The 56660-nt window shown below is 61.5% G+C and carries 50 protein-coding genes (1 of these 50 running past the window's edge); 25 read left to right on the plus strand and 25 right to left on the minus strand.

The window, feature by feature from the left end:
* Positions 1–210: 210 nt before the first annotated feature.
* Positions 211–1134: a LysR substrate-binding domain-containing protein gene (locus L6D82_RS14700; protein WP_236189877.1), complete on the minus strand. Its 924-nt coding sequence runs from the start codon at positions 1132–1134 to the stop codon at positions 211–213.
* 118 nt (positions 1135–1252) lie between these two features.
* On the opposite strand from L6D82_RS14700, the gene L6D82_RS14705 reads away from it, so the two are divergent.
* From L6D82_RS14705 to L6D82_RS14730, 6 genes are all read left to right on the plus strand, one after another.
* Complete coding sequence (locus L6D82_RS14705; protein WP_102717626.1) at positions 1253–1717, plus strand: (2Fe-2S)-binding protein; 465 nt, start codon at positions 1253–1255, stop codon at positions 1715–1717.
* Positions 1717–3924 (plus strand): xanthine dehydrogenase family protein molybdopterin-binding subunit, encoded by a 2208-nt coding sequence (locus L6D82_RS14710; protein ID WP_236189886.1) that lies wholly within the window; start codon positions 1717–1719, stop codon positions 3922–3924. The genes L6D82_RS14705 and L6D82_RS14710 overlap by 1 nt, the downstream gene beginning before the upstream one ends.
* Positions 3925–3930: 6 nt before the next feature.
* Positions 3931–4821, plus strand: coding sequence for a LysR family transcriptional regulator (locus L6D82_RS14715; protein WP_011334794.1), 891 nt, complete (start codon positions 3931–3933; stop codon positions 4819–4821).
* Between the two features lie 77 nt (positions 4822–4898).
* Positions 4899–6389, plus strand: coding sequence for a helix-turn-helix transcriptional regulator (locus L6D82_RS14720; protein ID WP_236189888.1), 1491 nt, complete (start codon positions 4899–4901; stop codon positions 6387–6389).
* Positions 6390–6568: 179 nt separating this feature from the next.
* Complete coding sequence (locus L6D82_RS14725; protein ID WP_084776931.1) at positions 6569–6811, plus strand: DUF1652 domain-containing protein; 243 nt, start codon at positions 6569–6571, stop codon at positions 6809–6811.
* Positions 6812–7710: 899 nt separating this feature from the next.
* Complete coding sequence (locus tag L6D82_RS14730; RefSeq protein ID WP_236189897.1) at positions 7711–8364, plus strand: trimeric intracellular cation channel family protein; 654 nt, start codon at positions 7711–7713, stop codon at positions 8362–8364.
* Positions 8365–8409: 45 nt separating this feature from the next.
* Here L6D82_RS14730 and L6D82_RS14735 read toward each other — a convergent pair whose 3' ends face one another.
* Both L6D82_RS14735 and L6D82_RS14740 read right to left on the minus strand, forming a co-directional pair.
* Complete coding sequence (locus L6D82_RS14735; protein ID WP_085687598.1) at positions 8410–9177, minus strand: SDR family oxidoreductase; 768 nt, start codon at positions 9175–9177, stop codon at positions 8410–8412.
* Positions 9178–9215: 38 nt separating this feature from the next.
* On the minus strand, positions 9216–10283 hold the full coding sequence (locus L6D82_RS14740; protein ID WP_102717622.1) for a phosphotransferase family protein: 1068 nt from the start codon (positions 10281–10283) through the stop codon (positions 9216–9218).
* Between the two features lie 190 nt (positions 10284–10473).
* Between L6D82_RS14740 and L6D82_RS14745 the strand changes: the two genes are divergently transcribed.
* The gene (locus tag L6D82_RS14745) at positions 10474–10869 is read left to right on the plus strand and encodes a DUF4280 domain-containing protein (protein ID WP_007958887.1); all 396 of its coding nucleotides are present in this window, start codon (positions 10474–10476) and stop codon (positions 10867–10869) included.
* Between the two features lies 1 nt (position 10870).
* Here the strand turns inward: L6D82_RS14745 and L6D82_RS14750 are convergent, their stop codons facing one another.
* The 12 genes from L6D82_RS14750 to tssB all read right to left on the minus strand — a co-directional run bounded on the left by L6D82_RS14750 (position 10871) and on the right by tssB (position 24120).
* On the minus strand, positions 10871–11413 hold the full coding sequence (locus tag L6D82_RS14750; RefSeq protein WP_236189899.1) for a toxin-antitoxin system YwqK family antitoxin: 543 nt from the start codon (positions 11411–11413) through the stop codon (positions 10871–10873).
* Between the two features lie 12 nt (positions 11414–11425).
* Positions 11426–13435 (minus strand): type VI secretion system Vgr family protein, encoded by a 2010-nt coding sequence (locus L6D82_RS14755; protein WP_236189909.1) that lies wholly within the window; start codon positions 13433–13435, stop codon positions 11426–11428.
* A gap of 15 nt (positions 13436–13450) precedes the next feature.
* A complete protein-coding gene (locus L6D82_RS14760) occupies positions 13451–13825 on the minus strand; it encodes a DUF4765 family protein (RefSeq protein ID WP_236189911.1) in 375 nt (124 codons plus the stop codon).
* Positions 13826–13832: 7 nt separating this feature from the next.
* Positions 13833–14459: a DNA/RNA non-specific endonuclease gene (locus tag L6D82_RS14765; RefSeq protein ID WP_007958878.1), complete on the minus strand. Its 627-nt coding sequence runs from the start codon at positions 14457–14459 to the stop codon at positions 13833–13835.
* A 170-nt stretch (positions 14460–14629) separates the two neighbouring features.
* Complete coding sequence (locus L6D82_RS14770; RefSeq protein WP_236189913.1) at positions 14630–15676, minus strand: hypothetical protein; 1047 nt, start codon at positions 15674–15676, stop codon at positions 14630–14632.
* Between the two features lie 46 nt (positions 15677–15722).
* Positions 15723–18263, minus strand: coding sequence for a type VI secretion system ATPase TssH (gene tssH, locus L6D82_RS14775; RefSeq protein WP_236189921.1), 2541 nt, complete (start codon positions 18261–18263; stop codon positions 15723–15725).
* 1 nt (position 18264) lies between these two features.
* Positions 18265–19290 carry a type VI secretion system baseplate subunit TssG gene (gene tssG / locus L6D82_RS14780; RefSeq protein ID WP_236189938.1) on the minus strand — a complete coding sequence of 342 codons (1026 nt, stop codon included), beginning with the start codon at positions 19288–19290 and terminating at the stop codon, positions 18265–18267.
* Positions 19254–21047, minus strand: a complete 1794-nt coding sequence (tssF, locus tag L6D82_RS14785) for a type VI secretion system baseplate subunit TssF (RefSeq protein WP_236189953.1) — start codon at positions 21045–21047, stop codon at positions 19254–19256. Before tssF ends, tssG begins: the two co-directional genes overlap by 37 nt.
* Entirely contained in the window at positions 21031–21474 is a 444-nt protein-coding gene (gene tssE / locus L6D82_RS14790) for a type VI secretion system baseplate subunit TssE (protein WP_236189964.1), read from the minus strand. The genes tssF and tssE overlap by 17 nt, the downstream gene beginning before the upstream one ends.
* A 15-nt stretch (positions 21475–21489) precedes the next feature.
* Positions 21490–21987 carry an Hcp family type VI secretion system effector gene (locus L6D82_RS14795; protein WP_007958866.1) on the minus strand — a complete coding sequence of 166 codons (498 nt, stop codon included), beginning with the start codon at positions 21985–21987 and terminating at the stop codon, positions 21490–21492.
* Between the two features lie 76 nt (positions 21988–22063).
* Positions 22064–23548, minus strand: coding sequence for a type VI secretion system contractile sheath large subunit (gene tssC, locus L6D82_RS14800; protein ID WP_007958864.1), 1485 nt, complete (start codon positions 23546–23548; stop codon positions 22064–22066).
* Positions 23549–23577: 29 nt separating this feature from the next.
* Complete coding sequence (tssB, locus tag L6D82_RS14805) at positions 23578–24120, minus strand: type VI secretion system contractile sheath small subunit (protein WP_007958861.1); 543 nt, start codon at positions 24118–24120, stop codon at positions 23578–23580.
* Positions 24121–24348: 228 nt separating this feature from the next.
* Here tssB and L6D82_RS14810 point away from each other — a divergent pair, with 228 nt between their 5' ends.
* Genes L6D82_RS14810 through tssA form a run of 5 tightly spaced genes read left to right on the plus strand, consistent with a single transcriptional unit; the run spans position 24349 to position 31859 of the window.
* Positions 24349–24795: a type VI secretion protein gene (locus tag L6D82_RS14810; RefSeq protein ID WP_236189966.1), complete on the plus strand. Its 447-nt coding sequence runs from the start codon at positions 24349–24351 to the stop codon at positions 24793–24795.
* 46 nt (positions 24796–24841) lie between these two features.
* Positions 24842–26173: a type VI secretion system baseplate subunit TssK gene (gene tssK / locus L6D82_RS14815; RefSeq protein WP_236189975.1), complete on the plus strand. Its 1332-nt coding sequence runs from the start codon at positions 24842–24844 to the stop codon at positions 26171–26173.
* Between the two features lie 18 nt (positions 26174–26191).
* Entirely contained in the window at positions 26192–26956 is a 765-nt protein-coding gene (locus L6D82_RS14820; protein WP_236189986.1) for a DotU/TssL family secretion system protein, read from the plus strand.
* Positions 26953–30774: a type VI secretion system protein gene (locus tag L6D82_RS14825; protein WP_236189995.1), complete on the plus strand. Its 3822-nt coding sequence runs from the start codon at positions 26953–26955 to the stop codon at positions 30772–30774. Before L6D82_RS14820 ends, L6D82_RS14825 begins: the two co-directional genes overlap by 4 nt.
* Positions 30771–31859: a type VI secretion system protein TssA gene (gene tssA, locus L6D82_RS14830; RefSeq protein ID WP_236190003.1), complete on the plus strand. Its 1089-nt coding sequence runs from the start codon at positions 30771–30773 to the stop codon at positions 31857–31859. Before L6D82_RS14825 ends, tssA begins: the two co-directional genes overlap by 4 nt.
* Here tssA and L6D82_RS14835 read toward each other — a convergent pair.
* Together L6D82_RS14835 and L6D82_RS14840 are read right to left on the minus strand one after the other, a co-directional pair.
* Complete coding sequence (locus L6D82_RS14835) at positions 31856–32824, minus strand: 2-hydroxyacid dehydrogenase (RefSeq protein ID WP_007958849.1); 969 nt, start codon at positions 32822–32824, stop codon at positions 31856–31858. The two genes, tssA and L6D82_RS14835, sit on opposite strands and share 4 nt — an antisense overlap.
* 172 nt (positions 32825–32996) lie before the next feature.
* Entirely contained in the window at positions 32997–33380 is a 384-nt protein-coding gene (locus tag L6D82_RS14840; protein WP_007958838.1) for a tautomerase family protein, read from the minus strand.
* 274 nt (positions 33381–33654) lie between these two features.
* Between L6D82_RS14840 and L6D82_RS14845 the strand changes: the two genes are divergently transcribed.
* The 3 genes from L6D82_RS14845 to L6D82_RS14855 all read left to right on the plus strand — a co-directional run bounded on the left by L6D82_RS14845 (position 33655) and on the right by L6D82_RS14855 (position 35604).
* A complete protein-coding gene (locus tag L6D82_RS14845) occupies positions 33655–33849 on the plus strand; it encodes a hypothetical protein (RefSeq protein WP_007958836.1) in 195 nt (64 codons plus the stop codon).
* A gap of 48 nt (positions 33850–33897) precedes the next feature.
* Entirely contained in the window at positions 33898–34068 is a 171-nt protein-coding gene (locus tag L6D82_RS14850; RefSeq protein ID WP_007958834.1) for a hypothetical protein, read from the plus strand.
* Between the two features lie 255 nt (positions 34069–34323).
* Positions 34324–35604: an HAAAP family serine/threonine permease gene (locus L6D82_RS14855; RefSeq protein WP_039767145.1), complete on the plus strand. Its 1281-nt coding sequence runs from the start codon at positions 34324–34326 to the stop codon at positions 35602–35604.
* Positions 35605–35903: 299 nt separating this feature from the next.
* Here the strand turns inward: L6D82_RS14855 and acnB are convergent, their stop codons facing one another.
* Positions 35904–38513 carry a bifunctional aconitate hydratase 2/2-methylisocitrate dehydratase gene (gene acnB / locus L6D82_RS14860; protein WP_045121882.1) on the minus strand — a complete coding sequence of 870 codons (2610 nt, stop codon included), beginning with the start codon at positions 38511–38513 and terminating at the stop codon, positions 35904–35906.
* Positions 38514–38981: 468 nt separating this feature from the next.
* On the opposite strand from acnB, the gene L6D82_RS14865 reads away from it, so the two are divergent.
* Entirely contained in the window at positions 38982–39452 is a 471-nt protein-coding gene (locus L6D82_RS14865; protein ID WP_039767141.1) for a DUF1289 domain-containing protein, read from the plus strand.
* A gap of 124 nt (positions 39453–39576) precedes the next feature.
* On the opposite strand, the gene L6D82_RS14870 is transcribed toward L6D82_RS14865, so the two are convergent.
* Positions 39577–40440: a universal stress protein gene (locus L6D82_RS14870; RefSeq protein WP_085602794.1), complete on the minus strand. Its 864-nt coding sequence runs from the start codon at positions 40438–40440 to the stop codon at positions 39577–39579.
* 159 nt (positions 40441–40599) lie between these two features.
* Here L6D82_RS14870 and L6D82_RS14875 point away from each other — a divergent pair, with 159 nt between their 5' ends.
* The 3 genes from L6D82_RS14875 to L6D82_RS14885 all read left to right on the plus strand — a co-directional run bounded on the left by L6D82_RS14875 (position 40600) and on the right by L6D82_RS14885 (position 43343).
* Positions 40600–41208, plus strand: a complete 609-nt coding sequence (locus L6D82_RS14875; protein ID WP_064597504.1) for a MiaE family protein — start codon at positions 40600–40602, stop codon at positions 41206–41208.
* Positions 41209–41348: 140 nt separating this feature from the next.
* On the plus strand, positions 41349–42056 hold the full coding sequence (locus L6D82_RS14880; protein ID WP_007958821.1) for a response regulator: 708 nt from the start codon (positions 41349–41351) through the stop codon (positions 42054–42056).
* Positions 42057–43343, plus strand: a complete 1287-nt coding sequence (locus L6D82_RS14885; protein ID WP_102687025.1) for an ATP-binding protein — start codon at positions 42057–42059, stop codon at positions 43341–43343.
* Positions 43344–43377: 34 nt separating this feature from the next.
* On the opposite strand, the gene L6D82_RS14890 is transcribed toward L6D82_RS14885, so the two are convergent.
* Both L6D82_RS14890 and moaA read right to left on the minus strand, forming a co-directional pair.
* A complete protein-coding gene (locus L6D82_RS14890; RefSeq protein ID WP_236190006.1) occupies positions 43378–44277 on the minus strand; it encodes a bestrophin family protein in 900 nt (299 codons plus the stop codon).
* A 29-nt stretch (positions 44278–44306) separates the two neighbouring features.
* Entirely contained in the window at positions 44307–45305 is a 999-nt protein-coding gene (moaA, locus tag L6D82_RS14895; protein WP_129973165.1) for a GTP 3',8-cyclase MoaA, read from the minus strand.
* A gap of 357 nt (positions 45306–45662) precedes the next feature.
* Here moaA and L6D82_RS14900 point away from each other — a divergent pair, with 357 nt between their 5' ends.
* The 4 genes from L6D82_RS14900 (at position 45663) to L6D82_RS14915 (ending at position 50688) form a co-directional block, all read left to right on the plus strand.
* Positions 45663–47987 carry an FdhF/YdeP family oxidoreductase gene (locus tag L6D82_RS14900; protein WP_236190014.1) on the plus strand — a complete coding sequence of 775 codons (2325 nt, stop codon included), beginning with the start codon at positions 45663–45665 and terminating at the stop codon, positions 47985–47987.
* 109 nt (positions 47988–48096) lie between these two features.
* Positions 48097–49512 (plus strand): cytochrome ubiquinol oxidase subunit I, encoded by a 1416-nt coding sequence (locus L6D82_RS14905; protein ID WP_102717628.1) that lies wholly within the window; start codon positions 48097–48099, stop codon positions 49510–49512.
* 17 nt (positions 49513–49529) lie between these two features.
* Positions 49530–50546, plus strand: a complete 1017-nt coding sequence (gene cydB / locus L6D82_RS14910; RefSeq protein ID WP_102687028.1) for a cytochrome d ubiquinol oxidase subunit II — start codon at positions 49530–49532, stop codon at positions 50544–50546.
* Entirely contained in the window at positions 50533–50688 is a 156-nt protein-coding gene (locus L6D82_RS14915) for a DUF2474 domain-containing protein (protein ID WP_102687029.1), read from the plus strand. Before cydB ends, L6D82_RS14915 begins: the two co-directional genes overlap by 14 nt.
* A 46-nt stretch (positions 50689–50734) precedes the next feature.
* On the opposite strand, the gene L6D82_RS14920 is transcribed toward L6D82_RS14915, so the two are convergent.
* Positions 50735–51586, minus strand: a complete 852-nt coding sequence (locus L6D82_RS14920) for a CAP domain-containing protein (protein WP_064379534.1) — start codon at positions 51584–51586, stop codon at positions 50735–50737.
* A 199-nt stretch (positions 51587–51785) separates the two neighbouring features.
* Between L6D82_RS14920 and L6D82_RS14925 the strand changes: the two genes are divergently transcribed.
* Positions 51786–52406: a cell wall hydrolase gene (locus L6D82_RS14925; protein ID WP_102687031.1), complete on the plus strand. Its 621-nt coding sequence runs from the start codon at positions 51786–51788 to the stop codon at positions 52404–52406.
* On the opposite strand, the gene L6D82_RS14930 is transcribed toward L6D82_RS14925, so the two are convergent.
* Complete coding sequence (locus tag L6D82_RS14930; RefSeq protein ID WP_102717605.1) at positions 52403–53290, minus strand: LysR family transcriptional regulator; 888 nt, start codon at positions 53288–53290, stop codon at positions 52403–52405. The two genes, L6D82_RS14925 and L6D82_RS14930, sit on opposite strands and share 4 nt — an antisense overlap.
* 103 nt (positions 53291–53393) lie before the next feature.
* On the opposite strand from L6D82_RS14930, the gene L6D82_RS14935 reads away from it, so the two are divergent.
* Positions 53394–54794: an MFS transporter gene (locus L6D82_RS14935; protein WP_236190016.1), complete on the plus strand. Its 1401-nt coding sequence runs from the start codon at positions 53394–53396 to the stop codon at positions 54792–54794.
* Here L6D82_RS14935 and L6D82_RS14940 read toward each other — a convergent pair.
* Positions 54739–56154: a heavy metal sensor histidine kinase gene (locus tag L6D82_RS14940; RefSeq protein WP_236190018.1), complete on the minus strand. Its 1416-nt coding sequence runs from the start codon at positions 56152–56154 to the stop codon at positions 54739–54741. The two genes, L6D82_RS14935 and L6D82_RS14940, sit on opposite strands and share 56 nt — an antisense overlap.
* On the minus strand, positions 56151–56660 hold the 3' portion of the coding sequence (locus L6D82_RS14945; RefSeq protein ID WP_007950581.1) for a heavy metal response regulator transcription factor. Its footprint extends 162 nt past the window's final position; the window shows 510 of its 672 coding nt (coding positions 163–672); its start codon lies beyond the right edge, outside the window; its stop codon occupies positions 56151–56153. The genes L6D82_RS14940 and L6D82_RS14945 overlap by 4 nt, the downstream gene beginning before the upstream one ends.

Here is a 56660-nt window from a genome sequence, read left to right on the forward strand (position 1 = left end):
CGTACAATATTAATTGGGTGGGGTGGTGATACTTCTGGGATATAGGGGAAGATCAAAAGCCTGCCCTCACCCTAGCCCTCTCCCGGAGGGAGAGGGGACTGACCGAGGTGTCTTGCGCTGTACATCGACCTGAAAGATCCAGTCGATTATGGATTCGGTAAAGCAGATTCAGGTCGGCGGACTTCTTGAGCATCCCCCGATCGGTCCCCTCTACCTCTGGGAGAGGGCTAGGGTGAGGGCAGCATTCTCAAGCGTACTCAGAGCCAACTGTTTGATGATCTCAACCACCGGCCCCACCCGCTCAGCCTGCCCATGCGGCCACACCGCATAAAGATTGTAATGCGCCGCAATCTGCGCCTCGTTCAACGCCACCAGCCGCCCGCTGCGCAACGCATCGGCAGCCAGTAATCCACGCACCAGCCCCGCACCGACACCCGCTTCAGCTGCCGCAATCAGATTCGCCGCATTATCGAAAATCACCCGCGCCGGCGGTTCGGTCGGTGTCATCCCCGCCGCATCCAGCCACGGAATCCACGACCTGCGCGTATACCCCAACAGCGGCAATTCAAGAATCTGCGCCGGGCTCAGTGGCACCTGCAAACCCTGCCGCTCAAGCAACGCCGGAGACGCCACCGCCAACACCCGATCCCCGCAAATCTGGGTCATCTCGCAATCATCCCAATCGCCATAGCCATAGCGCAGCGACAGGTCCACCCGTTCGAACGTGCTGCGATCACTGCGCGGCATCGACAGGATTGTCACTTCGTAAGCCGGCAATCCGTCGAGCAATTGCGGCAAGCGCGGATTGAGCCAGCTCTGCGCCAGTTCGCTGTCCACATCCAGGGTCAGCCGCTGAGCTACGCTGCGGTTTTTCACCGAGGACAGCGCCCGGTCAATCTGCGCCAGGCTATCCGACAGCACGCTGGCAAACAGCTGCCCGGCGTCGGTCAGGTTGCTGCCGCCGCCTTCGCGCACGAACAGCGGCTGGCCGATGAAGTCTTCCAGGGCGCGGATCTGCTGGCTGATCGCGCTGTGGGTCAGGTCGAGCTTGCGTGCGGCACTGGAAAAACTGCCGCTGCGCGCCGCGTGGATGAACGCGCTCATGGACTGCACCGACGGGTATCGCTTGTACATGTTGTTAGTCCTGCTTACACCGGTTGGCAGAAATCGTCGCTGGCCGCGCGTTGCCGGGGGTTCCAATAATCGGTCACCAGGCCCGCACAAAGACGGGCCGCTCTTTTGGAGCCTGACAATGATTGCATTCACGGTTAACGGCGAACGACGCGAGCTGGATGAGGCGTCCCCCTCCATGCCCTTGTTATGGGTGTTGCGTGATCAGTTGAAACTCACCGGCACCAAGTTCGGTTGCGGCATGGGCCTGTGCGGTGCCTGTACCGTGCACCTGAACGGCGTCGCGGTGCGTTCCTGCCAGTTGCCGCTGGCCGCCGTCGCGGGCCACAGCATCACCACCATCGAGGGCCTGTCGCCCAGCGAAAACCATCCGCTGCAACTGGCCTGGGTCGCCGAAGATGTGCCGCAATGCGGCTACTGTCAATCCGGGCAGATCATGTCCGCCGCCGCGCTGCTCAACACCGGTGCACCGGTCAACGACGACTCGATCCGCAACGCCATGTCCGGGAATATCTGCCGCTGCGGCACTTACGGGCGGATCAACAAGGCGATCAAACGTGCGGCGAATACGCCGAAGGAGGCGTGATGAGCCTGATCGACGGCACGCTTCATGAACCCTCGCGCCGAGTGTTTCTCAAGCAGGCGGTAACGGTGGCGTCCGGTCTGGCGATTGCGCTGTACCTGCCTTCCGGTGCGGCGGCGACTGAAGCGAAAACCTCGGCCACTGAATTCGAACCTAACGCCTGGGTGCGCGTGCTGCCCGACGGCACGGTGAAACTGGTGGTGCACAAGCACGATTCCGGCACCGGCACCCAGACGGCGCTGGCCGCGTGCGTGGCCGAGGAACTGGACGTCAACCCGATGACCGTGCAGGTCATCACCCCGGAAGATCCGTTCTTCGACACCTACATTCATCCGGTCTGGAAAGTCTTCTCCACCGGCGGCAGCACCAGCGTTTCACTGGAATACGATCGCCTGCGCATGGCTGGCGCCACGGCGCGGGCGCTGCTGATCAGTGCGGCGGCGCAGCAGTGGAAAGTCAGCCCCGACAGTTGCTCTACCGAAGAAGGCCGGGTCGTGCATGCATCGAGCAAACGCAGCCTCGGCTACGGCGAACTGGCCGGCGCGGCGGCGCATCTGCCGGCACCGGCTAACGTCACGCTGAAGGATCCGGCGCAGTTCAAGTACATCGGCAAACTGCGCCACAAACGCGATGCGGCGGCCAAGGTTTGCGGACGCTTCAAGTACAGCATCGACGTGCAGTTGCCGGGGATGCTGGTGGCGGTGATTCAACGCGCACCGGTAGTGGGCGCGAAGGTTGTCGCGGTGGATTCGGCGGCCGCGTTGCAGGTGCCGGGTGTGCGCAAGGTGATCGCGATTCCCGGTCGGCCGGACGTGCTCGGTGGCAACCTCGAAGGCGTCGCGGTACTGGCCGAAACGTTCTGGGCCGCGCAACAGGGACGCAAGTTGCTGGAGATCAAATGGAGCGATTCCCCGCTGGCCGGTTTCGACAGTGCCGAACTGGTCAAGGCACAGATCGCAGCGATCAGCGACCCGGCAACGCAAACCGTCAAAGCCATGGCCCAGGGCGATGTCGCCGGACAATGGCCGGGTGCGGCGAAGCTGCTCGAAGCCGATTACACCATGCCCTACAAGGTGCAGAACCCGCTGGAGCCGATCTGCATCACCGCGCAGCTCAAGGACAAGGCAATCACCTACTGGGGTGGCGTGCAGGTGCCGTCGTCGGCGCTGGAAGCGGCGCAAACCGTGTGCGGCATCGGCAAGGACAAGGTCACCATCCATGAATTGGTGTCCGGCGGCAGCTTCGGTGCGCGGGAAGCCAAATACTGGTTATTCGAGGTCGCGTATCTGGCGCAGAAGACCGGTGTGCCGGTGAAACTGCTCAATAGTCGCGAAGACGAAATGCACGCGTTGTTCTATCACCCGGCCACCCTTCATCGGGTAAAAGGCGCACTGGATGCCCAAGGCAAACTCACCGCGCTGCAACTGCACGCGGTGTCGCCTGCCTCGCCGGAACAGTGGGAGCCGGGCTATTTCGAGCGTCCGGATCACATGGATTACAGCACCACCGAAGCGATCACCGCGTGGGACTTCGCCTACCGTCCGCCGCATCTGGAACTGAACTGGGTCAAACACGAAAGCAACGTGCCGAGCGGTTGGTATCGCTCGGTGAGCTTCATTCCCAACGTGTTCGCCGTGGAAAGCTTCATGGATGAACTGGCCCATGCGGCCGGCAAAGATCCGCTGGCGTTCCGGCTGGCCAACATGCAGGAGCGGCCACGGCATGTGGCGGTGTTGAAGCAGGCCGCCGAACGCGCCGGTTGGGGCCAGAAACTGCCGCCGGACACGGCGCTGGGGATCGCCACCAATCAGGGCTACACCAGTTTCATCGCCGTGGTGGCGCGGGTCGCGAAAGTGGACGACAAGGTGCGGGTCGAGAAGCTGACCTGTGTGGTCGATTGCGGTCTGGCGGTGTCGCCCGGCGGGGTCGAGGAGCAGATTTACGGCGGATTGATGTGGGGCCTCGGCCACGCGCTATTCGATCGTCTCGACATCCAGCAGGGCAGAGTGGTGCAGAGCAATTTCCACGATTATCGCGTCACCCGCATGTCGGACATGCCGCCGGTGGACATCCTCGTGCTCGACGGCCAGCCGGACAAACCGGGCGGCGTCGGGGAGCTGGGCAGTCCGTCGGTGGTCCCGGCAATTGCCAATGCGCTGTTCAGCCTGACCGGGGTGCGTCAGCGTTCCACGCCACTGAACCTGGGGTAAGTCGCCATGGACCTGCGTTTGCTGCGGTACTTCATGGCCCTGGCCGATGAGCTGCACTTCGGTCGCGCCGCCGAACGGCTGCACATCTGCCAGCCGCCGCTGAGCCAGCAGATTCGTTTGCTGGAGGAAGAACTCGGCACGCCGCTGTTCGAGCGCAGCCACCATCGGGTCGAGCTGACAGCGGCGGGGCAGATGCTCAAGGAGCAGGCGCCGCTGGTGTTCGAGCAACTCGAGCGGGCGCTGGACCTGACCCGCCAAACTGGTCGCGGGCAACTGGGCGAGCTGGAAATCGGCATGATCAGTTCGGTGATGGTCGGCGTGCTGCCCAAGGCGCTGCACCTGTTTCGCGAGCGCTATCCGCAAGTGACCTGGCGTTTGCATGAAATGACCCCGGCGGCCCAGGTCAAGGCGTTGAAGGAAAAACGCATCGACGCTTGTGTGTTCCGGGTTGGCTATGACGACCCGCAATTGCGCAATGAATTGCTGATCCATGAACCGATCCATGTGGTGATGCCGCAGGATCACCCGCTGGCCCGACGCGAGGTGCTGGCGCCGGCTGATCTGGCGCAGGAGCCGTTTGTGGCGCTGGAATTGAAGCAGTCGCGGTTCGCCAATTTTCTCTATCAGTGCTGCATTCAGGCCGGGTTCACCCCACAGATCCGCCAGCAGGTGATCGAGGTGCAGACTTTGCTCAGTCTGGTTCGCGCCGGGTTTGGCGTGGCGCTGTTACCCGCATCGATCGAGCAGTTGGCTCCCGCCGGGCTGGTGTTCCGGCGCCTGACTCCGGCGCTGCCGCAAGTGCCGTTGTACGCGACGTATCGGGCCGACGATGCCTCGCCGGTGCTCAAGCTGTTTCTCGATACGCTGCGCGAGCTGGTCGATCACTCATCGCGGTAATCAGGGACAAAGTTGCCCGGCACGATCACAACCGCCTGCGGTCGTAAACTTCACATGCGCGAACTTGTGGAGAACCAATGAGCCGGGACGTCCTGACCACCGAAACCAATCGCCGTCAGTTGCAGCAGATCATTGCCGGGCTGTCCGACGGGGTGATTCTGCTGGAACTCGACCAGACGATTCTCTGGGCCAACGAAGCCGCGCTGGCGATGCATGGCGTCAGCCGGATCGGCGAGCTGGGCAACAACGCCGGGGAATACGTCGAGCGCTTCAACCTGCGCTATCGCAACAACCACACGCTGACGCCGGAGCAATACCCGATCAGCCGCGTAGCCACCGGCGAGACCTTCAGCGACGTGCTGGTCGAAGTTACCCCGCACAGTGACGAGGAGCGCACCTGGGTGCATAGCGTGCGCAGCATGGTGTTGACCGATCGCGACGGCGACATCGAGTCGCTGGTGCTGATCATGAGCGACGTCACCGACTGGGCCAACGCCGAACAGCGCTTCGAAAAAACCTTCAACGCCAACCCGGCGCCGGCGGTGATCTGCCGCCTCAGCGATCTGCGTTACATCAAGGTCAATCCGGGTTTTCTGGAAATGACCGGCTACACCCGCGATCAGGTGATCGGCGTTTCGACCTATGAGCTGGATATTCTCGAACAGGCCGAGCGCAAGGACCTGGCGATCCAGCGCCTGCGCGATGTCGCGACGATTCCGCAGATGCAGGCCGAATTGCGCTTGCCGGACGGCGGCAGCAAGCAGGTGATCGTCGCGGGGCAGCCGCTGGTGCTCAATGACGAGGATTGCATGCTGTTCTCGTTCGTCGACATGGAGCTCAGGCATAAGGCCGAAGTCGCCCTGCGCCAGAGTGAAGAGCGGTTCGCCAAGGCCTTTCGTCTGACGCCGGTACCGATCCTCATTTGCAGCGCCGATGAGCAGCGGCTGATCGACGTCAATCAGGCCTTTCTTGATACCCTGGCTTACGAGAGCGACGACGTGCTCGGCAAGACCGTCGCGCAACTGGACTTCATCGATGAACCGGCGGAACGCGCCCGGTTACTGGCGGCACTGGAGAAAACCGGCCGCGTTGACCGCGTCGATATGCGGATCCGCAGGAAAGACGCCGAGCTGCTGGAGTGCGCGATGTCCGCCGACACCGTCAACATCCAGGACGCGGTGTGCTATCTGCTGGTGCTGATGGACATCACCGAGCGCAAGCGCACCGAGCTTGAGCTGGTGGCGGCGATTGAAGAGGTGATGAAGGATGCATCCTGGTTCAGTCGGACGTTGATCGAAAAGCTGGCCAATGTGAAGAAGGTCAACTCGCCGCAGCTGCCGAGCGTGTCGTTCACCGATCTGACGGCCCGGGAGCGTGATGTGTTGGCGCTGATCTGTGAGGGGCTGGCGGACAAGGAGATTGCTGCGCGGCTGAAGCTGGCGCCGAACACGGTGCGCAATCATGTGGCGACGGTGTATTCGAAGCTGGATGTGCACAGTCGCAGCGAGGCGATTGTCTGGGCTCGCGAGCGCGGGTTGTTTTCGGGGGGCGGTCGGGGGCAGCGGTAAGGTGCAAATGCACTAGTTCATGGGGTGCAAATTCGGGTGTTTGATCGGGCGGGGTGTTCTTAGTCTGTTGAGGTGCGATGCATTTTTTTGGTGATCGTGTCTTTTTGGAACCTGCTAATGGATCAGCCCTTTATGAATGTGTTGTCGGTTTTTGAGTCTGGTTGTGTGGAGCTGGCGCGATGATTTATCTGGCGCAGTTGCGGGCTCGGCTTGAGCGTAGTTTTTCGCCGTTGGCTTGTGAGTGTGTGGTGGATGGGGATCATTCGCTGACTGTGAAGCTTTATGAGCCGGTTTCGGGGCGGGTGGATCTGGTGATTAGTGGGTTGAGTCTTGGTGCCTTGCGAACTCCGGAGGCGGTGGATGCTTTGATTGGTGAGTTGCGGTATGAGCTTGAGAGTAATTCTTTGCGCTCGCCCAGTTGAACTTGGCGGCCTTTGGGCCGACCAGGTTTTTGTTCGGTTTGGGTGAATATCCGGTTCTTCGGGTGCAGCCGCTGGCGGTTTCGCCCTTACGGCGAGTCACCTTTTCCAAACGCCGAAAAGGTAACCCAAAAGGCTTTACCCTGACGTTCGGCACCTCGCTTTGGCTCGGTGTGCCTTCGCTCCGGGATTGATCCGGGGGCATCGCCTACGGTTTGCTTCGCTGCACCTCCTCTCGATGTGTTTGGCTTCGCCAAACGGTCGCTGCGCTCCCACCCCCGGATCAATCCCTCCACTCAGCCTGCCGACGGGCCCTGCGATCAAAAGCGGTACTCGAGCTAACGCTCATCGTGGTGAGTGGTGAAGAGCACGAAGCCGACGTGTGTGCTCTTCAAAACCTGAGTTCGCCTCGATGGTTCAGGTCGATGTATCTCGAATCAACAACCCCGTAGGCTCCCTCTCCCTCTGGGAGAGGGCTGGGGTGAGGGCTGGATCTTGAGGCTGTCCTCGATTTGTCAGAATCCACGATCCAATCAACAACTCCGCCCAAAATCGACAGCCAATTCCCCCCAATCCCACCATTTCACTGGCACTCACCCCCCACTGGTCTATAAGGAATGAGTGGTTCGGTTTCCATAACCGGGCGTTGTCCTGCTCGGCGACGGGAGTTTTCTTCCATTCATCGCGGGTCATCCTATGAACAATTCTGGGAAACGCGTGTGTTTTTCGTTGTTGTCGGCTTTCGGTCTGGTGCTGCTCAGTGGTTGCGCCAGTCCTCCACCCCCTCCGCCGGCAGCACCGCCTCCGCCGCCTGAGCGGACTTGTCAGGTCTTGGAAAATACCGAGGTCGCCGGTGATGCGTATGCCGACGGGCAAGTGACTCGACACATCACCAAGACCCGTTGCGTCACTCAGTAAGCCGGGCGCCTGTGAAGGCGCGGGTCGAGTGGATTGTGCTGGTGGCCGATCTGGTCGGTACGGCGGTGTTTGCGGTTGAAGGCGCGATTGCGGCGATGCGCAGTCAGCTCGATCTGCTCGGGGTGATGGTGATTGCGTTCATCGTTGCGCTCGGTGGCGGGGTGACGCGTGATCTGTTGATCGGTGCGACGCCGCCCAAGGCTGTGGCGGACTGGCGCTATCCGGCGCTGGCGTTTGCCATGGGCGGGGTGGCGTTTGTTTTTCATGAGCAGGTGCTTGGGTGGTCCGGTTCGATGCTGATCGTGCTGGATGCGGCGGGGTTGGCGTTGTTTGCCGTGGCCGGGGCGCAGAAGGCGTTGAATTTCGGGATCTCGCCGTTTGTGGCCATGCTGATGGGCACGATTACCGGGGTCGGTGGCGGGGTGCTGCGTGACATTGTGCTGGCGCGAGTGCCGGTGGTGTTACAGGCGGATTTGTATGCCAGTTCGGCGTTTGTTGGCGCGGCGGTGTTGATTGTCGGGCGCAGGCTGGGTGTGCCGCCGGTGGCGGCTGCGTTGCTGGCGGGGGCGGCGTGTTTGTTGTTGCGGTTGTTGTCGGTGCATTTCGGCTGGCAGTTGCCGAAGGTTCTGGAGGCATGAAAAAGGCAGCCCTTGGGCTGCCTTTTGTTTTGCGTCAGAAGCGGATCAGGACAGGAAACCGCCGTCCACGTTCAGCGACACACCGGTGGTGTAGCTCGAGGCGTCGCTCGCCAGGTACAGCACGGCGCCGGCCATTTCGCTTGGGTCGGCTACGCGCTTGAGCGGGATCTGCGTCAGGGCCTGTTTCAGGATCGCGTCGTTTTTCACCAGCGCCGAGGCGAACTTGGTGTCGGTCAGGCCTGGCAGCAGGGCGTTGCAGCGGATGCCGAATTGCGCGCATTCCTTGGCGAAGACTTTGGTCATGTTGATCACGGCGGCTTTGGTCACCGAGTAGATGCCCTGGAAGATCCCCGGCGAAATGCCGTTGATCGACGCCACGTTGATGATGCTGCCGCCGCCGTTTTCGCGCATCAGCTTGCCGGCTTCCACCGACATGAAGAAGTAGCCGCGAATGTTCACGTCGACGGTTTTCTGGAAGGCGCCGAGGTCGGTGTCCAGTACGTTGCAGAACTGCGGGTTGGTCGCGGCGTTGTTGACCAGGATGTCCAGGCGCCCGAACTGTTCCTTGATCCCGGCGAAGACCTGGCTGATCTGTTCCATTTCGCCGATGTGGCAGGCGACCGCCGTGGCCTTGCCGCCGGCGGCGATGATGGCGTCGGCCACGTGTTGGCAGCCTTCGAGTTTGCGGCTCGAAACGATGACGTGGGCCCCTTGCTGGGCCAGCAGTTTGGCGATGGCTTCACCGATGCCACGGCTGGCGCCGGAGACGAAAGCGATCTTGCCGTCGAGGTCGAACAACTGAGTCTTGGACATGGGATTCCCTTGTAGTAAGCCTTGTTATAACGCCGTCATCAGAGGCTGGATTTGGCAATGACCTGCAGGCTCATCTGCTCCAGCAGTTTGTTCATGTGAATGAACTGCGCGAAGCGTTTGTCCTGGGTCTGGCCATGGAAGAAGCGGTAGTAGATCTGCTGCACGATGCCGGCCAGGCGGAACAGGCCGTAGGTGTAGTAGAAGTCGAAATTGTCGATCTGGATGCCCGAACGCTCGGCGTAGTAATCGACGAATTCGCGGCGGGTCAGCATGCCCGGCGCGTGGCTTGGCTGGCGGCGCATCAGTTGCACCGGTGCCGGGTCGTCGGCCTGGATCCAGTAGGCGAGGGTGTTGCCCAGGTCCATCAGCGGATCGCCGAGGGTGGTCAGTTCCCAGTCGAGCACGCCGATGATCTGCATCGGGTTTTTCGGGTCGAGGATGACGTTGTCGAAGCGGTAGTCGTTGTGCACGATGCTGGAGGTCGGGTGATCGGCCGGCATCTTGTCGTTGAGCCAGGCTTTGACCTGTTCCCAGTGCGGTGCGTCCGGGGTCAGGGCTTTTTCGTAACGCTCGCTCCAGCCTTTGATCTGGCGGGCGACGTAGCCTTCCGGTTTGCCCAGATCGCCGAGGCCGCAGGCGTTGTAATCGACGCGGTGCAGTTCGACGAAACGGTCGATGAAGCTCTTGCACAGGGCTTCGGTTTTGGCCGGGTCGAGGCCCAGTTCCGGCGGCAGGTCCGAGCGCAGGATGATGCCCTTGACCCGTTCCATCACGTAGAACTCGGCGCCGATCACCGAATCGTCGGTGCAGTGCACGTAGGCTTTCGGGCAATACGGGAAGCCATCGCGCAACTGGTTGAGGATGCGGAATTCGCGGCCCATGTCGTGGGCGGACTTGGCTTTGTGGCCGAACGGCGGACGGCGCAGGACGAATTCCTGGTCCGGGTATTCCAGCAGGTAGGTCAGGTTCGACGCGCCGCCGGGAAACTGGCTGATCTGCGGCGTGCCGGTCAGGCCCGGAATGTGCGCCTTGAGGTACGGATCGATCAGGCTGGCATCGAGTTCTTCGCCAGAGCGGATACGGGTGGACTGGTCAGTAAGCGCCATGCTTATCCCTTCTGCTTATTTTGGAGGCCAGACATCATTGGCTAATCTAATGGCGCGCTCGGGTCGTCACAAGCGCGGTTCGGTCTTATAGGTTAGCGTGTTGGACGATAATCACCTTTGGGAATGTGCGCGCGGGGCCGCTGGCGACTAAGGTTTAGCGCGTATGCCTTGTTCACGAAGGAGCTTTGAAATGGGCTGCCCGCAAGTCTGTGCCAGCGCCACCCTGCAATGCAGTTTCGGTGCCGCACCGGCAGTGCTCAACGTGCTGCCGGTCAACCGCACGCTGACCGGCGGGATGCCGGCGGCGAACATCATGGATCACATTCCGCTGGTCAACGTCACCACGTTCGGCATGTGCATGAGCATGGCCAACCCGATGGTCGCCGCCGCCACGGCTGCAGCATTGGGTGTACTGACGCCGATGCCGTGCATTCCGGCGACCGCCACGCCGTGGATCCCCGGCGGTGCGCCGACCTTGCTGCTGGGCGGGATGCCGGCGATCGATGCCAACAGCACGTTGATGTGCAACTGGGCGGGGGTGATCAAGATCGTGATGCCGGGGCAGATGCAGATGCTGATTCCCTGAGTCAGGCCTGCGCCGGATCCGTCCATTTGCGAAACCACCAGCGCACCCGGGAAATCGGTTTGCCATCGGCATCCAGCGGCCGCCCGTCCTCGGCAAACCCTTGCTCCGGTTCCATCAACTGCCCATTCAGATAACGCGCATCCACCGCTGGCTTGCCGTTGGGATGAAAGCGCTGATAGCGCCCCTCACGCACGCCATCGCGATAGAACTCGGCCTCCGCCACTTGCCCGTCCGGAAAGTAATTGAACGCCTCGCCATGCAACAACCCGCGCCGATAGCTGGCCTTGCGCTGCAACCAGCCTTCGGGCGCATAGAAACTGGCGATACCTTGCAGCTTGTCACGCACAAACGGCATCTGCGCCGAGACCTTGCCATTGGGGTGATAGAGCAGGGACGTGCCCTGCAATTCGCCCTGGCTGTAATTCAGGTCCGCCTGTTTGCGCCCGTCATCCTTGATGTTCAACGGGCCGTCGAGCTGGCCGTCCTGCAAACGCCCCTTGAGGTGTTTGTCATCCTGCTGCAGATCCAGTGGTGTGATCGCCATGGCTTCCCCTTGTCAGTTGACCTGCACCAGCCCGCCCTTGATGGTCAGCATGCCGCCGCCGTCCACGGTCTGTGAGGCCGCGCCCTTGTTGGTCAGGCTGATGCCGGCGTCGTTGGTCAGCGTGGTTCCGGCCTTGTTGTCCAGTGAAGTACCGGCCTGATTGGTCATGGCCGTGCCGGCCTTCTGGGTGATCGAAGTGCTGGCCGAAGTCGCCAGATCTGCACCGCTCTTGATCGTGAAACTGCCGCCGCTTTGCAGGGTGAGGGTGCCGCTGACCTTGATCGTCAGGTTGCCGTCCACCGTCAGGCTGTAATCGCCGGTGACCTTGTCGGTGTAGTTGCCGCCGGTGCTGTGGTTCTGGTCGGCGCCGACTTTCACGGTGCGGCTGTCCTTCACATCGAGGCTGTCGCTGCCGGTCTGGATCGTGACGCTGCGTTTGCCCTTCTCCAGCGTCACGGTTTCATCGCCGTCCTTGACCGTGCGGGTGCGGGCGTTCTGCACCGTGAGGGTTTCGTCGTGGCCGACGGTGGCGGTGGTGTCGTTGAGCACGTTGATCTTCAAGTCTTTCTGCGCTTGCAGGAACACCTCCTCGGCGTCCTTCTTGTCCTCAAAACGCAGTTCGTTGAAACCACCGCCCCCCTTGGACGATTGGGTCTTGATTCCGGATTGGGTCTGGTTGGCGGGCAAGGCATAGGGCAGGGCGTTGTCACCGTTGTACACGCAACCGGTGACCAGCGGCCGATCCGGATCACCGTCGATGAAGGTTACGATGACTTCCTGACCGATCCGCGGCACGAACTGCATGCCGAAGCCCTTGCCGCTCCACGGCAGCACCACGCGCACCCAGCAGGAACTGGTTTCGTCATTCTTGCCGTCGCGATCCCACGGGAACTGCAACTTGATCCGGCCGTATTCGTCGGTCCAGATTTCCTCGCCGGACTTGCCGACTACGATGGCGGTCTGCGGGTGCATGCGCGGTTTGGGCGTGAGGCGTTGCGGACGAAACGGCGTGGCCTTGGGGATTGCTTCGAAGCGATTGCGATAGCTTTCGTGGCTGGCGTCATGGGTCACCCGAGTGACGACCCAGTCGATGTTCAGGCTCGCGTTTTCGTGGCCGTCGAGGGTGAACCAGTGGCCTGGAATCAGCCAGCGGCAGTCGCTTTCGCCAACAAAGCGTTTCTCTTCACTGCGCAGCCCGTCGACCCGCTGCTTGGTCAACGCATCGCCCCGAGCCTTGGCGTTGTAACCGCCGGGATGCTCGTAGATCGAACGCGGTCCGGCCACGGCTTCGGCCTGGCCATAGAGTGAAGTGGTCGGCGTGGTGAACTCGTAATCCGTCGCCTTGTACACCCCGGCCACCGCTTGCAGACAAACCTGGCCTGAGCGGATGCCGTGCAGCTCGCGCTCACCCAATTGCTGACCCAGATACTTGACCTTCGGCCCGTTGGGGATCTGTACGAAGGCGTCGTTGCTGTCGCCTAGCACCAGCGTGTGTTTGCCGTCTTGATGGGTAAAAAACCAGAAGATGCCTTCCTCCTCCAGCAGGCGCGAGACGAAGGCGAAATCGGTTTCTCCGTACTGCACGCAGTATTCACGTGGGGTGTAACTGCCGGTCAGTGAGAGTTTGAAATCGGTGAAACCGTGAGCTTTGAAGATTGTGGTGACGATGTCGGAGGTGGTGAGGTTCTGGAATACGCGGTTGTTGCTGGCCAGGGTCAACCACCAGAGCCACGGTCTTAAAACCAACTGATAGCGCTCGGCGGTGGCATCGGCAGGCAGTTGGCGAATTTCAGCGACCAAGGCATCGAACGGGCGCAATTGAGCGTCGTTGTGCAGGGTGGTGGTGACGTGGGTGGCAACGGCGCTGGTGAGGGTGAGCGAGGTACCGTCATTCAATCCGTTGAGGGTTTGAACGCCGAGGTTGTTCAGGGTTTCCTCACCGGAGAGCGACTCAGGGTAAAGCGCCGACAGCGAGGTGGCGGTGAGGGAGAGCGTAGTGTTGCTGTCGGTGGAGCGGGGCATCCGCATTGCCTCCGATCAAGAATTCGCAAAAACAAGTTGTGAGGATGCGATGCCATGTTGAACTTTGATGACCTGCATTGGCGTCCCGTGGGGGCAGCTCCATCCATTGAGTGAGTCAGATACTTTTTTCAAATATTTTTTCTTGACGCTGACAAACACCATGACCCGATCGCGGCTGTCCGTCTGTGCGCGGATCACACTGGAGGTAAATATCCAGGACTGAGTTTTTCGCTGTTCGGGTCTGGAGCCAATGAGTGTTTGATAGACGGTTTCACGAATATTGAATCGGCCGATTTCATTGGTATTGCAGGCAGCGATCAGTGTGACCGCGCGCTCAGGAGGGCTCAGCCTTATCTCGTGTTCGAGTGTCGGGAAAATATCGAAGCTCATAGTCACCTCACGATGCCCAGCAGCCTTGGGCGACATGTTTCGGGCTACCTTCGTGAAACTTGTACACGCCGTTGAGAATATAGAGCGGTCCAGTGTTCCAGCCTTCACCATGCTCCGTCAAAACCCGATATATCAATGGGTAATTCAACTTTCCAGGTGCTTCTGCGTAGAAAAAGTCGATTCGTAAAGATTCCGGGCAGGGAAGCGGGCAGTAAGGATTGTTGGCAGCCCCGGATGTCGAACCACCGGGTGCAACTTGCGCAACCAAGTAGCGCGAGGTGTCGTACTGTGCGGTGACTTGATACACAAACTCGATCCCGGGATTCTTCTTCACGTACTCGTAAACCATGGCTTCGTACTCATACATGATTGGATGGTTGCTACCTTCGGTCAGTGTTACCAGATTCCGAAGATCGGTTCCGCTGCCGCCCAGCTTGTTTCCAATCAGATGCCCTCGTTGATGATGTTCCGGGCAAGTACCGGACACGAATCCCGGTGGTCGCAAGGACTGATCCGGACCCGAGCCGCCGGTCATGTTGGTCGATGTCAAAGTTGCCTTTGCATAAAGAGGCACCGTGACGTTGCTACCGTTTACGTTGACAGTGGTGGATTTGTATTCCGGATTCAATGGCATTGGCGTTAGTCCCGTTAAAGGCCTGCAATCTTGAAAATTTACCAATAGGCTTGCTGCTCTCCTGAAGGGGACGGATTTATTTTTTTCGCATAAATAAATCTGTCCCCTTAAATCCCCTAAATCCCCTGAACGTAGACGTTGGCGACTCTGTTGTGATGGGCTGACCAGCCTCAAGTGAATTCCATGAGTTCTTCTTCTGCGCTTGTCGTGACCTTGCCGGCGCCTTCATACACCGTTTTGAAAACAGTGAAGTCAGTCGAGGAAAAAACGTGGGGGGAGAACTTTGGCGCCGCCCAATTGGTAGGTGATTGTCGTTGTGGTCGCAAATTACCGAATTCAGCTTCGTTTGGAAAAGAAGGATCAATCTGGTTCGCCGACAGCGTTTTAACCTTGCTGAACCAGGCACTGCACTTTGCGCATGCGGCTTTTTTACCGCCCAGATTTCCCTTGATAACGGGTTTGAAGCCACTGCCGATAATCAAAGCTCGCATCAGCGAAATTTCCGCATGGTAGCCATCATTCTCTACATATTGCAGGGCATGCGGTGTTGGAGGAGTGTTGGTTATTTTTGTTATCGGGCTCAGCACCACCGTACGTGGCAATGGTTTCTGCTCTTTGAATGCCTTGACCAAATTCAAGAGGTTATTGAGTTGTTTGGTGTTGAGGCGGGGGTTGTAGGTCAATTCAAGAATTTTTTCGGCGACCCTTGCCTTTTCCTTCGCGGTCTTGCTGGGCATGTTGGTAACGTAAAGTTTGGTGTCAGGAATGATCGGCGCGCGATCGAGAAACTTCCATCTGACCAGTTTGGAGTTTTCGTCTGTCGCCCAATTGCCATTTTTATTACCAACCTGATTGCTCTTCAGCCAGCTTTCCTGCAACTCGTATTCCGGGATGTTCTGATTGATCACTCGGTCCGTTTCCGAGAACAACACATGGAGAATTCTGGCCGCTTCCATGAGTGCATTACTACCACCGGGGTGTATGGCGGTTAGAAGCACCTCACAGGCGGCAATCAATGACTCGCCATTTTTGTTCGCTGCAACATAAATGGTACTTTCACCAGGGTGAGTGTAGGCCTGTACCTCTTCCGGGCTCTTGGTGGTGACATGCTGCCCGATGACACCCAGCACAACACTGAGGATGCAGAGATGGTTGGGATTGTGCGGTGACAAAACGTTGATAACAGGTCTCTGTTGAGGCGCGCTGGGTAACGGCATTCCATTAACTCCTGTATTTTTTTAGCTTTCAATGACAGTACGTCATTTACTCCAACACCCACTCCGCCAATTTCCCTGTCACCTGCGTCATCAGCACGTTCTCGACATCCCGCGCGCCTGCTGCGCTGCATTTGGCGAGCACGGCTTTGACGATTCCCGAATCAAACTCGAACTGCTTGCCGGTAGCCGCCTTGTAACGGCCCCGCAGTTTTTCCAGCTTCGCCAACACAATCCCTTCCAGCGTCTGCTCATCCAGCGGCCGATACGCGACCACCGTCATGCGCGCCAGAAACGCCGGGCGGAAGGCTTGCAGCAGGACTTTGTGCAGTGCTTCGTTGAAGGCTTCCGAGCCGAGTTGTGCAGTCGGTGTATCGAGCAGCAACTCGGCGCCGACATTGCTGGTGGCGAGCATCACGGTGTTCTTGAAGTCCACCACCAACCCCGTCCCGTCTTCCATCAAGCCCTTGTCGAACACGTTGTAAAACGCTTCCAGCACATCCGGATGCGCCTTTTCGATTTCATCCAGCAACACCACCGAATACGGTTTGCGCCGCACGGCTTCGGTCAGCACGCCGCCGCTGCCGTAACCGACATAGCCGGGTGGTGCGCCCTTGAGCTGGCTGACGGTGTGGGCTTCCTGATATTCCGAGAGATTGATGCTGATCAGGTTGCGTTCGCCGCCGTACAAGGCATCGGCCAGCGCATACGCGGTTTCGGTTTTGCCAACGCCCGTGGGGCCGACCAGCAGAAACACGCCAACCGGTTTTTGCGGATCGGTGAGACCCGCACGATAGGCCTGCAATCGTTGGGCGATGGTGTTGAGCGCAGTGCTCTGGCCCATCACTCGCAGGCCCATGCGTGTGCCGAGGGTGCGCACGGCGTGGGCTTCGTCGGCGAGCATTTTGCCGACGGGGATGCCGGTCCAGCCGGCGATCACGGCGGCGACGGTTTTGCCGTCGACCTGTTCGGGCACCAGCGGATCGTCCTGGCGAATCGCATCGAGGCCGGCTTCCAGCCGCAGCAGTTCGGCGGCGAGGTGATCGATGCGGCTGTCGATGGCTTCGTCGGGCTTGTCGCTGTCGGCGCTTTCGCTCAGCGCCAGTAACTCGCGACGGGTGTCGAGCAGTTCGCGCACGGCGACGCGCTCTTCACTCCAACGGGTTTCCAGTTCGCGGATGGCCTGGACGTTGGTCTTCGATTCGCTTTCCAGCAGGGTGATGCGCTCGCGGTGATCGAGCCCCGTGGCCTGTTCCCGGCGCAGGCGTTCAACTTCTTCTTTGAGGCTTTGCTGACGGTGGCGCAGGCTCTCCAGCGGTGGCGGCACGTCGTGCTGGCCGAGGGCGACCCGGGCGCAGGCGGTGTCGAGGACGCTGATGGCCTTGTCCGGCAACTGGCGGCCGGAGATGTAGCGGTGCGAGAGTTTCACCGCTTCGTGGATCGCGGCATCCAGCACTTGCACGCCGTGATGCTGTTCGAGTTTGGCGGCGACGCCACGTAGCATTTCCACGGCGGTGGTTTCGTCCGGCTCTTCCACCTGCACCAGTTGGAAGCGGCGGGCGAGGGCCGGGTCTTTCTCGAAATATTTTTTGTATTCCATCCAGGTCGTCGCGGCCAGGGTGCGCAACTCTCCTCGGGCTAGCGCGGGTTTGAGCAAGTTGGCCGCGTCGCTGCCACCCTCGGCACCGCCAGCGCCGATCAAGGTGTGGGCCTCGTCGATGAACAGGATGATCGGCTTGTCGGCGCTGCGAACCGCGTCAATCACACCTTTGAGCCGCTGTTCGAATTCGCCTTTGACCCCGGCCCCGGCCTGGAGCAAACCAAGGTCGAGCACCCGCAAACTGACTTCCTGCAACGACGGCGGCACATCCCCGGCGGCGATGCGCAGTGCCAGGCCTTCGACCACGGCAGTTTTGCCGACTCCGGGTGCGCCGACCAGAATCGGGTTGTTCTGCCGGCGTCTCAGAAGAATGTCGACGCACTGGCGGATTTCGCCATCGCGACCGACGATCGGGTCGATGCGCCCGGCATGGGCGTCGGCGGTCAGATCCTGGGTGTATTGATCGAGCACAGAGTCTTGCCGGGGCGTTGGACTCCCCGAAGACACAGAGCGCGGGCCAACGTGCTCACGGGAGTTTGCCGTCCATTCCAGCAGGTTTGCGCGCAAGGCTTCTTTCGGAATTCGCAGCAATGACGATGCACTGTTGAGCAGCAGGCTGCGGCGCTCGTCGCGATCGATCAGCGCCAGCAACAGCAAGCCGGAACGAATGCTGTCGATGCCCAATACACTGGCCTGCACCACCGCGTCTTCCAGCAATCCCAGGGTGTGCGAAGACAACGCCGGCGTGCGCGTGCTGCCGGTCTTGAACAGCTCCAGCGCCTTGTTGATCTCTGCCGTCAGCGCATCCCGTTCCAATCCAAAACGTGGCAACAGAAAGGCAAAATCGCCGCCCTCGATATCCAGCAACTCCAGCAACAGATGCTCGATCTCGACGAAGTGATGCCCGCGCTGCAAGCACCGTTGCGCGGCACGTTCGAGGGCGCGGCGGTTGTCCGGGTTGAGGCGTCCGATCAGGCTGGCCAGTTCCATTTCAGGTAATCTCCAGCTGACGCAGGCGGGTTTCGATCCGTTGCACGGCGAGGCTGGTCTGGCGTTGCAGGCCACCGTTCCAGCTCAGCAGGGCCGGGGTTTGTCGGCCGAGTTGCAGCGGCCCCGCACCGCGCACTAGCAGCACCAGTTTCACGTCCAGATCCGGGCCGAAATACAGCGCAGCAAGGCTGGCCAGTGCCGGATGCGCCTCACCGTCAGGCAAAAAGCGCGCGGCCTGCGTCGATGGCAGCGGCCCCAGCGTCAGGCGAATCCCGGCATGTTCATCCCAGACCCGAGTACCGGCGACAGCACTGCAGCCGAGCTGCAGATTGCGTCCGCCGGCCTTCATGACGCTGCGGCTGGCACGTGGAATCTCACGCCACGCCCCCTCGTAAGCGCTCAGTTCCACCGCCACGGAAAACTGCTCACGGACAATCGCCGCGAACCCCGCCAATGACCGGCGGCCATCGGCGTACAACGCGGTGCAGGCCAGAACGGCGCAGTCGGGAATCGCCTGGCGTTCCTGCAGGGACTTGGGCAACAACCCTGTCAGCGCCCGTAATTGCGCCTGCACGGGCGAAGCGCCGGGCGTGGTGAAACCGAGGGCGATCCGGTGTTTGCGCATCACCTTGTATAGCAGGCTCAGCAGCCGATGCTGGAACAGGTCGAGGAACTCGGCGGGCGCGTGATCCTTGGCCCGCGCACGTTGTTGCAGCCATTCCTGATAGGCGTAAGGCAGCGGGCCGTCGGGGCCGCCGAGGCCGAACATCGGCGAGTTCAGGGTCAGCGGTTCACCGGGGTTTTCTTCCAGGCTTTCGATCTGGCTGGCGGCGAACAACGGCGTCAGCGGCCCGCGCAATTTCAGCGCTTCGGCCTGTGGCGATGTACCCGAACCAAGGGCGTCGGCCTGGGGCTGTTCGCGCTCCAGCAACAGCAACGCCTGCAACCATTCGAACGCCTGTGGATCACGGCGCAGGCGCTGGCTCAGGGTCAGAGCGACAGGGGCATGCCGGCTTGGGGTTGCCATGCCTTGACCTCCTTGTCTGCCTGCATGAGCACCGTGCGCACAAAGCGATTGGCCGTGGCGTACACCGAAAAGAATTGCGCGAGCACCGCTGAAAACAACACCGCGCTGCTGCCGACGAAATGCTGTGGATCAAGCTGCAATTGCACTTCAAGCCCGTTGCGCCAGCCGCGCCAGGCGTCGGCGCCGACATGGCCGATTACTCGTTCGCAACCGAGGCTCAGCAGACCTTCAATCTGGCGCAGGGCGCTGGCTTCATCGCGCAGGTTGTGCAGGGTCAGGATTTCCTTCAGCGCATCCAGTGCCTGCGGCCCTTCGACCAGCGACAGATGATTGAGGGTCAGTTGCGAGACCAGCCGCCAGCGCGAATCACCGTCCAGACGCGGCAGGCTCTGCGGGCTCGGGGGATTGCGCAGGCGTGCCCACGCCACCGGACCCGGCCGTTCGAAACCCAGCGGTGTACCGGCGGGCAGGCTCTGGGCCAGATGCCGATTGGTGCAGAGCAGTTCGGCGGTCAGGCTGTAATCGGGCAGATCGGTCTGCGGTTCGAAACGGGTGTCGACGACGCTGACCAACAGATCGCTGCCGAGCCGGTTCGGCGTCTGCCCGTTCACCCGCCGCGCATGCCAGTAACGTTGCCGGTCACCGCTGCTGTGCTGGCTGCCGAAATACGCCGGCAGCCGCTGCACACCGCTGGCGGAGCTGGCGCGCACGCTGCGGATGCTGTGGATCTCGACGCTGTTTTCCCGGTGGCTGTCGGCGATCAGTCGATACTCACTGCGGGTGCCGTCCGGGCGCAGCGGCTCCGAAGTGCGCGGGAACAGGTTGATCACCGGCGCGCAGCCCAGCGCTATATCGCTGGCCTGCAAGTGCAATCGGCCGGCCGGGGCCCGGTCAAAAACGATGTACAGATACAGCGTCTGGCTGTCACTCGAAACACCGGACAGGGGCAGATCAAAGAAGTGGAATTTGTCCGGGAATGCGAAGTACTCGGCCAGCAGACGCATGCCCGGATGCACGCCATCTTCGTCCGGTAGCAGCACTTCGTCGTCGGCGAATCCGACGATCTTCGGCAGGCCTTTCACGCGGGCGGGAATGCTCCCCGGCGAGCCGGCCAACACCTGCACCGCGTGGGCGCCGAGCAGGTCATAGAGGCTGGCGTTGATCACTGGTGATGCGGCCAGGTGAATGCGCAAGTGTTCGATGCCAAGTTCCGACCACTGGCTGTCGCCGAGGCAATGCAGGCTCAGACGCAACGCCGAACGGGACTGCGCAACGCCAGTTAGCGCCTGGGCTTCATCGCTACCCAGCAACAAGGCTTCGCTGACTTCGACTGGCCACAAACGCACGGCGGCGCTGGTGCGAAAGTGAATGCTCTCGCCCTTGCTGGTGGTGACGAACAATGGCGTGTCCCGGGGGAGGGGATAGCCGCCGTCGAGGTTGCCTTTGCTCGGGTCCGGTTCGAACTGGACGATCGCGCACGACGGCAACGGGCACATGGCCAGGGGATAAAGCTGTTCGAGCAATGCGTCGCTGAATTCGGCGTAGTCGTCATCCAGCCGCCGTTGCAGGCGTGCGGCGAGCAGGGCGAAACCTTCCAGCAATCGTTCGACGTGTGGGTCGGGGCATTCGCCGGGGGACAGTTCCAGCCGTCGCGCGACCTTAGGATAGCGCTCGGCAAACTGTCCGCCGGCATGTCGCAGCCAGGTCAGTTCGCGCTGGTAGTAGTCGAGCAGTTGCGGGTCAATCGAGTCGCTCATGGCGCACCTCCAGCCCTTCGTTGCCGGGCTCGATGACAAACGCCACCGGCCGGTGCTGCGTGCCGCTGCGCAACTCGCCGAGCAGGCGAATGCTCAGGCGTTGCGGGTGCTCGGGCAGGGGATTGACCTGAACTTCGCCGAGCAGCAGGCGCGGTTCGAAATGGGTGATGGCTTCGCGAATGTCCCGCGCCAGACGACGCCGGTCATCGCTGCGCTGTTGTTGCAGGGCGCTCCAGTCGGCGATGCCGTAGTCGATGACGCGGGGCGGGGAGGTCAGGGGGCGCGGGCCACGGCGGGTGTTGAACAGGCGCCCGAGCTCGGTGTGCACCGAGTCGAGCAAATCCTGCCGATCGAACTCCCGCGCCCCGTCGCCCTCGCTCCAGGCGAGGCGTTCGAACAGCGGTGGAAGTAAGCCGGTGCCTGCCATGGCCGCGCCGCCGGGTTAGCTGACGAGCTTGTTGGCGGCCATGTCCCAGGTCGAGGCAGCCGTGCCTTCCTTGGTGCCGTCGTCTTTCTGCGCGGTGAGTTCCCATTTGATCTTGGTGAAGTTCAGGGACAGGGTTTCCACCGGTTTGCCGCCGGTACCGCCACTGACGCTGACGTTGGAAATCACCACGTTGGTCAGGGTGTAGATGATGAACGGCAGCAGTTGCCCGCTGCCTTCGGCGGCGTTACGGCCGATGGTGATCTTGGCTTCCGGGATCGGCTTGCCGGCGCAGCAGTATTCGTTGAGGGACGGTGTGGAGGTGTCGACGAATTTGGTCAGGGTGAACTCGCCGACGTGAGGCTTGCCGGAGGTGCGCTCCGAGTTGCTGACGTCGTTGGTGACTTGCATCGCCACGTTGTGGCTGTAGGACATGACTTCGATCTTGTCAGCGTAACCCTCGAGCAGGCTGTCGCCTTTGATGTCGCCGCCGAGGTCGAGAATGATTGCATCCATCGCTTGAAACTCCTGAAAGGTGTCGTGCCAGGCAAACAGGGGCGCGCCCGCAGGAAATCCTGCGGGCGCAGGCAGGTCAGGCGGCTACCGGTGGCGGCAGGGTCGCGACCAGGCGGATCGACGCGGTCAGCTCTTCGAGCTGGAAGTGCGGCCGCAGGAATACCGTCGCGCGATAGGCACCAGGCTTGCCGGCGACTTCGGTGACGTCCACCCGCGCTTCACGCAACGGGTACTGCGCCTTGATTTCCTGCGGTGCGTTGTCGTTGATCAGCACGTAGTCGGCGATCCAGTTGTTGAGGTAGGTCTGCACGTTGTCGCGGGTCATGAAGCTGCCGACCTTGTCGCGCATGATCACCTTCAGGTAATGGGCGAAACGCGAGGCCGCAAGCACGTACGGCAACATCGCCGAGATCCGTGCGTTGGCGTTGGCCTCGTTGGTGTTGTAGACCTTGGATTTGTTGGTGGTCTGGCCGCCGAAGAACACCGCGACGTCGCTGTTCTTCTTGTGGCACAGGGCGATGAAGCCGAGGTCGTTGAGTTCCTTCTCGCGGCGGTCGGTGATCGCCACTTCGGTCGGGCATTTCAGCGACAGATCACCGGAGCTGGTGCGGAAGGTGTGCGCCGGCAGACCTTCAACCGCGCCGCCGCCTTCAGCGCCACGGATCGCCGCGCACCAGCCGTATTTGGCAAAGGCTTCGGTGATACGTTGCGACAGCGCCCACGCGGCGTTGCCCCACAGGTATTTGCTGTGGTCGGTGCCGTTGGTGTCTTCGACGTAGTTGATGCCTTCCACTGGCGAAGTGTCCGGGCCGTAAGGCAGGCGCAGCAGGAAGTGCGGCAGCACCAGGGAGACGTAACGCGAGTCTTCGCTTTCGCGGAACGAGCGCCACTTGATCAGCTCCTGGCTCTCGAACACTTTCGACAGGTCACGCGGCACCGCCAGTTCGGTGAAGCTGTTCATGTCGAACAGCCGTGGGCTGGCAGCAGCGATGAAGGGGGCGTGGGCGGCCGCGGCGACGTTCGACAGTTTCTCCAGCAGGCCGATGTCCTGCGGGTGGCGGCCGAAGGTGTAGTCACCCACCAGCAGGCTGAACGGATGGCCACCGAAGGTGCCGTATTCCTCTTCGTAAATCTTCTTGAACAGCGCGCTCTGGTCGAACTCGACGGCTTTTTCCAGATCGTTCTGCAGCTCTTTCTGGGTCACGTTGAGCAGGCGCAGTTTCAGCCGGGTGCTGGTTTCGGTGTTCTGCACCAGCATGTGCAGGCCACGCCAGGACGCTTCGAGTTTTTGCAGGTCCGGGTGGTGCAGCACTTCGTTGAGCTGGGCGCTGATCAGCTCGTCGATCTGGCTGATGCGGTCGTTGATCATCGCCACGGTGTCCTTGTCGATGGCCATGCCTTCGTCGAGCACCTGGGTGGCGAATTCCGCGAGCATGTCGCGGGCGTAATCCTGCTGACTGTCGTCATGGGCCATGCGGCCCTCGGCGATGATTCGATCAAGCAGGGATAAAGTCTCGGCGGCAGCATTTTCGCTGGCTTGATTCTGGGCGGCGGCGGGCATGGCGAATTCTTCCTCGGTCAGGTGGACGATCAGGCTTGCGGTTCGGCCGGAGCTTCGGCATCAGCGGCCGGGACAGCGGTGTCCGGGCGGGCCGACTTGATCTCTTGCAAGCCTTCGGTGTTGGCGATGACGTCGCGCAGCAGCTTGTCCAGATCGTCATTGCCGTCGAGTTTGGTCAGCAGGTCGCGCAGACGCTGGCGGGCCTCGAACAGGCGCCGCAGCGGCGTGACTTGCTCCACCACCTTGACCGGGTCGAAGTCGTCGATGTGCTTGAAGTTGAGTTCGATGTTGAGCTTGCTGTCGTCGCCGCTGAGGGTGTTGTTGACTTGCAGCGTGGCGCGGGGGGCGATGGAGGCGAGGACGTCGTTGAAGTTGTCGCGGTCGATTTCGGTGAAACGGCGTTCGGTCAGTTTTGCCAAGGGTTCGAGCGGCTTGCCCGAGAGGTCGGCGAGGATGCCGACTACCAGCGGCAATTCCTTTTTCTCGATGGCATTGCCGATTTCGACGTCGTAGGTGATTTGCACGCGGGGCGGGCGAACCCGGTCGAGCTTGTGCTGGGTACTTTCTGCCATGTCGGCGGACTCCGATGCGATGAGCGGGCGCAATGCATCGGGGAGGCCCGTTCATCGCTTTCCCTTGCTGGACCACAGGTTAGAAAGGGTGGCAGATGACCTGTCGTTCCTTTGACAAACCTTCCTCATTCGGCTGTAGGAACCGAACTACCCAAGACGCTAGAACAGGTCTATAAAAATGCAAGCGAAAAACTTTTTTGGACTGACTGGCGAAAAGGAAAATTCATTTTGTCTGCACGACTTTTTCTAACAATCGGGTTTGTGCTGCTCGCCGGTTGTTCGTTTTTCGGGCCGAAAGTCGATCTCGACAGCCTGACCCTCGACGTCGCTCCCAAGGCCAATGACGACACTCCGATCGCCGTGGATTTCATCGCGGTCAACGATCCGGATCTGCTCAAGCAACTGTCGGGCATCAGTGCCCGTCAGTGGTTTGCCGAGCGCGAGCAGTACCAGCGCGACTATCGTCAGCTGATGAGCGTGTGGGGGCTGGAGCTGGTGCCGGGGCAATTCATCGACCGCCAGCCGTTCCCTTTGGGGGGCAAGCGGGCGGCTGGACTTTTGGTCTTCGCCAGCTATAACACTCCCGGAGCGCACCGCCTGCGGCTGGACGATCAGAGCGACGCATGGCTCAAGTTCGACAGTCGCGAGATGAGCCTGGTCAGCAAGGAAAACTGAAACACACCGTCCGCCGCCGGTTCGCGGTGCAGTCGAAGGGAGTCGTATGAGTCTGCTACCTGACGCGGTCTGCTGGCATGAAGGCATGCAATTGCTGCCACAGCATTTTCAGTTACAGGGCCTGCGGGCCGAGGCGCTCGGCGCGCATCTGGCTCAGGCGTGCAATCCATGGTTCTTCGGGATCAGCCACATGGAGTTCGACCCTTCGGCGATGAGTGCCGGGGTGCTGCGGGTGCTGTCGTTGCAAGGGACGATGCCGGACGGTCTGCCGGTCAATCTGCAAGTCGGCGTTGACCCGACGCTGGAGCTGGACATCGCTGCCGCGATCGACGCCACGGACGATGCGACGGTGACGGTTTATCTGGCGATCAGTCCGCTGTGGCGCGCCGGCCAGTTGTTGCCGCTCAAGGGGCGTCTGCAATCGGTGGTCGGCGAGGCGTTACCGGATCTCACCAGCGGTGAATTTCCTGAATCGATCACGGTGTGGCGTCCCAATCCACGGCTGTGTACGCAACTGAACAAAGCCGATTCGATCTGCCTGCCGCTGCTGAAAATCCGCAAGGAGGGCGGCGGTTTCCTGCCGTTGCCGTACACGCCGCCGACACCGGTCCTGCTGCCGGAATCGCCATTGGGTCGACGGGTGGCCGGGCTCTGCGCGCGGGCGCGGGAGAAGTGCCTGTTTCTCGGCGGGCGATTGCGCCAGGCGCTGCAGGCCGGCAATCAGGATGACGCGCTGGAAATCCGTCGGCAGATGACGGCGTTGTGGGCGCGGTTGCCGGAAGTGGAAGGGGCGCTGATCAGTCGTGTCGCTCATCCGCAAAGCATTTATGTGCAACTGCTGGGACTCGCCGGTGCGTGGTCGGCGCTGGATCCGCTGGCGGGCGTGCCGGCTTTTGCGCCATTGGATTTTCTCGAATTGCAGCGCGGTTACGAACCGTTGCTCGACTGGCTGGAAAACACCCTGGAACTGATCCGCGCCGGTTATCGCAGCATCGCGTTCGAGCGCGGCGAGCAGAGCTTTTCCATTCAGTTGCCGGACGAGCAACCGAGCCAGCGTCTGGTCATCGGCCTGCGCATGCCCAACGGTGCAAGCGAGCAGGCAGCCGGCGAGTGGTTGCGGGGCGCGATCATCGCTTCGGCGCCGCACATCGCGTTGCTCAGCCGCCAGCGCATGAGCGGTCTGACGCATCAGGCCATGAGCCGCAGCGAGCAGGTGGCTTACAGCGTCGGCGACGACACCCGGTTGTTCGTGGTGACCGCCGAAGGCAGCTGGTTCGACGCGCAACTGCCGCTGATGATCGCCGCGCCGGCCACCCGGCTGACCAGCAGCCCGTGGCAAGTGGTGTTGTTTGTCGCCCAGAACAGTGAACGTGCCTGATCACACAAGGAACGTCGTATGTCGCAAGGAAGTGCCGCAAGCCTCGGGTTGCAGGACGCTCCGCTGAGCAGTGCGTTCCGCCAGACGTGGCAGCAGTGGTCGCAGGACTGGAGCCAGTTGCCCAAGGACAGCGAGGACGAAGCGGCGCTGGTCGAAACCGTGGTCGAACTCTCGACCCAGGCTTCGCAACGGTTGTGGCGCACCGCGTTTGCCCGAGTGGGCGATTCGGCGACCGAACAGGTCAAGGCGTTGGTGTATGCCTTTGTCGCGCTGGTCGATGAGACCCTGTTGTTCAGCCCGTGGCCGGGCCAGAGTGCCTGGCAGGAAAAACCCCTGGAGTCGCGACTGTATTCCAGCCGTCAGGCCGGCGAGCAAGTGCCGGCGGCGATCCAGACCTTGCTCGATGAACAGCAGCCCACCACTCGCGATCTGGCCAACGTGTATTTGCAGTGCCTGATCCTCGGTTTCCACGGACGCCTGCGCGGTGAGCAGGGTCAGGTGCAACGGGAAAAATGGCGGCGGGCCCTGTTCACGTTTGCCTGGCAGGACGAGGCCGATTACGCGGGTGTCAGTCAGCGACTGGTACAGCCTTCGCTGGCGACACCCTTGCAGTTGCCGGTGCGCACGGCGTTGCCCGATGGCTTTCGTCTGGCGCTGGGCATTCTGGCGATGATTCTGCTGCTGACCGGGCTCGGGCAGTTTCTGTGGCGCGACATCCGTCAGGAACTGGAGCCGGTGTTGCAGGCGCCCGATACGCTGACGGCGCCGGAGCAAGACTCATGAGTACCCTGACGATTGTGGCCTGGGTGGTCGCCATCCTTCTGCTGCTGGTGATCATCGCGGTGGCGGTGTGGTGGCTGCGCACCCAGAGCGGCGCGGCGATCCGCAGTTTCTACGCCGCCGTGCGGCACATGGAACAGGAGCAGGGCGCCCACGACCGTTATCAGATGCCGTGGCTGCTGATGCTCGGCGATGAAACCCAGGGCGCGCAACTCGCCACTCAATGGCGTTTGCAACCCACTGACAAACCGGCGTGGTTCGGCCGTTGGTGGTCGGACTCCGAAGGCGCGGTGCTGGTGGTGCCGCAGGCGCTGTTTCTGCCGGAAGACGGCATGCACCTGCAACGCGGCGGCTGGTGGCGCTTGCTCGGGTTGATCCTGCGCCTGCGCAGCAAGCGGCCGCTGGACGGGGTGATCTGGACGGTGCCGGTCAGTCGGCTGAGCAATCTGGAACAGGCCACGCAGCTCGGTCTGGCGGCGCGTCGGCGTTTCATCGATCTGTTGCAGCGCTTTGGTCTGAGCCTGCCGGTGTACGTGGTCATCACCGGGCTGGAAGAACTGCCGGGATTTCAGGAACTGATCAGCGCCTTGCCGGACGAGGCCCGCGATCGCACCTTGGGCTGGTCGTCGCCCTATGCCCGCGATGCGGTGTGGCAGGGGCAATGGAGCGATCAGGCGCTGGATCGGTTGCACCGTGCGGTGGCGGAAGCGGTGATCGAAATCGGCACCTTGTCCGGGCATTTGAGTGCGGATCTGTACGCCTTGCCGGAACGTCTGGAAATCCTGCGCCGCGGTTTGCAGAACGTGCTGGAGCCGGTGTTTCAAGGCAACGCTCAGGGCGAGGCGCCATGTTTTCGTGGCGTTTACCTGACGGCCAATCAGCCGGCCGACGATGCGCTGGACGGTTTTTCTGCCGATGACAGCGGCCTGCAGCAAAGTGCGTTTGTGCGTCAGTTGTGGCGCCAGCGAATCGTCGGCGAACGCGGACTGGCCCAGGGCGTGCCGCGCCTGTTGCGCTTGCGCCAGCGCTGGCAGCGAGTGACCGCCGGGGTGGCGCTGGTGGTCGGGGTGGTCTGGGCGGTGGCGATGTTCTGGGTCTGGCACGCATCGGTCAAGGACGCTCATGAACTGGCGCGGCTGCTGCAAGGCGCACAGAAGAATTACGTGGCGGTCACCGACGACGAGCATCGGGTCGAGCCGACCCGGCGCAACGTGCAGAACTTCTGGCGGGTGCTGGAACGGGCGCCGCACTGGCACTACGTTTCGCTGGCCTTTCCGACGTCGTGGTTTTCTTCGCTGGACGGGCGACTCGAACAGGAAGTGTTCAGATCGACCCAGCGCCACATGCTGCAACCGCTGCACGATCTGCTGGTCGCGGAGCTGGCGAAAATCAAGGCGATCCGCGCCACCGACCGGCGTACCAGCGTCGAAAGCGAAGACCCGGCGCAGTGGCAGAATTATCAGAAGGCCACGGATCTGGTCGAGCGGGCCTTGCGTCTGGAACAACAGAACCAGTTGTTCGCTCAGGTGCAGAACAATCAGCGGACGCCGCTGGAGGATTTGGCGCAGCTGAGCAACAGCGCGCTGTCACTCAACCTCAACGCCGGCACCTTGCCCCATGCCGCCTACTACAACCGGCTGCTCGCAGCCAGTGATGGCGGCGACTTGCAGGCGCTGGATCTGAGCGTTGAACGGCCGTTGATCGTGAGTAATTTCACCGGGCTGATGGAGCGCTGGCTCGATCAGTATTTTCTGGCCGACAACTTCGTCAGCAAGGCCGGCTACCTCAAGTTGCATCTGGAACAGCTTGAAGCCGGGAGTGGCAACAGCCTCACCGAACTGGAAGACCTGCGCGCGCTGATCGACGACCTGCAAGCGGCGATCGCCCTGACCAACTCGACCTGGAGTCGCGGCAAGGGTCAGGAACTGGTGCCGGGTTATCGCGAATTTCTCGACAAGGTGCGCAAGAGTTCATTGCTGGGCCCGCCCGTAGAGCAGCAGCTTGATGCGCAGGCCGGCAAGTTGCAGCAGAGTTTTCGCGATCAATGGATCGCCCAGGTGGGTTCGCGGGGCAATCTGCTGGTGCAGCAGGGCAGCGGGCAACTGGCGTTGCAGGATCAGGTGGTCAAGCTCAACAACGCGGTGCAGGCGCTATTCAAGCGTGACTTCGTCTCGATTGCCCTGCGCGCCAGTCAGGACAGCGTCAACAGGCAGGGTCAGACCGTGGACGGCGATGACCTCAACGAGTCGCTGAATTATTTCGCCAGCTACAAGAGCTACGTCGCCGAAGAGTTGCCGCGCATTCCGCCGGCCTATCGCGAAGCATTGCTGCAAGCGGCCGAAACTGCCGCCGCGCAAGCGATGTGGTTGAGTCTCAAGGATCACGATGACCAGACTCATCCCTACGCGGTGTTCAACGTGCAGGCCGTGCAGGCGATGAACCTGCAAAAAGCCTTTATCGAAGTCCATCGCAGTGATCTGGCGGCACGTCTGCAAGGGGCGCTGAACCGCCGGGCGATGGCGCAGATCGTTGGCGGGCTGGATGAAATCACCGCGCAGCCGCTGTTCGGTGGCCGCACGGAAATCAGTCAGTGGGACGGCTCGAAAAACCTCGGCCTGCAACTCTACGGCGCCAGCGACGTGCAGGATCTGAAACTGAGCCTCAAGCAGCAATTCAACACCATGCTCGGCATCACCGAGCGTCGCGCTCCGGCGCTGGAGTGGCTGAAGACCCAGCAGGGCAATCTGTCGGCGCTGGATTACGAGCGCGTGACCCAGTTCAGCGCGCTCAATGACGAATTGCTCAAGTACAAGGATTCCAACCCCGCCAGTTCACCGGCGCAGATCGAGCAACTGGTCAGCCGCGACTTCATTGAAATGGACACCGGTTCCTGCGTGCAGGTGTTGCAGACCGCCAATCTGACCGGCGGGCGCGGCACCCTGGCGATGCGGGCGGTGGAGTTGCAACAGTCGGCCCTGCAACGCTGCCAGTTTCTGCAACAGCAACAGGCGGCCGCCGCGTGGAACGAGCTGGCCACCTACTTCAATCAATACCTGGCCGACCGCTTTCCGTTTGCCAACGGCGTGCAGGCGCAGGATGCCGACCCGGCGCGGGTCCAGCACTTTCTGGAAATCATCGACAAGCGCTTGCCGGTGGCCCAGGCCGGACTGGTCCTGAGCCAGACCCCGGAGCGGCTGGCGGCAGAAGATTTTCTCAACCGGGTGAAGCAGGCCAGCGTCTGGCTGACGCCACTTTTCGTGCGCGACAAGAGCGGGATTCTCGGCGTCGAGCTGGACGTGCGCTGGCGCACCGACCGCGAAGAGGAGAAGGGCGCCGATCAAGTGATTGCCTGGGGCTTGCTGGCCGGCAATCAGCAGATCAGCTATCCCGCTGCCGATCAGCCGAACCTGCGCTGGATGCCTGGTCAGCCGATCCGCCTGACCTTGCGCTGGGCGCGCAACGGCAAGGAGCGTCCGGTCAATGACCCGCTGCAACCGAACCTGGTGGTGCGCGATCTGGAGGCCGGTTGGGAGTACGGCGGGCCATGGTCGCTGCTGCGCCTGATGCGCGCGCACTTCTCGGTGCAGCGCCAGCCGAGCATGGATTACACCGATTTTCCGTTGAGCCTGCGTTTGCCGGTTACCGCGCAGAACGACAGCCTCACCAGCGAATTCACCCGGATGTTCGTGCGCGTGTCGCTGATGAGCCAGGGCTCGAAACTGCCGCTTTCGATTCCACCATTGCCGACCCGCGCGCCGCGTTCACCGTTCCAGGTGACCGGCACCACCGCCGCCCTTGAAGTCCAGAAGGAGGATTTGTGAGCCTGCCATCGACCCCGTTGCCGGACCTGATCGATCAGTTGCTCGCGCCCATCAGCGACGACGCGCCCTGTGGTGCGGATCTGCGCTATGAGCGCGAGTACGACCAGTTGCGCGATCTGCGCCGCGAGGACGACGCGAGTTTGCCCACGGGTGTCTGGCAGTCGACCCTGAAACGCGCCAACTGGCCGGAAGTCGAGCGGCTGACCACCACGTTATTGCTCGAGCGCAGCAAGGACCTGATGCTCAGCGCCTGGCTGGGCGAGGCCTGGCTGCATTTGCAGGCACTCGATGGACTGCCGGGTAGTCTGGCGCTGATTGCCGGTCTGTGTGAGCGCTATCCCGAACATCTGCATCCGCAGGCCGACGACGGTGACCAGTCGTGGCGGGCGATTCCGCTGGAGTGGCTGGTGCGACGATACAGCGAAGTGCTGCTGACCCGGGTGCCTTTATTTGGCGCCAACAACAGCGATTTTGAGGGTTACACCCTCGAAACCTGGCGGCGGATTCAGGTGCAACAGGTGCAGGCCAACGACTCCAAAGGCGCAAAAGCGTCGGCCGAAACCGCCCGCAGCGAACACAAGAAACTCATCGAACAGGTGCGGGCCACGCCCATGGCATTCTGGCTGCGTCATCAAGGCAATCTGCTGCTGAGCTTGCAACACCTGCAGCGTCTCGATGCCTGGTGCGATGCGTATCTGGGAGATCAGGGACCGGGGCTCGGGCCGTTGCAGGACACCCTTCAAGCGTTGTTGACCCTGGTTCAGGAGTTCATCGCCATGCACCCACAACAACCACTGTCGGCACCGCCGCCTGCACCGGTCGCGGTCTCGCCGGTTGAAGCTCCTGTCACGACCGCGCCCGAAGCCGCGCCAGTGAATCGCGAACCGGCCAGTCGCGAAGAGGCTTATCGGCAATTGTTGCTGATCGCCGAGTACCTGGCCCGCACCGAACCCCACAGCCCGGTGCCGTATCTGATCCGGCGCGGGGTCGAGTGGGGCAACAAGCCGTTGAGTGAGTTGCTCGGCGAGCTGATTTCGGCAGACGCCGAATCCCGGCGTCTGTGGACCTTACTCGGCGTGCTTTAGTGCACGCGCTGGTTGTTGAGTTTCGGCGGCAACTGGAGCGGCGTCAGCACCGGTTGCCCGGAGAAGAACGCCACCAGATTTTTGCCCACCAGCTCAACGGTGCCTTGGGTGGCTTCCGGTGACAACCCGGCGACGTGCGGGGTGAGAAGCACGTTGCTCAGGCCCTTCAGCGCATCGGGTACTTGCGGTTCGTGATCGAAAACATCCAGCGCTGCGCCGGCGATTCGCCGCTGTTCCAGCGCGCTGATCAGGTCGGCGGTGGCGATAACACTGGCGCGGGCAATGTTGACGATAAAACCGTTGGGCCCCAGGGCATCGAGCACCGGGCGGGTTACCAGATGCTGGCTGCCGATGCCGCCGGGCGTGGCGACCACCAGAAAGTCCGAGGCCCGGGCCAGTTCGGTTGGCGTCGAGCAGAACGCGTAAGGCACGTCACTGCGCACCTGACGGTTGTGGTAGCTGATCTCCATGTCGAAGCCCAGGCCTGCGCGTTTGGCAATCGCCATCCCCACTGCGCCCAAACCGAGAATCCCCAGGCGCTTACCGGCCAGCGACGGGCGCATGATTTTCGGCCACTCGCCCCGACGCACCGCGGCATCGCAGCGCGGAATGTCCCGCACCAGCGCCAGCAGCATCGCCATGGCGTGGTCGGCCACCGACGAAGCGTTGACACCGGCGCCGTTGGTCACGGTCAGACCACGGTCGCTGGCGGCCTGCAGGTCGACCTGCTCGTAACCGGCGCCGATCACGCAGATGATTTTCAGCGCGGGCAAGGCCGCGATTTCTTCAGCATATAAACCCAGCGGGCCACGGGTCAGCACCGCGTCGATCCGTGCCCCGTGGGTGGCGATGGCTTGCGCGCGTTCGGCAGGGGTCGGCGCGAGAATCAGGTGAAAACCCTGACGCTCGAGAATCGGCAAATAGTCATTGATGGTTTCAACCAGTACCAGAACGGTGGCGGGCATTGCTCGGCTCCTGTGATCGTCGGTCTTCGGGCGCAAAAGTCTGTTCAGAGTGCTGATTCCAGAGCGGTTTGGCAATGGCCGGCACTGACCCGCATCAGGCAGTGTAGGAGCTGATGCGGGGAGCGCGCGGGTGCTTCGTCAGAAGGTGACGTCGGCGCTGGCGGTCACAGGATCAGGTCACGTATTGGGCGATGCCGTTGCCGAACGACCAGTTCTCTTTTTTCACCTCCACCAGATTGATGAACACGTCCTCCTGGCGCACGGCCAGTTGCTGGTTCAGGTTGCGCGCGATGGTCTGGAACAGCCGTTGTTTCATCTCGACGGTGCGGCCTTCGCTGATGGTCAGCTGGATGAACACGATGCCGTCGCTGCGCTGGATCCCCAGGTATTGCGGGTCATAGACGAAGTGCTGGTCGTCGTGCTCGGCCAGCACCTGAAAGTTGTCGTGTTCCGGCACATTGATCTCGCTGCGCAGGGCGGCGTAGATCACTTCGCCAATGCGTTTGGCGAACGTCGGGTCCGGGTTCTTCTTGATGTCGACGCGGACGAGGGGCATGGGATGGCTCCACAGGCGAGGGGGACTGGACGGGAATGTCAGTCAATTCGCCATTGGGTATAGCCGAAAAATGCCGGTCAGTGAGGTTGTTTAAAAACGTTAGGAAATGGACGCACCGTCCTGCGGGATTTACGGATGTTGCCTACACGTGCTGCCGGATTCATCCGCTATACGGCGGGGTGAGAAGCGCGGAATTATAGAGAGCAGGACGGGATGCGTTCTTCATGACGAAGCAGTAATCCGGACGGAAATTGCCATCAGCCAAGGAAGGCCAATGCTTCAGAACAACCGCGAAAACCTGGAACTCGACAGGCTGCATAACGAAACGCGAAAACTGATAGCTGAGCGGCAGAAGCTTATGGCGGAACAGAAGAAGCTGAAGTGGGAGACGTATTTTTATCCAGTTGCGGTGGTGGCCGGCGTGTTGACGGCAAGCGCGGCATTGGCAGGCGTCTTTTTCAAGTTTTGAGCGTTCGTTTTCGCAATCTTCAGACACATGACTCAAAAGGAAATCAACATGAGCACCTATGACGCCAAAGCCAGAATGGAACAACTGGAACGGGAACACGATGAGTGGGCCGAAAAAATACGTATCAAAGACAGGAAAGAAATGCGCCCGATCTGGGGGTTGATGGGTCTGGGCATCTTTTGCATGTTCCTCGGCTTCATATTGGCCCGATCGATCTGATCGGGCTTTCCCATGGCTCATTCGGCGCCGGTACATGTCATAAAACGACATGTCGCGTATCTGGCGCCGACAGGCTTTTTCCCAAAAGCGACAAGTCTCCGATCTGCTCCGTACAACCATTCCTCAGCTAAGTCTTTGCTTCTGCTCATTTATCGCGGAGAATCGCGCCCCTGTTTCGGCCGGAGCATGTCTGTCGGTTTTTTCCGACGCGTCCTGACCGAGTGGCAAGTGACCGGAATGCGGAGATCCGACCGGATGAATGATCAGGCCAATAGCGTGGAACAACGCTTTGAAGCGGCAGCACCAGCCGAACTGTCGAGCTGGAATCGCCATGACACTACCTGGATGTTGGGACTGTTCGGGACGGCCATCGGCGCCGGTACCCTGTTTTTGCCGATCAATGCAGGTCTGGGTGGCTTCTGGCCGCTGGTGATCCTCGCGCTGCTGGCCTTCCCGATGACGTTCTACGCACACCGCGGCCTGACCCGCTTCGTGCTTTCCGGTCGCGAAGGCGCCGACATCACTGACGTGGTGGAACAGCATTTCGGCATCAAGGCCGGCGCGCTGATCACTCTGCTGTACTTCTTCGCGATCTTCCCGATCCTGCTGATCTACAGCGTCGGCCTGACCAACACGGTCGCCAGTTTCCTCGAACACCAACTGCACATCACGCCGCCACCGCGCGCGCTGCTGTCGTTCGTGCTGATCCTCGGCCTGCTGGCCGTGGTGCGCTGCGGCGAGCAAGTGATCGTCAAGGCCATGAGCCTGATGGTGTATCCGTTCATCGTCGCGCTGCTGTTCCTGGCGGTGTACCTGATTCCGCACTGGAACGGCGGCATCCTGACCACCGCTTCGCAAGTGCCGGCACCGTCGGCGCTGCTGCACACGCTGTGGCTGGCGATTCCGGTGATGGTGTTCTCGTTCAACCACTCGCCGATCATCTCGGCATTTGCGGTGGATCAGAAGCGTCGTTATGGCGTTCACGCTGACGAGCGCAGCTCGCAGATCCTGTCCCGCGCCCATCTGCTGATGGTGGTGATGGTGCTGTTCTTCGTGTTCAGCTGCGTACTGACCCTGTCGCCGGAGCAACTGGCGGAAGCCAAGGCGCAGAACCTGTCGATCCTGTCGTACCTGGCCAACCACTTCAGCAACCCGACCATCGCGTTCGCAGCACCGCTTATTGCGTTCGTGGCGATCTCCAAGTCGTTCCTCGGTCACTACATCGGTGCCAGCGAAGGCCTGAAAGGCTTGATCGTCAAAAGCGGCAAGCGTCCGGGCGCCAAGGCCCTGGACCGCATTGTGGCGGCGTTCATGCTGGTAGTGTGCTGGATCGTGGCGACCCTGAACCCGAGCATCCTCGGCATGATCGAAACCATCGGTGGCCCGGTCATCGCGGCAATCCTGTTCCTGATGCCGATGTATGCGATCCGCAAAGTGCCAGCGATGGCCCGTTATCGTGGGCAGATGTCGAACGTGTTTGTCACCGCAGTGGGGCTGGTGGCGATTTCGGCGTTGATCTACTCGCTGACTGCTTGAGGTTCAACACAGGATCCCGTTTGATCTTGTGAAACAGAAAGGCCGACCTGCCTCGCAGGTCGGCCTTTTTTGTGCCTGTATGGTTTGTGATTGATCGTCACCACGTCGAGGCGTCGAACCGTCTGCGTGGGAATGCCTCTTGTGACGCTCTGCGTCACGGTTCGGGACGCAGAGCGTCCTTGGCTGCATTCCCACGCGGAGCGTGGGAACGATCAACGCGGGGATAGGCCTTACTCGGTAGGCATAAAAAAAACGCCGCTCATCTCGCGATGGGCGGCGTTTTTCATTGCGTTGCAGCGTTAGGCTTGAACGACAGGGATCTTGGCGTTCGCAGCAGCTTCACGGAACTCGGCAATCTGGTCGAAGGACAGGTAGCGGTAAACGTCGGCCGCCATGCTGTCGATCTTGCCAGCGTATTCCATGTACTCCTCGACGGTCGGCAGGCGACCCAGGATCGAAGCAACGGACGCCAGCTCAGCCGAGGCCAGGTAGACGTTCGCGCCGTCGCCCAGACGGTTCGGGAAGTTACGGGTCGAAGTCGACACCACGGTGCTGTTCGGCTCAACGCGTGCCTGGTTACCCATGCACAGCGAGCAGCCTGGCATTTCCATGCGTGCGCCAGCCTTGCCGTAGATGCCGTAGTAGCCTTCTTCGGTCAGTTGGTGAGCGTCCATCTTGGTCGGCGGCGACAGCCACAGACGGGTTGGCAGCTGACCCTTGACCTGATCCAGCAGCTTACCGGCAGCGCGGAAGTGACCGATGTTGGTCATGCACGAACCGATGAACACTTCGTCGATCTTCTCGCCAGCAACGCTGGACAGGAGACGGGCGTCGTCCGGGTCGTTCGGCGCGCACAGTACAGGCTCGCTGATGTCGGCCAGATCGATTTCGATGACTTCGGCGTATTCGGCGTCGGCATCGGCTTCCATCAGTTGCGGGTTGGCGATCCAGGCTTCCATTGCTTGAGCACGACGCTCCAGGGTACGCGCATCGCCGTAGCCTTCGCCGATCATCCAGCGCAGCAGGGTGACGTTGGACTGCAGGTACTCGGTGATCGATTCTTTCGACAGCTTGATGGTGCAACCGGCAGCCGAACGTTCGGCCGAGGCGTCGGACAGTTCGAACGCCTGTTCCAGGGTCAGACCTTCCAGGCCTTCGATTTCCAGGATGCGGCCGGAGAAGGCGTTTTTCTTGCCTTTCTTCTCGACGGTCAGCAGACCGTTCTGGATGGCGAAGTAAGGAATGGCGTGAACCAGGTCACGCAGGGTGATGCCAGGTTTCATTTTGCCTTTGAAGCGCACCAGGATCGATTCCGGCATGTCCAGCGGCATGACGCCGGTGGCAGCGGCGAACGCGACCAGACCGGAACCGGCCGGGAACGAGATGCCCATCGGGAAACGGGTGTGCGAGTCACCACCGGTACCGACGGTGTCCGGCAGCAGCATGCGGTTCAGCCACGAGTGGATGATGCCGTCGCCCGGACGCAGGGAAACGCCGCCGCGGGTCATGATGAAGTCAGGCAGGGTGTGGTGGGTGGTCACGTCGATCGGCTTCGGATAAGCCGCGGTGTGGCAGAAGGACTGCATCACCAGATCAGCGGAGAAGCCCAGGCACGCCAGGTCTTTCAGTTCGTCACGGGTCATTGGACCTGTGGTGTCCTGAGAACCTACGGTGGTCATCTTCGGTTCGCAGTAGGTGCCAGGACGAACGCCTTTGCCTTCTGCCAGACCGCAAGCCTTGCCGACCATTTTCTGCGCCAGGGTGAAGCCCTTGGTGCTTTCAGCCGGTGCTTCCGGCTTCTTGAACAGGTCGAACGCTGGCAGACCCAGTTCGGCGCGAGCCTTCTCGGTCAGGCCACGGCCGATGATCAGCGGGATACGGCCGCCGGCGCGGACTTCGTCCAGCAGGACCGGGGTCTTCATTTCGAAGGTGGTGATGACTTCGTCGGTACCGTGCTTGCAGACTTTGCCAGCGTGCGGGTACAGGTCGATCACGTCGCCCATGTTCATGTTCGATACGTCGAACTCGATTGGCAGTGCGCCGGCATCTTCCATGGTGTTGTAGAAGATCGGAGCGATTTTGCTGCCGAAGCAGAAACCGCCAGCGCGCTTGTTCGGCACGTAAGGGATGTCGTCGCCGAAGAACCACAGCACCGAGTTGGTCGCCGATTTACGCGAGGAACCGGTACCGACCACGTCACCGACGTAGGCGATAGGGAAGCCCTGGCCGCGCATTTCTTCGATCTGCTTCATCGGGCCGGTCTTGCCTTGCTCGTCCGGAACGATGCCGTCACGGGCCATTTTCAGCATGGCCAGGGCGTGCAGCGGGATGTCGGGACGCGACCAGGCGTCCGGGGCAGGGGACAGGTCGTCGGTGTTGGTTTCGCCGGTGACCTTGAAGACGCGCAGGCTGATCTTGTCGGCCAGTACAGGGCGCTTCTTGAACCACTCGCCGTCAGCCCAGGATTGCAGCACGGCCTTGGCGTGAACGTTGCCGTTCTTGGCTTTTTCAGCCACGTCGTGGAAGGCATCGAACATCAGCAGGGTGTGCTTGAGTTCTTCGGCGGCCACTGGCGCCAGCTCGGCGTCGTCCAGCAGTTCAACCAGGGTCACGATGTTGTAGCCGCCCTGCATGGTGCCGAGCAGTTCTACAGCGCGCTTCTTGTCCAGCAGAGGGGAGGAGACTTCGCCCTTGGCCAGTGCGGAGAGGAAACCGGCCTTGACGTAGGCGGCTTCGTCCACTCCTGGTGGTACGCGATTGGTGATCAGGTCAACGAGGAAAGCTTCTTCGCCAGCCGGAGGATTCTTCAGCAGCTCGACCAGGCCTGCAGTTTGTTCGGCGTTAAGCGGCTGGGGAACGATACCCAGGGCTGCACGCTCTTCGATATGTTTGCGGTAGGCTTCAAGCACAGTTATTACCCTCATCAGTGGTCCCAAATGGGTGTCCGGGACGCTCATCCCGAAATGCTCGTACTCATGCGCTGCGTGGCGTTGTGGGCCGCTTAGCCAGAATTACCGGGCATTCCTTACAGAAGCTGCTTTCAAAGTTTTACGCCTGCAGAACGGGGAGCTGATGAGGGTTGGCGTTGGGCTTTTCCCCGCTGGAAAAACCCTACGCCAACACCGCTCTGAAGGAACGACTGTGCTCGTGACGCTTTGAAAACAGCTTCTAACGGACATTGGCGCCTAAAAAGGCTGGCTGATTCTACGGCAAAAAAAATTTAAAGGTAAGTCGCGCTCTATTGGACTTTGGTTGCGTTGTGCGCGGCTCGGGCAAACCTTGATCCAGCGCTTGCCCCTGACGTTTGAGGGGTGATGAATGGCGGACAAAGGGCTAACATGCCGACCTGTTCCGCGTTTCAAGTGTTCTGCCCATTTATGCCCAATCAGACCATCAAGACCCCCTGCGTCGGCCTCTGCTCCACCGTTTACGGTGATCTGGTGTGCCGTGGCTGCAAGCGTTTCCACCACGAAGTGATCCATTGGAACGGTTACAACGAGGAAGAAAAGCGTGCGGTGTGGCTGCGTCTTGAGCAATTGCTGTCACAAGTGATGGCGAGCAAGGTCGAGGTCTTCGACCCGGCGCGCCTGCGTCTGCAACTGGAACAGCGCAAGATCCGCTTCGTGCCGCATCAGTCGGAATATTGCTGGGCGTATCAGCTGATCGCCCGGGGCGCGCGGGTGATCATTAATCTGGAAGCCTACGGGATGGTGCTGCTGCCGGAGTTTCGCGACTGGAACCTGCCGGAACTGCGCGATGCCATTGATCGGGAATTTTTCCTGCTGTCGGAAGCACACTATCAGCGCTACATCGCGCCCGGTTTCCTCAAGGACGCCCTCGGCGACTGATCTATTGCTATCGCTGGCAAGCCAGCTCCCACAATGATGGTGTAAAGCTCTCCCTGGAGTGCACACCTAAGTCCCTGTGGGAGCTGGCTTGCCAGCGATAACGGCCTTACAGGCGCCCTAATACTTAATGCTTCACCGCCAACTCCACCAAATGGTCTTCAACCTCCTGCGGTTTGAGCACCAGCACATCACTCTCCAATTGATCCAGCACCTGCTCTGCCGTGTTGCCGATCAAGGCACCGGATACGCCACTGCGCGCCACGGTACCGATCACCGTCACAGCCGCCTGCAGCTTGTGCGCCATGAACGGAATCAACACGTCCGCCGGACCTTCCTCGACATGCAAATGCTCGTCATCGATGTCGAACTCAGCCTGAAACGCCCGGCATTGCTCGCGATAGCGCGCCTCGATGGTTTCCTTGAGCTGGAACGTCGGGTCCGCCGCCGACAGCATCGGTGACGGATGGGCGGTAATCACGTGCAGATGCCCCTTGGCCAGGCTGGCAATGTCGAACCCATGGTCGATGATCGTGGTGTGCAGATGACGGTGTTCGCCATCGGCATTGCCCACGTCGACCGCTGCCAGAATCACTTTGTCCTTCCACGAACCGGCGGTTTTCACCAGCAGCACGGGAGTAGGGCAGTGGCGCAGCAGTTTCCAGTCCGCCGGGGTCAGCAGGGCCTTCTTCAACGAGCTGTCGGGGAAGTGCTGCTTGATCACCAGTCCGCAGCCTTCGGCCTGCTGCACGTCGATGATGGTTTCGTGCAGGCTCTCGTTCCACGCCTGTTCGGTGGTGACGCTGTAGCCGTCCGCCAAAAGCGCGGCCTTGAGCACGCTGAGCATACCGGCGTGATCGTGCTTCTTGTCGCAGACCAGCAGGTGCAGATGGGCCTGGGTCACCCCGGCGATCAGCTTGGCGCGCTTGAGCGCCAGGCTTTCCGCGTGTTCGGGTTCGATGACCACCAGAATGCTGCGAATGGCTTGCATGAGTGAGTCTCCAGCAATGAAAAGGCACGGCGTTGCACAACTATAGTTGCTGCGCATCCGTCTGCGACTTGATGCATATCAACGCGGGCCGCTGGTGGTCTGCGGGCAGGCCGGTATAATCGGCGCCCTTCGCTCGAACACCTTTTGACCGTGAGCCCCATGATCCTTCCCGAAATCCACGAATTCCTTGGTTGCCGCACGCCTGATGCCTGGGTTGAAGCCGCGCTGGCCGATCAGGAAACCCTGCTGATCGACCACAAGAACTGCGAGTTCAAGGCCGCCAGCACCGCGTTGAGCCTGATCGCCAAGTACCATTCCCACGTCGATCTGATCAACATGATGTCGCGTCTGGCCCGGGAAGAACTGGTGCACCACGAGCAGGTGATGCGCATCATGAAGCGACGCAAGATCGAACTGCGCCAGCTGCACGCCGGCCGTTATGCCTCGAGCCTGCGCAAAGTGGTGCGCAGCCACGAACCGGTGAAACTGGTCGACACCCTGGTGGTCGGCGCCTTTATCGAAGCGCGCAGTTGCGAGCGATTCGAAGCGCTGGTGCCGCATCTGGACGAAGAACTCGGCAAGTTCTACTTCGGCCTGCTGAAAAGCGAGGCCCGGCATTTCCAGGGTTATCTGAAACTGGCCTACCAGTACGGTGACGCCAAGGACATCGCCCAGGTGATCGAGAAAGTCCGCGCCGCCGAGCAGGACCTGATCGAGTCACCGGACGAGGAATTCCGTTTCCACAGTGGCGTACCCGTCGCGGCATGAATTGTTAAAAACTCTTAAGAGTATGAAACATCAACGAAAACCGGCCCCAGAGGCCGGTTTTTGCTGCCTGCGATAAACGTCTCGCCATTGAATGCCCGCATAATGTCGCCCACTTCACAAAGCGGTTGGCGGCGGTTGTTATGGATAACCTGGGTTTTGGCAGAGTCCTGCTGGTGGAAGACGATGAGCGGCTGGCCGCACTGATCGCCCACTTTCTCGAACAACACGGCTACGAGGTACGCACGGTGCATCGCGGCGATCTGGCCGTGGCCGCGTTTCTCGAATTCAAGCCCAAAGTGGTGGTGCTCGACCTGATGCTGCCGGGGCAGAGCGGCCTGCACGTGTGCCGGGAAATCCGCAGCGTGTCGGACACGCCGATCGTCATCCTGACGGCCAAGGAAGACGACCTCGACCATATTCTGGGCCTGGAGTCCGGGGCCGACGACTACGTGATCAAACCGATCAAGCCACCTGTTTTGCTCGCGCGCCTGCGTGCCTTGCAACGCCGGCAAGTACCGGAAAGCGGCGTAGTGAGTTCGCTGGAGTTCGGCAATCTGATCATCGACCGCAGTTGCCGCGAAGTGCGTCTGGCGGGCGAGCTGATCGAGCTGACCACCATGGAATTCGAGCTGCTGTGGCTGCTGGCCAGCGCCGCCGGCAAGATCCTGTCGCGCGATGACATTCTCAACCGCATGCGCGGCATCGCCTTCGATGGCCTCAACCGCAGCGTCGACGTGTACATCAGCAAGTTGCGCAACAAACTCAAGGACAACCCTCGCGAGCCGGTCTGCATCAAGACCGTGTGGGGCAAGGGTTACCTGTTCAATCCGTTCGCGTGGGAGTTGTAGATGCTGCGGTTATTTCTGGGGCTGTTTCTGGTGATGACGGTCGGGCTGGTGGCGGCGCTGCAAACCGTGGAGCACACCTTCAACGCCTTGCTCGACAACCAGATGCAGGCCTACAACCGTGAGGCGGTTCGCGGCCAAGCGTGGTCGCTGGTCGAACACATGCGCGACCAGCAGGGCGCGGCGCGCGAGGCGCAACTGGAAGCCTTGCGGCCGCACTACGGGCTGACGTTGAGCCTGGTCGAGGCTGACCAACTGAACCTTAACGATCAGGAGAAAGCCGAACTGGCTCAGGATCTGTTGGTGATCCGCGACGATTACACCCAGTTCATCAGCAATATCGACGGTGGTTCGCAGTTGCTCAGCATCAAACTGCCGCCCGAGCCGAGCCTGATGCCGTTCTACATTGCCGGGGCTTACCTGATGCTGGCGGTGCTGCTGGGCATCGTCCTGTACTTCTGGGTTCGTCCGCACTGGCGCGATCTGGAAAAACTGCGCCTCGCCGCCGAGCGTTTCGGTGACAACGACCTTTCGGTGCGGATCCAGCTGTCCAAACGCTCGAACATCCGCGACCTCGCCGGTCACTTCAACCTGATGGCCGCGCGCATCGAAGGCCTGATCGCCAATCAGCGCGAACTGACCAACGCGGTCTCCCACGAACTGCGCACGCCGATTGCCCGGTTGTCGTTCGAACTCGACCAGCTCAAGCAACAACCGGACGCCAGCCAGAACCGCGAACTGATCGCCGACATGTACGCCGACCTCGGCGAGCTGGAAGAAATGGTCTCCGAACTGCTGACCTACGCCAGCCTCGAACGCGGCGCGACGGTGATCACCCGCGAAAACATCCAGGCCGCCAACTGGCTGGACAGCGTGGTTGGCAGCGTGGCGCTGGAAGCCGAGGCCGCCGGGGTGCAGCTGTTGATCGTAGATTGCCGGGTCGATGAAGTGCGGATCGAACCGCGGTTCATGGCGCGGGCGGTGATCAATCTGCTGCGCAATGCCATTCGTTATGCCGAGCAGCGAGTCGAAGTGTCGCTGGTGCGCATCGGCGATCAGTACGAAGTTCAGGTCAACGACGACGGGCCGGGTGTGCCGCTGGCAGGCCGGGAGAAAATCTTCGAACCGTTCTCGCGCCTGGACGCCAGCCGCGACCGCCGCACGGGCGGCTTCGGCCTCGGTCTGGCGCTGGTGCGGCGGGTGTCGCAATCCCATGGCGGGCAGGTCGAGGTCGGCGATTCGCCGTGGGGCGGCGCGTCGTTTCGCATGACCTGGGCGCATCTGGATTGATGACTTTCCCTCCCCCGAAGGGGGAGGCAGTCGATTAACTGAGGACGTAGTCCACCGGTTTCAGCGCCGGTGGCAACGGCTCAGTCCCCAGCTCCGCCAGAATATCCCGCTCGATACCCCGCACCAGCGCATCGGTCGGCAAATCGTTTTCATCCCGGCCGAACGGGTCCTCCAGCTCATCGGCAATCGCATCCAGCCCGAAGAAGGTGTAGCTGACAATCGCCGTGAACAGCGGCGTCAGCCAGCCCAGCGGTTCGGCCATGGCGAACGGCAGCAGGATGCAGAACAGGTAAATCGTGCGGTGCAGCAGCAGGGTGTAAGGGAAGGGCAGCGGCGTGTTCTTGATCCGCTCGCACACCGCCTGCGCCTGGGTCAGGCTGGTCAGGTGATTGGCCAGCAGCATGTAACGCCATTCGCTGAGATCGCCTGATTCGTGCAGATCGGAGCATTGCTGACCCACCGTCTGCAGGATGCGCCCGCTGTAATCCGGCACCTGCGCATCGTGCTGCGGGGTGATCCATTGGGCGCTGGCGGCGGCTTCGTCTTCCCGGCGCAACCGCGCATTCAGTGCATGGGCGAAACCAGCGAGGTTGAGCAGCAACAGGCGACGCTGGACCGATTCGCGGATCACATGAGTCTCGCGAATCAGCGAGCGCACATGCACGATCACTTCGCCCCAGGCCTTGCGCGCTTCGTACCAGCGGTCGTAGCAGGCGTTGTTGCGAAAATTCATGAAGATCGACAGCGACAGACCAAGCAAGGTGAACGGCGTGGCGTTGACCTTGGTGAAGTTGCTCGGGTGGAGCATTTCCACCAGCACGATGGCCGACGCCAGCAGCGTGACCATCAGGGCGCGCAGGGCGATGCGCTTGGCGATTGAGCCCTTGAGGGTGAAGAGAATGGCGAATTGATTGACCTTGGGTCGGATGATCATGCGGCTCTCTGCCTTGAAAACGTGGCGGATCAACCGCCGGTCATGTTCATGAAACGCACCACTTGTACGTCGTCGTTCACTTCAAAGTTGTGCCGGTAAGGCTTGAGTTTCATCGCTTCAATGATGGCTTTCTCCAGCCGTTCCGGTTGGCCTGGATGGGCGCGCAGTACCGCCTTCAAGTCCACCGAATGCTCGTTCCCCAGACACAGTAGCAAACGCCCCTCGACGGTCAGACGCACCCGGTTGCAGGTGCCGCAGAAGTTGTGGCTGTGGGGGGAGATGAACCCCAGCCGGATGTGCGGCGCTTCCGCCAGCCGCCAGTAGCGCGACGGGCCCTGAGTCGACTCAGCGGAGTCGATCAGGGTGTAGCGCTCGGCGATCTTTTCGCGCACCTGGGTGCTGGAAAAGAACGACTCGGCGCGGCTGTGTTCGCTGATGATCCCCAGCGGCATTTCCTCGATGAAGGAAATGTCCAGATCCCGTTCGATGGCGAACTGCACCAGATCGTTGATCTCGTGATCGTTGCGGCCCTGCATCACCACGCAGTTGAGTTTAGTGCGGGTAAATCCGGCGGCGCGGGCGGCGTCGATGCCGTCGATCACCTGGGCCAGGTCACCGGTGCGGGTCATCTGCTTGAAGCGCGTGGCATCGAGGCTGTCGAGGCTGACGTTGAGGCGTTTGACCCCGGCGTCGAACAGCGGACTGGCGAGTTTGTCGAGCTGCGAGCCGTTGGTGGTCAGGCACAGTTCGCGCAGGCCGGGCAGGGCGGCGATCTGCTTGCACAAGCCGACGACGCCGGGGCGAATCAGCGGCTCGCCACCGGTCAGGCGGATCTTGCGGGTGCCCAGCGCAACGAAGCCCTGCGCCAGTTGATAGATCTCCTCCAGCGTCAGCACCCGTTGGCGCGGCAGGAACTGCATGTCTTCGGCCATGCAATACACGCAGCGAAAGTCGCAGCGGTCGGTGACCGACATGCGCAGGTAGTCGACGCGGCGGTTGTAACCATCGATCAAGACGCGCTCTGACATGACAGCCTCGCTTGGGTGAAATCCGCTATTGAAGGGATTGGGTCGGCGCAGGTTATGAGCAACTTGAGACAGCGTCCAATCACTCTTAATGACCGGCCGATTGATGCTGTCGATGATGAAATAATTATTCCGGGTTTATCGCTTGTTAGTTTTGCAAGTGCCCGTATTCAAAGGGTTTAACGCCGTGATAGATGCTTTCGATAACGCAGTCATTAATAGCGATTAGACAAGTTTTTGCAGCGGTTCCTATCCTTGGCCCCGTCAAACGAAACGACCGCTCTTTTAACTTGAAAGTCAGTCGTCGCTGTTTAAACCCGATCAGGTTTTTGCCTGTGTGCATCGTCATGGAGAAGTCCCATGTCACAAGTCGACCGTTACAAACCCTACAAGGGCGCCGCTGCGGGTTGGGGCGCTGTCATCAGCCTCACCAAGAACTGGCTGGGCAGTGAAAACGCCCTGAAAAACATTCGCGCCATGCTCAAGACTAACCAGAACGGCGGCTTCGACTGCCCCGGTTGCGCCTGGGGTGAAGCGCCCGGCGCGAGCATGCTGAAGTTCTGCGAGAACGGCGCCAAAGCGGTGAACTGGGAAGCCACCGGCCGCCTGGTCGATCCGGCGTTCTTCAACAAGTACACGGTCTCGACCCTGGCCGAACAAAGCGATTACTGGCTCGAATACCAGGGCCGGATCACCCATCCGATGCGCTACGACGCGCGGGTCGACCGCTATGTGGAAACTACCTGGGACGATGCCTTCGCGCTGATCGCCAAGCACCTCAAAGGCCTGAAATCGCCTCACGAGGCCGAGTTCTACACCTCGGGGCGCGCCAGCAACGAAGCGGCGTTTCTCTATCAGTTGTTCGTCCGCGCCTACGGCACCAACAACTTCCCGGACTGCTCGAACATGTGCCACGAAGCCAGCGCGGTGAGCATGGGCGAGAGCCTGGGCGTCGGCAAAGGCACGGTGGTCTATGAAGACCTGCACCACGCCGATGCGATTTTCGTGATCGGCCAGAACCCCGGCACCAACCACCCGCGCATGCTCGAACCGCTGCGAGAAGCGGTGAAACGCGGCGCTCAAGTGGTGTGCATCAACCCGCTCAAGGAACGTGGGCTGGAGCGCTTCCAGAATCCGCAAAACCCGATCGAGATGCTCAGCAACGGCTGGGAAGCGACCAACACCGCGTACTTCCGTCCAGCCTTGGGCGGCGACATGGCGATGATTCGCGGCATGGCCAAGTTCCTGCTGCAATGGGAACGTGAAGCCCAGGCCACCGGCGGCGAACCGGTGTTCGATCACGCCTTCATTGCCGAGCACACCTCGGGTCTCGACAGCTACCTGGCCGAAGTCGATGCCACGAACTGGGAGCACATCGTCGAGCAGTCCGGTGTGCCGCTGCATGACATCGAACTGGCAGCGCGCATGTATGCCCGGGCCAAGAGCGTGATCATGTGCTGGGCCATGGGCCTGACCCAGCACGTGCACTCGGTGCCGACCCTGCAGGAAGTCATCAACCTGCAACTGCTGCGCGGCAATGTCGGCCGTCCGGGTGCCGGGCTGTCGCCGGTGCGCGGCCACAGTAACGTGCAGGGCGACCGCACCATGGGCATCAACGAACTGGCCCCGACCGAGCTGATGGACGCCCTGGAAAAACGCTTCAACTTCAAAGTGCCGCGGATGCACGGCCACAACACGGTCATGGCGATTGGTGCCATGGAACGTGGCGAAGCCAAGGTGTTTATCGGGCTCGGCGGCAACTTCGCTCAAGCTACGCCGGACACCCCGCGCACCCACGCCGCGATGCGCAAACTCGACCTGAGCGTGCATATCTCGACCAAACTCAACCGCAGCCATCTGGTGACCGGGCGTGATGCGTTGATTCTGCCGTGCCTCGGCCGTACCGACATCGACGTCCAGGCCGAAGGCCCGCAAGGCGTGACGGTGGAAGACACCTTCAGCATGGTGCACTTGTCGTTCGGCCAACTGAAGCCGAAGTCGGCCCATCTGAAATCCGAGCCGGCGATCATTGCCGGGATCGCCGCCGCCACTTTGGGCAAGCACCCGATCGATTGGGAATGGGCGGTGGGCGACTACGGGCGCATCCGCAACCTGATCGCCGACGTGATTCCGGGCTTCGAGAATTTCAACGAGAAGCTGCTGATCCCGGGTGGTTTCCACCTCGGCAACAACGCTTCCGACCGGATCTGGAAAACCGAATCCGGCAAGGCCCAGTTCACCCCGTGTGTGCTGCCGGAACATCTGATCAGCGAAGGCGTGCGCAACCTGCCGGTCAAACCGCATCTGATCCTGCAAACCATGCGGTCTCACGATCAGTACAACACCACGCTGTACGGCCTCGACGACCGTTATCGCGGTGTATACGGGATGCGCGACGTGGTGTTCGCCAACGAGCAGGACATCCGCCGGCTCGGTTTTGAACCGGGACAGAAGGTTGATCTGGTAGCGCTGTGGGATGACGAGCGTGAGCGTCGGGTCAGCGGTTTCACCCTGATCGCCTACGACATTCCGGCCGGGCAGGCTGCCGCGTACTACCCGGAAACCAATCCGCTGGTGCCGCTGGAAAGCTACGGTGATCGCACCTACACACCGACCTCCAAATTCGTGGCGATCCGCCTCGAAGCGGCCGAGGCGAGCAATCTGATCCCGTCGTCGGTGGCGTAGCCGACTCACGCGATCCAACCCTTTTGCATTTTGACTGGCTGCAGGCGTTCGCGCCTGGCGGTGGCCCGGCCGTGTGCTGCCGCTTTTCAGCCTTGATGAGGACATCATCATGTTCAACCTGGAGGCACTGGACCTGGCGCGAATTCAATTCGCGTTCACGGTTTCGTTCCACATCATTTTCCCGGCGATCACCATTGGTCTCGCGAGTTTCCTGGCGGTGCTCGAAGGCCTGTGGCTGAAAACCCGTAACGACACTTACCGCGATCTTTACCACTTCTGGTCGAAGATCTTCGCCGTCAACTTCGGCATGGGCGTGGTGTCGGGGCTGGTCATGGCGTACCAGTTCGGCACCAACTGGAGCGGATTCTCTGACTTTGCCGGCAGCGTCACCGGGCCGTTGCTGACCTATGAAGTGCTGACCGCGTTCTTCCTCGAGGCCGGGTTCCTCGGGGTGATGCTGTTCGGCTGGAACCGCGTCGGCCGAGGGTTGCACTTCTTTGCCACGGTGATGGTCGCCATCGGTACGCTGATTTCGACTTTCTGGATTCTCGCCTCCAATAGCTGGATGCAGACCCCGCAAGGTTTCGAAATCGTCGACGGTCGAGTGATGCCGGTCGACTGGCTGGCGATCGTGTTCAACCCGTCGTTTCCGTTCCGTCTGGCGCACATGGCGATTGCCGCATTCGTCGCCACGGCGTTCTTTGTCGGCGCTTCGGCGGCTTGGCATTTACTGCGTGGCAACGACACCCAACCGGTGCGCAAGATGTTCTCCATGGCGCTGTGGATGGCGCTGATCGTGGCGCCGATTCAAGCGGTGGTCGGTGACGCCCATGGCTTGAACACTCTGGAACACCAACCGGCAAAAATCGCCGCCATCGAGGGCCACTGGGAAAACGCCGACAACGGGCCGACCCCGCTGGTGCTGTTCGGCATCCCGGACATGCAGGCGGAGAAGACCAAATACGCGATCGAGATTCCGTACCTCGGCAGCCTGATCCTCACCCACAGCCTCGACAAGCAGATCCCGGCACTCAAGAGCTTCCCGAAAGAAGACCGGCCGAATTCGACCGTGATCTTCTGGAGCTTCCGCGTGATGGCCGGGCTGGGCATGTTAATGATCCTCGTCGGTGTGTTGGGCCTGGCGTTGCGGCGCAATGGCAAGGTCTACCGGCATCGCGGCTTCCAGCGGCTGGTGCTGCTGATGGGGCCGAGCGGCCTGATCGCGCTGCTGGCGGGTTGGATCACCACCGAAGTCGGGCGTCAGCCGTGGGTGGTCTACGGCCTGATGCGAACCCATGACGCGGCGTCCCATCACTCGGTGGCGCAGATGAGCACCTCGCTGGCGCTGTTCGTCGTCATCTACTGCTCGGTGTTCACCGTGGGTATCGGCTACATGATGAAACTGGTGAGCAAGGGCCCGCAGCCGCACCACGAACATCCGCCCGAAGGCACTCAGGTGCAGACCCCGCGCCGGCCACTGTCGGCGGTCACCGACAACCTCGAATCCGCGACCCGGATCCACTGAAAAAGGAGCGTTGAGTCATGGGTATTCAAGGTATCGATCTCTCGTTGATCTGGGGCGTGATCATTGCCTTCGGGGTAATGATGTACGTGATCATGGACGGCTTCGATCTAGGCCTCGGGATCCTGTTCCCGATGATCAGCGACGAGCAGGAACGCGACGTGATGATGAACACCGTCGCACCGGTCTGGGACGGCAACGAAACCTGGCTGGTGCTCGGCGGCGCGGCGTTGTACGGCGCGTTTCCGCTGGCTTACGGGGTGATTCTGGAGGCGCTGTATCTGCCGCTGATCTTCATGCTCGCAGGGCTGATTTTCCGCGGTGTGGCGTTCGAGTTTCGCTTCAAGGCGCCGGCTGAAAAACGTCATCTGTGGGATTGGGCATTCATCGGCGGTTCGCTGCTGGCGACGTTCTCCCAGGGCGTGGTGATCGGCGCGTATGTGGCGGGGATTCCGGTGGTGGATCGACAGTTCGCCGGTGGTGGTCTCGACTGGCTGGCGCCGTTCCCGCTGGTCTGCGGCGTCGGTCTGGTGATTGCTTACGCCTTGCTCGGCAGCACCTGGCTGCTGGTCAAGACCGAAGGCATGCTCGAATCGCGGATGCGTCACTACAGCCGTCCGCTGGCGTGGCTGCTGCTGGCGATGGTGGTGGTGATCGGCGCGTGGACGCTGCAACTGCACCCGGAACTGGCTGGCCGCTGGTTCAACCATGCGCACCTGACCGTGTTCGCCGGGCTGGTGGTGTTGGCGGTGCTGGCGCTGTTCGGTCTGTTGCGTTCGCTGCGTCAGCGCCACACCCACTGGCCGTTCGTGTTCACCCTGGTGCTGATGTTCCTTGGTTACATCGGGCTGGCGCTGAGCCTCTGGCCGAACATCATCCCGCCGTCGGTCAGCCTGTGGGCGGCGGCTTCACCGGCCACCAGTCAGTTGTTCGCCCTTATCGGCGCGCTGTTCATCCTGCCGGTGATCCTGATGTACACCTTCTGGAGCTACTACGTGTTCCGCGGCAAAGTGAGGATTGGCGATGGCTACCATTGATTCGCGTGAGGTGAAATCCAGCCCCTGGTACAAGCGTCTGGGCTGGCTGCTGCTGATCTGGTTGGGCAGCGTGGTCTCGCTGGCGGTAGTGGCGAGCCTGCTGAAGCTGGCGATGTATGCGGCGGGGATGAGAACCCACTGAAAACAAAAAAACCGGAGCCTGGCTCCGGTTTTTTATTGTGCGGGATTTACTCCCCGCCAAACATCGCAGTCCAGTAAATCCCGGCGCTGCTCTTCGGATCGACTGCGTAGGCAGCGCCAAGTTCGCGGTATTGCGGGTTCATCAGGTTGGCGCAATGACCGGGGCTGGCTAGCCAGCCGGCGACGACTTTCTGCACCGTGTCCTGCCCGGCGGCGATGTTCTCGCCGACCTGCTGACCGCTGTAACCGGCCAGTTCGGCGCGGTCGCCGGGAGTACCGCCGTTGCGGTCCTTGTGGTCGAAATAATTGTTGTTGGCCATCTCGCGGCTGTGTTCCTGGGCAACGCCGCCGAGTACCGCGTTCCACGCCAGCGGCGCTGTCGCTGCGAATGCCTGACCGCCGCACTGGCGCGGCTGGGCGCGGGCGGCGTTGAGTTGTTCGAGGAGTTTCTGTCCTTCAGCCTGACCGTCGCCGAGGCGGGCGGACAGCAGTGGCCGGGCGAGGGTGATGCGCCAGTCACGATCAGCGCGGCTGACGCCGATATCGACGAACTGCGGATCCAGCACCACCTGACAGAAGCTCTCCTGAATCGCCTTCATCGCCGACGCCGCATCCCGTGGCCCGTTAAGGGTAATCGCCTGCACGTTGACCATCGGGTAGCGAGCGCTGGACATCGCCTGCTGCAAATCCACCACGCCGCTGGCCGGCAGAATCAGGCGCGGATCGGCCGACAGCGGCGGCAATTCGCTGGACGCCTGGCTGCCACAACGCTGCGGCTGGCTGCGGTAGCTGTTGATCGATTCGATCAATTGCGACTCGTCGGTGGCCATGGCCGAAGTGGCCAGCGCCAGGCCCACGGACAACGCGGCGAGTCGCAGAACGGATGGCATGAAGCGCATGGAAATCTCCCTTGGGCTGAGTGCGCACATCATGCGCGAAAGGGCCCCGGTTCGTGCAATGTCTTTTTCTTCCCGACGCGGATTTTTCTGCGGAACGATGCCGTGAAAATTGCCGTCTACACTTCGCGAAGAGCCCGAGATCCGGGCGTCTCAACCACGTAAAACTTTGCCCGCATCGGGCCCTGCCGGAAGAATGATCATGCAATTGAACGGGTTGCTTTGCTGTCTTGCGTTGACCTTGCTGAGCGGCGCGGCACTGGCCACCGATCAGGCACCGATCAAGGAAAAGGCCGAAGCGAAAGCCGAGGTTCTGGAAGAGAAGGCCGCCGACAAACCCGACGCGCCCCCGGCACCCAAATCCGAAGCCATCACCCCGACCGAAGCGCAGGCGGTCGACCCCGCTGGCGCCGCTCCGCTGGACGACCCGATCACCTGTCTGGCGCGCAGTATCTATTGGGAAGCCAAGGGCAAGGACAATGCCGACATGGAAGGCGTGGCCAGTGTGGTGATGAATCGCCTCGGGCATGACGGCTTTCCGGGCACGGTGTGCGAGGTGGTCAAGCAGGGCTCGGAAACCAAGAGCTGCCAGTTTTCCTGGTGGTGCGACGGGCGTCCGGATCAGGTCAAGGAAGATGCCGAATACGCGCTGGCCAAGGAAATCGCCGGCAAGGCGCTGAACCGCCAGCTCACCGATCGCACCCGCGGCGCGCTGTATTTCCACGACCGCAATGTTCATCCAAGTTGGGCCAAGGAATACAGAAAAACCGCCGAGACCAGGAAATTCCTGTTCTACAAACCCGCAGGCGGGGACGCGCGTTAGGCGCAGACTTCGCGCACACAATGGCGCAACCAGCGGTGCGCCGGGTCGGCGTCCATGCGCGGGTGCCAGAGCATCGACACGCTGATGTCCGGCATCCGGAATGGCAGGGCGAAGCTGTGCAGGCCCGTGCGCAGTTTGCTGGTGTGACGTTCCGGAACGGTGGCGATCAGGTCCGACTCACGGACCAGCGTCAGCGCCGCCGAAAATCCGCCGAATGAAGTGACGATGTCCCGCGTCAGGCCTAAGGCGAGCAGCGCTTCGTCCACCGGTCCGCTGCTGCGCCCACGGCGTGACACCAGAATGTGCTGGCCCGAAGCGAAGCGTTTGGCGCTGATCTTTCCGCTGCTCAACGGATGCCCCTCACGCACCACGCCAATCCACTGATCGTGGAACAGGATGCGGCTGTGGAGCGTCGGGTCGGTGCTGTCGTCGACCACGCCGGTTTCCAGATCCACCCGGCCTACGCGCAGCAGCGTGCTGTCCTTGTCGGCTTTTTGCACAAAGCGCAGGCGCACGCCAGGCGCCTCTTCGGCGATGCGGGCGAGCAGGGCGGCGGCGAAGGTTTCGACAAAACCGTCGGTGTTGCGCAGGGTGAAGGTGCGCCGCAACTGGCCAGGATCGAGCACTTCTGCCGGGCGCAAAACCGCTTCGGCCTCCTGCACCAGATAACTGACCCGGTCGCGCAGCTCCAGCGCACGCGGGGTCGGCACCAGTCCGCGACCGGCGCGCACCAGCAGCGGATCGCCGGTGGTTTCCCGCAGCCGGGCCAGCGCCCGGCTCATGGCTGACGGACTCAAACGCAGGCGCTCGGCGGCGCGGGCGACGCTGCCTTCGCTCAGCAGCACGTCGAGGGTGATCAACAGGTTCAGATCCGGTGCATTCATGACGTGGCGTTCCATGCAGGTATCAAGTGCAAAGCATGCGTCTTGCGCCTCGTATTGTCGAGGCTCAGGCTATGTCCCATGACTTCTGCATTGTGAGCCCCCCATGCACCGAGAACCCCTGAGCCCTTCAGCCCGCTGGGCGCTGACCAGTCTGGCACTGTCGATGCTGATGCCGTCGCTCGACACCAGTATCGCCAACGCCGCATTGCCCACGCTGGCGGCGGCGTTCGATGCGACGTTTCAACAGGTGCAATGGATCGTGCTGGCCTACCTGCTGGCGGTCACTACCTTGATTGTCAGCGTCGGGCGGCTGGGTGACGGCTTCGGTCGGCGGCGCTTGCTGTTGATCGGCATCGGCATTTTTACCGCCGCTTCACTGGCGTGCGCACTGGCGCCGAGCCTCGCCTGGCTGATCGGTGCGCGGGCGGTGCAGGGCCTGGGCGCGGCGATCATGTTCGCGCTGACGGTGGCATTGGTGGCCGATGCGGTGCCCAAATCCCGGGCCGGCAGTGCGATGGGGTTGCTGGCCACGATGTCGGCGACCGGCACCGCCCTCGGGCCGTCGCTCGGCGGGCTGTTGATGGCGCATGTCGGCTGGCAGTCGATCTTTGTAATCAACGTGCCGTTGGGCTTGCTCAATGCGTGGCTGGTGTATCGCTATTTGCCGAAGGATCGAATCGTGCGCTCGGGTGTTGCATTTGATTATCCCGGCACCGCCGTGTTGATGCTGACGCTGGCGGCCTACGCGCTGGCGATGACGGTTGAAGGACTCACCCCGACGTTGCTGTTGCTCAGCCTGTTGGGCGTGGGGTTGTTCATCCTGGTCGAGAAGCGGAGCAAGGCGCCGCTGATTCACCTGTCACTGTTCACCGACACGCGAATCAGCAGCAGTCTGGCGCTGACCTTGCTGGTGACGACCGTGATGATGACCACGCTGGTGGTCGGGCCGTTTTACCTGAGCCGAGGCCTGGGCCTCACCAGCACGCAGGTAGGACTGGTGCTGTCGATCGGGCCGTTGCTGGCGGCGTTCAGCGGCGTACCGGCCGGGCGGCTGGTGGATCGTTTCGGAGCGCGGCGGATGGTGCCGGGCGCGTTGTTCGGTCTGGCTTGCGGTTGCGGTCTGCTGGCGCTGTTTACGGTGAGTTTCGGAGTGCTTGCATACGTGCTGCCGATCACGGTGGTGGCCTTGAGTTATGCGCTGTTCCAGGCTGCCAACAACACCGGGTTGATGTCCGGCGTTGCTCAGGAACAGCGCGGCGTGGTTTCGGCCATGCTCGGGCTGTCGCGTAATCTGGGGTTGATCACCGGGGCGGCGGCGATGGGCGCGGTGTTTGCCTTGGCCACGGACGATCCGACTCAGGCACCGGCCGAAGTTATTGCGGCCGGCTTGCACATGACTTTCGGCGTGGCCTCGGCATTGATGTTCGCGGCGTTTGCGCTCGGTGCCTTCACACACCTGCGTCTCGCGTCTCCCGTGCCGGAAAGAACAGTTCAAAGCAGGTAACACCATCAGCGCTGCTGACGCTGTAGCGGCCCTGATGCAATTGCATGATGGTCGCGACAATCGACAGGCCCAGTCCGTTGGATTGGGCCGAACGCTCGCGGGACGGATCGACGCGGTAGAAGCGCTCGAACAACCGCGACAGATGTTCCGCCGGAATGGTCGCGCCCTGATTGCGTACCCGCAGGTAGCTGCCGTCCGCTTCGGCGATGGCTTCGACCTGCAGCGTCGAATCCGCCGCGCCGTACTTGATCGCGTTGGCGCACAGGTTGGCCAGGGCCCGACGCAGCAGCATCGGTTCGGCCCAGATCACACCGCTGCCACTGGCCTCGATGGTGACGCCGACATCGGCGGCCAGGCCTTCGAAGTAATCGGCAATGCGTTGCATCTCATCGCCGGCGTCCAGTTCCTGCCGCTGGCTCAGCGCGCCGGCCGGGTCGGTGCGGGCGAGAAACAGCATGTTGTCGAGCATCCGCGCCAGCCGTTCGAGTTCTTCGACGTTGGAGGCGAGCAACTGCTGATAGGCGTCCACACTGCGGTTCTGTTGCAGCGCGACCTGGGTTTCCCCGAGCAGGTTGTTGATCGGTGTGCGCAGTTCGTGGGCCATGTCGGTGGAGACTTGGCTCAGTTGCGCAACCCCTCGGTCGAGCCGGTCCAACATCGCATTGAAGGCTTCGATCATCGGCTGCAATTCCCGAGGCGTGCCGTGGCGGTCGAGGCGTTCGCCGAGGTTGGCGATGCCGATCCCGTGGGCGTGCCGGGCAATCCGCCGCAACGGCAGCAGTCCGCGATACACCAGCAGGCAGCCGACCAGCGCCAGCACAATCGCCGCCAATGATGCGAGGCCGTACACGCTGAGCCGGTAATTGGCGAGCATTGCCGTGCGCTCGGTCATCAGGCGTCCGGTGAGCACCTGCAGGTTGCCCAGATCGCCCGAGTCGATGGTCGCCGCCACCGCCGAAAATGGCACACCGTCGACGCTCGGCAAGTGCTGTACATCGCTCAGGGCCATCGGGTGATCGATCGGTACGGCGGGCAAGTTCGGAGTGGCGAGGTTGCCGGGGTTGACCACCAGCAACGGCGGCTGGCCGGGTGCGCCAATGGTCAGCAAGGCTTCGCGGTTGCCGAGCATGTTCTGAAACAGCGCCGGCTTGTTCTTGATCAGCTCCAGGGTGTTGCTGTCGTTGAGGAAGGTGCGCAACTGATCGACGCGACTGACCAACTGGATGTCGTCGCGGCGAATCAGAGCAGCTTCCAGTTGGTTGTACAGCGCCGCGCCCAGGCCTCCCAGCGCGGCGAAGGCGAGCACGGCGAAGACCAGCGCCAGACGCAAGGTCAGGGAGTAAGTGCCGGCGATTTTCATGGCTGGGTATCGAAGCGGTAGCCGATGCCGCGCACGCTGTGGATCAGCTTGAGCGGGAACGGATCGTCGATCTTCGCCCGCAGGCGGCGCACGGCGACATCGACCACGTTGGTGTCGCTGTCGAAATTCATGTCCCACACCCGTGAGGCGATCAGCGAGCGCGACAGCACCTGGCCGGTGTGGGTGGCGAACAGTTGCAGCAGGGCGAATTCCTTGTTGGTCAGGGTGATCCGGTTGCCGGCGCGGGTGACCCGACGCTTGAGCACGTCGATCTGCAGATCGGCCACCTGCAATTGCTCCTCTTCATGGATCGGCCCGCGCCGGGTCAGGGTGCGCAGGCGCGCCACCAGTTCGGCGAAGGAAAACGGCTTGATCAGGTAATCGTCGGCGCCCAGTTCCAGGCCCTTGACCCGGTCGGCGATGTCATCGCGGGCGGTGAGGAACAGCACTGGCGTGTCGGTCTCCTTGCGCAGCCGGCGCAGGACTTCCCAGCCGTCCATTTTCGG

The organism is Pseudomonas paraglycinae, assembly GCF_021601625.1.
In the GTDB taxonomy this organism is placed as follows: domain Bacteria; phylum Pseudomonadota; class Gammaproteobacteria; order Pseudomonadales; family Pseudomonadaceae; genus Aquipseudomonas; species Aquipseudomonas paraglycinae.

Coding starts and splice junctions, on each gene's coding strand:
- L6D82_RS14700 (WP_236189877.1), bottom strand. CDS start 1,134: ATGTACAAGCGATACCCGTCGGTGCAGTCCATGAGCGCGTTCATCCAC.
- L6D82_RS14705 (WP_102717626.1), top strand. CDS start 1,253: ATGATTGCATTCACGGTTAACGGCGAACGACGCGAGCTGGATGAGGCG.
- L6D82_RS14710 (WP_236189886.1), top strand. CDS start 1,717: ATGAGCCTGATCGACGGCACGCTTCATGAACCCTCGCGCCGAGTGTTT.
- L6D82_RS14715 (WP_011334794.1), top strand. CDS start 3,931: ATGGACCTGCGTTTGCTGCGGTACTTCATGGCCCTGGCCGATGAGCTG.
- L6D82_RS14720 (WP_236189888.1), top strand. CDS start 4,899: ATGAGCCGGGACGTCCTGACCACCGAAACCAATCGCCGTCAGTTGCAG.
- L6D82_RS14725 (WP_084776931.1), top strand. CDS start 6,569: ATGATTTATCTGGCGCAGTTGCGGGCTCGGCTTGAGCGTAGTTTTTCG.
- L6D82_RS14735 (WP_085687598.1), bottom strand. CDS start 9,177: ATGTCCAAGACTCAGTTGTTCGACCTCGACGGCAAGATCGCTTTCGTC.
- L6D82_RS14740 (WP_102717622.1), bottom strand. CDS start 10,283: ATGGCGCTTACTGACCAGTCCACCCGTATCCGCTCTGGCGAAGAACTC.
- L6D82_RS14745 (WP_007958887.1), top strand. CDS start 10,474: ATGGGCTGCCCGCAAGTCTGTGCCAGCGCCACCCTGCAATGCAGTTTC.
- L6D82_RS14750 (WP_236189899.1), bottom strand. CDS start 11,413: ATGGCGATCACACCACTGGATCTGCAGCAGGATGACAAACACCTCAAG.
- L6D82_RS14755 (WP_236189909.1), bottom strand. CDS start 13,435: ATGCCCCGCTCCACCGACAGCAACACTACGCTCTCCCTCACCGCCACC.
- L6D82_RS14760 (WP_236189911.1), bottom strand. CDS start 13,825: ATGAGCTTCGATATTTTCCCGACACTCGAACACGAGATAAGGCTGAGC.
- L6D82_RS14765 (WP_007958878.1), bottom strand. CDS start 14,459: ATGCCATTGAATCCGGAATACAAATCCACCACTGTCAACGTAAACGGT.
- L6D82_RS14770 (WP_236189913.1), bottom strand. CDS start 15,676: ATGCCGTTACCCAGCGCGCCTCAACAGAGACCTGTTATCAACGTTTTG.
- tssH (WP_236189921.1), bottom strand. CDS start 18,263: ATGGAACTGGCCAGCCTGATCGGACGCCTCAACCCGGACAACCGCCGC.
- tssG (WP_236189938.1), bottom strand. CDS start 19,290: ATGGCAACCCCAAGCCGGCATGCCCCTGTCGCTCTGACCCTGAGCCAG.
- tssF (WP_236189953.1), bottom strand. CDS start 21,047: ATGAGCGACTCGATTGACCCGCAACTGCTCGACTACTACCAGCGCGAA.
- tssE (WP_236189964.1), bottom strand. CDS start 21,474: ATGGCAGGCACCGGCTTACTTCCACCGCTGTTCGAACGCCTCGCCTGG.
- L6D82_RS14795 (WP_007958866.1), bottom strand. CDS start 21,987: ATGGATGCAATCATTCTCGACCTCGGCGGCGACATCAAAGGCGACAGC.
- tssC (WP_007958864.1), bottom strand. CDS start 23,548: ATGCCCGCCGCCGCCCAGAATCAAGCCAGCGAAAATGCTGCCGCCGAG.
- tssB (WP_007958861.1), bottom strand. CDS start 24,120: ATGGCAGAAAGTACCCAGCACAAGCTCGACCGGGTTCGCCCGCCCCGC.
- tssK (WP_236189975.1), top strand. CDS start 24,842: ATGAGTCTGCTACCTGACGCGGTCTGCTGGCATGAAGGCATGCAATTG.
- L6D82_RS14820 (WP_236189986.1), top strand. CDS start 26,192: ATGTCGCAAGGAAGTGCCGCAAGCCTCGGGTTGCAGGACGCTCCGCTG.
- L6D82_RS14825 (WP_236189995.1), top strand. CDS start 26,953: ATGAGTACCCTGACGATTGTGGCCTGGGTGGTCGCCATCCTTCTGCTG.
- L6D82_RS14835 (WP_007958849.1), bottom strand. CDS start 32,824: ATGCCCGCCACCGTTCTGGTACTGGTTGAAACCATCAATGACTATTTG.
- L6D82_RS14840 (WP_007958838.1), bottom strand. CDS start 33,380: ATGCCCCTCGTCCGCGTCGACATCAAGAAGAACCCGGACCCGACGTTC.
- L6D82_RS14845 (WP_007958836.1), top strand. CDS start 33,655: ATGCTTCAGAACAACCGCGAAAACCTGGAACTCGACAGGCTGCATAAC.
- L6D82_RS14850 (WP_007958834.1), top strand. CDS start 33,898: ATGAGCACCTATGACGCCAAAGCCAGAATGGAACAACTGGAACGGGAA.
- L6D82_RS14855 (WP_039767145.1), top strand. CDS start 34,324: ATGAATGATCAGGCCAATAGCGTGGAACAACGCTTTGAAGCGGCAGCA.
- L6D82_RS14865 (WP_039767141.1), top strand. CDS start 38,982: ATGCCCAATCAGACCATCAAGACCCCCTGCGTCGGCCTCTGCTCCACC.
- L6D82_RS14870 (WP_085602794.1), bottom strand. CDS start 40,440: ATGCAAGCCATTCGCAGCATTCTGGTGGTCATCGAACCCGAACACGCG.
- L6D82_RS14875 (WP_064597504.1), top strand. CDS start 40,600: ATGATCCTTCCCGAAATCCACGAATTCCTTGGTTGCCGCACGCCTGAT.
- L6D82_RS14880 (WP_007958821.1), top strand. CDS start 41,349: ATGGATAACCTGGGTTTTGGCAGAGTCCTGCTGGTGGAAGACGATGAG.
- L6D82_RS14885 (WP_102687025.1), top strand. CDS start 42,057: ATGCTGCGGTTATTTCTGGGGCTGTTTCTGGTGATGACGGTCGGGCTG.
- L6D82_RS14890 (WP_236190006.1), bottom strand. CDS start 44,277: ATGATCATCCGACCCAAGGTCAATCAATTCGCCATTCTCTTCACCCTC.
- moaA (WP_129973165.1), bottom strand. CDS start 45,305: ATGTCAGAGCGCGTCTTGATCGATGGTTACAACCGCCGCGTCGACTAC.
- L6D82_RS14900 (WP_236190014.1), top strand. CDS start 45,663: ATGTCACAAGTCGACCGTTACAAACCCTACAAGGGCGCCGCTGCGGGT.
- L6D82_RS14905 (WP_102717628.1), top strand. CDS start 48,097: ATGTTCAACCTGGAGGCACTGGACCTGGCGCGAATTCAATTCGCGTTC.
- cydB (WP_102687028.1), top strand. CDS start 49,530: ATGGGTATTCAAGGTATCGATCTCTCGTTGATCTGGGGCGTGATCATT.
- L6D82_RS14915 (WP_102687029.1), top strand. CDS start 50,533: ATGGCTACCATTGATTCGCGTGAGGTGAAATCCAGCCCCTGGTACAAG.
- L6D82_RS14920 (WP_064379534.1), bottom strand. CDS start 51,586: ATGCGCTTCATGCCATCCGTTCTGCGACTCGCCGCGTTGTCCGTGGGC.
- L6D82_RS14925 (WP_102687031.1), top strand. CDS start 51,786: ATGCAATTGAACGGGTTGCTTTGCTGTCTTGCGTTGACCTTGCTGAGC.
- L6D82_RS14930 (WP_102717605.1), bottom strand. CDS start 53,290: ATGAATGCACCGGATCTGAACCTGTTGATCACCCTCGACGTGCTGCTG.
- L6D82_RS14935 (WP_236190016.1), top strand. CDS start 53,394: ATGCACCGAGAACCCCTGAGCCCTTCAGCCCGCTGGGCGCTGACCAGT.
- L6D82_RS14940 (WP_236190018.1), bottom strand. CDS start 56,154: ATGAAAATCGCCGGCACTTACTCCCTGACCTTGCGTCTGGCGCTGGTC.